The 44,205-nt window shown below is 57.9% G+C and carries 44 protein-coding genes and 1 pseudogene; 16 read left to right on the top strand and 29 right to left on the bottom strand.

What is annotated here, in order from left to right; all coding sequences use genetic code 11:
- From B347_RS0120320 to B347_RS0120335, 4 genes and pseudogenes are all read left to right on the top strand, one after another.
- A pseudogene (locus tag B347_RS0120320) lies at window positions 1-488 on the top strand (urate hydroxylase PuuD); the annotation flags it as partial.
- Window positions 489-569: 81 nt separating this feature from the next.
- A complete protein-coding gene (locus B347_RS0120325) occupies window positions 570-1,934 on the top strand; it encodes a nucleobase:cation symporter-2 family protein (RefSeq protein WP_019411533.1) in 1,365 nt (454 codons plus the stop codon).
- Between the two features lie 92 nt (window positions 1,935-2,026).
- A complete protein-coding gene (locus B347_RS0120330; RefSeq protein ID WP_019411534.1) occupies window positions 2,027-2,812 on the top strand; it encodes an outer membrane protein OmpK in 786 nt (261 codons plus the stop codon).
- Between the two features lie 360 nt (window positions 2,813-3,172).
- Complete coding sequence (locus B347_RS0120335; protein WP_026014315.1) at window positions 3,173-3,958, top strand: outer membrane protein OmpK; 786 nt, start codon at window positions 3,173-3,175, stop codon at window positions 3,956-3,958.
- Window positions 3,959-4,012: 54 nt separating this feature from the next.
- Here B347_RS0120335 and B347_RS0120340 read toward each other — a convergent pair whose 3' ends face one another.
- A complete protein-coding gene (locus B347_RS0120340) occupies window positions 4,013-4,615 on the bottom strand; it encodes a TetR/AcrR family transcriptional regulator (RefSeq protein ID WP_019411536.1) in 603 nt (200 codons plus the stop codon).
- A gap of 214 nt (window positions 4,616-4,829) precedes the next feature.
- On the opposite strand from B347_RS0120340, the gene B347_RS0120345 reads away from it, so the two are divergent.
- Window positions 4,830-6,035 carry an MFS transporter gene (locus B347_RS0120345; protein ID WP_019411537.1) on the top strand — a complete coding sequence of 402 codons (1,206 nt, stop codon included), beginning with the start codon at window positions 4,830-4,832 and terminating at the stop codon, window positions 6,033-6,035.
- Here the strand turns inward: B347_RS0120345 and B347_RS0120350 are convergent.
- Entirely contained in the window at window positions 6,032-6,973 is a 942-nt protein-coding gene (locus B347_RS0120350; RefSeq protein WP_019411538.1) for a DUF808 domain-containing protein, read from the bottom strand. The genes B347_RS0120345 and B347_RS0120350 overlap by 4 nt on opposite strands.
- 133 nt (window positions 6,974-7,106) lie before the next feature.
- Between B347_RS0120350 and B347_RS0120355 the strand changes: the two genes are divergently transcribed.
- Complete coding sequence (locus B347_RS0120355; protein ID WP_019411539.1) at window positions 7,107-7,712, top strand: TetR/AcrR family transcriptional regulator; 606 nt, start codon at window positions 7,107-7,109, stop codon at window positions 7,710-7,712.
- A gap of 80 nt (window positions 7,713-7,792) precedes the next feature.
- On the opposite strand, the gene B347_RS0120360 is transcribed toward B347_RS0120355, so the two are convergent.
- Window positions 7,793-8,218 (bottom strand): GlcG/HbpS family heme-binding protein, encoded by a 426-nt coding sequence (locus B347_RS0120360; protein WP_019411540.1) that lies wholly within the window; start codon window positions 8,216-8,218, stop codon window positions 7,793-7,795.
- A 268-nt stretch (window positions 8,219-8,486) separates the two neighbouring features.
- Here B347_RS0120360 and gcl point away from each other — a divergent pair, with 268 nt between their 5' ends.
- The 7 genes from gcl to B347_RS0120395 all read left to right on the top strand — a co-directional run bounded on the left by gcl (window position 8,487) and on the right by B347_RS0120395 (window position 17,170).
- Window positions 8,487-10,262, top strand: a complete 1,776-nt coding sequence (gcl, locus tag B347_RS0120365; protein ID WP_019411541.1) for a glyoxylate carboligase — start codon at window positions 8,487-8,489, stop codon at window positions 10,260-10,262.
- Between the two features lie 56 nt (window positions 10,263-10,318).
- Window positions 10,319-11,101, top strand: a complete 783-nt coding sequence (hyi, locus tag B347_RS0120370) for a hydroxypyruvate isomerase (RefSeq protein ID WP_019411542.1) — start codon at window positions 10,319-10,321, stop codon at window positions 11,099-11,101.
- A 100-nt stretch (window positions 11,102-11,201) separates the two neighbouring features.
- Window positions 11,202-12,092: a 2-hydroxy-3-oxopropionate reductase gene (locus tag B347_RS0120375; RefSeq protein WP_019411543.1), complete on the top strand. Its 891-nt coding sequence runs from the start codon at window positions 11,202-11,204 to the stop codon at window positions 12,090-12,092.
- Between the two features lie 114 nt (window positions 12,093-12,206).
- Window positions 12,207-13,115, top strand: a complete 909-nt coding sequence (locus tag B347_RS0120380; protein WP_019411544.1) for an urea transporter — start codon at window positions 12,207-12,209, stop codon at window positions 13,113-13,115.
- Between the two features lie 39 nt (window positions 13,116-13,154).
- Window positions 13,155-13,976 (top strand): ion transporter, encoded by an 822-nt coding sequence (locus B347_RS0120385; RefSeq protein ID WP_019411545.1) that lies wholly within the window; start codon window positions 13,155-13,157, stop codon window positions 13,974-13,976.
- Window positions 13,977-14,069: 93 nt separating this feature from the next.
- Window positions 14,070-15,068, top strand: coding sequence for a sulfate ABC transporter substrate-binding protein (locus B347_RS0120390; RefSeq protein ID WP_019411546.1), 999 nt, complete (start codon window positions 14,070-14,072; stop codon window positions 15,066-15,068).
- 164 nt (window positions 15,069-15,232) lie between these two features.
- Window positions 15,233-17,170, top strand: coding sequence for a DNA topoisomerase III (locus B347_RS0120395; RefSeq protein ID WP_019411547.1), 1,938 nt, complete (start codon window positions 15,233-15,235; stop codon window positions 17,168-17,170).
- 15 nt (window positions 17,171-17,185) lie between these two features.
- On the opposite strand, the gene B347_RS0120400 is transcribed toward B347_RS0120395, so the two are convergent.
- From B347_RS0120400 to ccmA, 11 genes are all read right to left on the bottom strand, one after another.
- Entirely contained in the window at window positions 17,186-18,028 is an 843-nt protein-coding gene (locus tag B347_RS0120400) for a PhzF family phenazine biosynthesis protein (protein WP_019411548.1), read from the bottom strand.
- 141 nt (window positions 18,029-18,169) lie between these two features.
- Window positions 18,170-18,565, bottom strand: coding sequence for a hypothetical protein (locus B347_RS0120405; protein ID WP_019411549.1), 396 nt, complete (start codon window positions 18,563-18,565; stop codon window positions 18,170-18,172).
- A 147-nt stretch (window positions 18,566-18,712) separates the two neighbouring features.
- Entirely contained in the window at window positions 18,713-19,915 is a 1,203-nt protein-coding gene (ccmI, locus tag B347_RS0120410) for a c-type cytochrome biogenesis protein CcmI (RefSeq protein ID WP_019411550.1), read from the bottom strand.
- On the bottom strand, window positions 19,908-20,384 hold the full coding sequence (locus B347_RS0120415; RefSeq protein ID WP_019411551.1) for a cytochrome c-type biogenesis protein: 477 nt from the start codon (window positions 20,382-20,384) through the stop codon (window positions 19,908-19,910). The genes ccmI and B347_RS0120415 overlap by 8 nt, the downstream gene beginning before the upstream one ends.
- Window positions 20,381-20,917 (bottom strand): DsbE family thiol:disulfide interchange protein, encoded by a 537-nt coding sequence (locus B347_RS0120420; protein WP_019411552.1) that lies wholly within the window; start codon window positions 20,915-20,917, stop codon window positions 20,381-20,383. The genes B347_RS0120415 and B347_RS0120420 overlap by 4 nt, the downstream gene beginning before the upstream one ends.
- Entirely contained in the window at window positions 20,914-22,902 is a 1,989-nt protein-coding gene (locus B347_RS0120425) for a heme lyase CcmF/NrfE family subunit (protein WP_019411553.1), read from the bottom strand. Before B347_RS0120425 ends, B347_RS0120420 begins: the two co-directional genes overlap by 4 nt.
- Window positions 22,902-23,375, bottom strand: coding sequence for a cytochrome c maturation protein CcmE (gene ccmE / locus B347_RS0120430; RefSeq protein WP_019411554.1), 474 nt, complete (start codon window positions 23,373-23,375; stop codon window positions 22,902-22,904). Before ccmE ends, B347_RS0120425 begins: the two co-directional genes overlap by 1 nt.
- On the bottom strand, window positions 23,372-23,548 hold the full coding sequence (ccmD, locus tag B347_RS0120435) for a heme exporter protein CcmD (RefSeq protein WP_019411555.1): 177 nt from the start codon (window positions 23,546-23,548) through the stop codon (window positions 23,372-23,374). The genes ccmE and ccmD overlap by 4 nt, the downstream gene beginning before the upstream one ends.
- On the bottom strand, window positions 23,545-24,303 hold the full coding sequence (locus B347_RS0120440) for a heme ABC transporter permease (protein WP_192812400.1): 759 nt from the start codon (window positions 24,301-24,303) through the stop codon (window positions 23,545-23,547). The genes ccmD and B347_RS0120440 overlap by 4 nt, the downstream gene beginning before the upstream one ends.
- Window positions 24,304-24,395: 92 nt before the next feature.
- A complete protein-coding gene (ccmB, locus tag B347_RS0120445; protein WP_026014316.1) occupies window positions 24,396-25,064 on the bottom strand; it encodes a heme exporter protein CcmB in 669 nt (222 codons plus the stop codon).
- Window positions 25,061-25,696, bottom strand: a complete 636-nt coding sequence (ccmA, locus tag B347_RS0120450; RefSeq protein ID WP_026014317.1) for a cytochrome c biogenesis heme-transporting ATPase CcmA — start codon at window positions 25,694-25,696, stop codon at window positions 25,061-25,063. Before ccmA ends, ccmB begins: the two co-directional genes overlap by 4 nt.
- 192 nt (window positions 25,697-25,888) lie before the next feature.
- On the opposite strand from ccmA, the gene B347_RS0120455 reads away from it, so the two are divergent.
- The 3 genes from B347_RS0120455 (at window position 25,889) to B347_RS25630 (ending at window position 28,972) form a co-directional block, all read left to right on the top strand.
- Window positions 25,889-27,463 carry a flagellar hook-length control protein FliK gene (locus tag B347_RS0120455; protein ID WP_019411559.1) on the top strand — a complete coding sequence of 525 codons (1,575 nt, stop codon included), beginning with the start codon at window positions 25,889-25,891 and terminating at the stop codon, window positions 27,461-27,463.
- Window positions 27,460-27,777, top strand: a complete 318-nt coding sequence (locus B347_RS0120460; protein ID WP_019411560.1) for an EscU/YscU/HrcU family type III secretion system export apparatus switch protein — start codon at window positions 27,460-27,462, stop codon at window positions 27,775-27,777. Before B347_RS0120455 ends, B347_RS0120460 begins: the two co-directional genes overlap by 4 nt.
- Window positions 27,778-27,919: 142 nt before the next feature.
- Entirely contained in the window at window positions 27,920-28,972 is a 1,053-nt protein-coding gene (locus B347_RS25630) for an RHS repeat-associated core domain-containing protein (protein ID WP_019411561.1), read from the top strand.
- Window positions 28,973-29,041: 69 nt separating this feature from the next.
- Here the strand turns inward: B347_RS25630 and B347_RS0120470 are convergent, their stop codons facing one another.
- From B347_RS0120470 to B347_RS0120545, 15 genes are all read right to left on the bottom strand, one after another.
- Window positions 29,042-29,434 carry a DUF2802 domain-containing protein gene (locus tag B347_RS0120470; RefSeq protein ID WP_019411562.1) on the bottom strand — a complete coding sequence of 131 codons (393 nt, stop codon included), beginning with the start codon at window positions 29,432-29,434 and terminating at the stop codon, window positions 29,042-29,044.
- On the bottom strand, window positions 29,435-29,914 hold the full coding sequence (locus B347_RS0120475) for a chemotaxis protein CheW (protein ID WP_019411563.1): 480 nt from the start codon (window positions 29,912-29,914) through the stop codon (window positions 29,435-29,437).
- Window positions 29,915-29,978: 64 nt separating this feature from the next.
- The gene (locus tag B347_RS0120480; protein ID WP_019411564.1) at window positions 29,979-30,779 is read right to left on the bottom strand and encodes a CheW domain-containing protein; all 801 of its coding nucleotides are present in this window, start codon (window positions 30,777-30,779) and stop codon (window positions 29,979-29,981) included.
- 81 nt (window positions 30,780-30,860) lie between these two features.
- Window positions 30,861-31,649, bottom strand: a complete 789-nt coding sequence (locus B347_RS0120485; protein ID WP_019411565.1) for a ParA family protein — start codon at window positions 31,647-31,649, stop codon at window positions 30,861-30,863.
- A 49-nt stretch (window positions 31,650-31,698) separates the two neighbouring features.
- Window positions 31,699-32,589, bottom strand: a complete 891-nt coding sequence (gene motD / locus B347_RS0120490) for a flagellar motor protein MotD (RefSeq protein WP_019411566.1) — start codon at window positions 32,587-32,589, stop codon at window positions 31,699-31,701.
- Window positions 32,590-32,591: 2 nt separating this feature from the next.
- Window positions 32,592-33,332 (bottom strand): flagellar motor protein, encoded by a 741-nt coding sequence (locus B347_RS0120495; RefSeq protein WP_019411567.1) that lies wholly within the window; start codon window positions 33,330-33,332, stop codon window positions 32,592-32,594.
- Window positions 33,332-34,474, bottom strand: coding sequence for a protein-glutamate methylesterase/protein-glutamine glutaminase (locus B347_RS0120500; protein WP_019411568.1), 1,143 nt, complete (start codon window positions 34,472-34,474; stop codon window positions 33,332-33,334). The genes B347_RS0120495 and B347_RS0120500 overlap by 1 nt, the downstream gene beginning before the upstream one ends.
- Before the next feature lie 49 nt (window positions 34,475-34,523).
- Entirely contained in the window at window positions 34,524-36,749 is a 2,226-nt protein-coding gene (locus tag B347_RS0120505) for a chemotaxis protein CheA (protein WP_019411569.1), read from the bottom strand.
- A 65-nt stretch (window positions 36,750-36,814) separates the two neighbouring features.
- Complete coding sequence (locus B347_RS0120510; RefSeq protein ID WP_026014318.1) at window positions 36,815-37,603, bottom strand: protein phosphatase CheZ; 789 nt, start codon at window positions 37,601-37,603, stop codon at window positions 36,815-36,817.
- 20 nt (window positions 37,604-37,623) lie between these two features.
- Window positions 37,624-37,995: a chemotaxis response regulator CheY gene (locus tag B347_RS0120515; RefSeq protein WP_019411571.1), complete on the bottom strand. Its 372-nt coding sequence runs from the start codon at window positions 37,993-37,995 to the stop codon at window positions 37,624-37,626.
- A gap of 127 nt (window positions 37,996-38,122) precedes the next feature.
- Entirely contained in the window at window positions 38,123-38,863 is a 741-nt protein-coding gene (fliA, locus tag B347_RS0120520) for an RNA polymerase sigma factor FliA (protein WP_019411572.1), read from the bottom strand.
- Entirely contained in the window at window positions 38,863-39,693 is an 831-nt protein-coding gene (gene fleN, locus B347_RS0120525) for a flagellar synthesis regulator FleN (protein WP_019411573.1), read from the bottom strand. The genes fliA and fleN overlap by 1 nt, the downstream gene beginning before the upstream one ends.
- 115 nt (window positions 39,694-39,808) lie before the next feature.
- Entirely contained in the window at window positions 39,809-41,122 is a 1,314-nt protein-coding gene (gene flhF / locus B347_RS0120530; RefSeq protein ID WP_019411574.1) for a flagellar biosynthesis protein FlhF, read from the bottom strand.
- An 11-nt stretch (window positions 41,123-41,133) separates the two neighbouring features.
- Window positions 41,134-43,263 (bottom strand): flagellar biosynthesis protein FlhA, encoded by a 2,130-nt coding sequence (flhA, locus tag B347_RS0120535; protein WP_026014320.1) that lies wholly within the window; start codon window positions 43,261-43,263, stop codon window positions 41,134-41,136.
- A 310-nt stretch (window positions 43,264-43,573) separates the two neighbouring features.
- Window positions 43,574-43,843 (bottom strand): hypothetical protein, encoded by a 270-nt coding sequence (locus B347_RS0120545; protein ID WP_019411577.1) that lies wholly within the window; start codon window positions 43,841-43,843, stop codon window positions 43,574-43,576.
- Window positions 43,844-44,205: the final 362 nt, after the last annotated feature.

Raw genomic sequence — 44,205 nt, forward strand, 5'->3', positions numbered from 1 at the left:
CCCGCCATGACAGCCACAAATATGCTTGGACCTTACCCGTCGCGGCATTGGGCATGATCTGCCTGGCGTATGTGACCGGTCCCAAACCCGCACCTTCTGCACCTGCCGTGGCCAAGGTCATCAAATACCAGCCGCTGCCGGAAACAGCCATGGGCGGTGTTAAAGCCGCGGATGCCCCGCCAGCAGTAGCGCCCGCACCTACTGCTCCCGCCGCTCCGGTGGCCAGCGTTGACTTCGAAAAAGTCCATTCCGTGATCCAGGAACGCTGCACCGTCTGCCATTCCGCCACCCCGACCAGCCCGCTGTTCAGCGCGGCCCCGGCAGGCGTGATGTTCGACACCGAGCAGCAGATCCAGATCATGGCACCGCGGATTCAGGCCCAGGCCGTCGCTAGCCAGATCATGCCGCTGGGCAATATCACGCAAATGACTCAACAAGAGCGCGACCTAATTGGCGCATGGGTCAACGCGGGAGCACAAACCAACTGATACGAACGCGGTGTGGCCGCGCCGTGGGCGGCCACGCAACCCCACCACTAGCTCACAACAATAAAAAGACCGAGGTGTTGCATGTCCGATTTAACCGAACCGCGCATACCCGCCGTGACCGCGCCACCGCCTATCCAGCGGCTGCCGCTGATGCAATTGATTCTGGTTGGTTTACAACACGTGTTGCTGATGTACGGCGGCGCTGTTGCCGTGCCGCTGATCATTGGGCAAGCCGCCGGTCTGAGTCGTGAAGAGATCGCTTTTCTGATCAACGCCGACCTGTTGGTGGCGGGGATCGCGACCATCGTCCAGTCAATGGGCATTGGGCCCATGGGCATTCGCATGCCGGTCATGATGGGCGCCAGTTTTGCCGCCGTGGGCAGTATGGTGGCGATGGCTGGCATGCCGGGCATCGGCATGACTGGAATCTTCGGTGCCACCATTGCCGCCGGTTTCTTCGGGATGATCATCGCGCCCTTCATGTCCAAGGTCGTGCGCTTCTTCCCGCCTCTGGTCACCGGCACGGTGATTACCTCCATCGGCCTGTCGCTGTTTCCGGTCGCCGTTAACTGGGCAGGCGGCGGTAGCGCAGCGGCGCAATTTGGCTCACCGATTTACCTGTTTATTGCGGCCTTGGTGCTGGCCACCATATTGCTGATCAATCGCTTCATGCGCGGTTTCTGGGTCAACATTTCCGTGCTGATCGGCATGGCGCTCGGCTATGTCTTATCGGGTGCTATTGGCATGGTCAACCTTCAAGGCATTGGCCTGGCGCCATGGTTCCAGATCGTCACACCGCTGCACTTCGGCATGCCTGAATTTCACCTAGCACCCATCCTCTCCATGTGTTTGGTAGTGGTGATCATTTTTGTCGAGTCCACCGGGATGTTCCTGGCACTGGGCAAAATCACCGGTCAAGAAGTTACCCCGCGCATGCTGCGGCGCGGTTTGCTGTGCGATGCCGGGGCGTCTTTTGTGGCGGGCTTTTTCAACACCTTCACCCACTCCTCATTCGCCCAGAACATCGGTTTGGTGCAAATGACCGGCGTGCGTTGCAGGTCCGTGACCATCATGGCCGGTGCCTTCCTGATCACCCTCAGCCTGCTGCCGAAAGCGGCGTACTTGGTGGCGTCGATTCCGCCAGCCGTACTGGGCGGTGCGGCGATTGCCATGTTCGGGATGGTCGCGGCCACAGGGATCAAAATCCTCCAAGAGGCCGACATCGCCGACCGCCGCAACCAACTGCTGGTGGCTGTGAGCATCGGTATGGGCCTGATTCCAGTGGTGCGTCCTGAGTTCTTCGCACACCTGCCCTTGTGGATGGGCCCGATCACCCACAGCGGGATTGCCATGGCGGCCGTCAGTGCCGTGTCACTCAACCTGCTGTTCAACGTACTGGGTGGCGCCGAGCGCGCAGCCATGAGCGGTCACGTGCATCAGCACTGAAGCACGATGAGTGTGTTTGTGTGGGAGCGGGTTTTCTCCCCCCCACACACCCGCCAGCCTCTGGCACAAAAAAAATAAAAAGGACGTTTCCCATGCACTGCAAACACTGGGGCTTTACGCTCGCGGGTGGGCTTTTGGCTGCCGGTCACGCCATGGCCGGAGATCTGTTTTTGTGGCAAACCAATAGCCTCACCTACCTCTATGGCAAGAACTTCGCGATCAACCCGTCAATCCAGCAAACCCTGACCTTTGAACATGCCGACAAATGGAAATACGGCGACAACTTTCTGTTTGTCGACCGCATTTTCTACAACGGCAAAGATGACCCCAACAAAGGGCCGAACACTTACTACGGCGAGTTCAGCCCACGCTTATCGTTCGGCAAAATCTTTGATCAAAAACTTGAGTACGGGCCGATCAAGGACGTATTGCTGGCGATGACCTACGAGTACGGCGAAGGCGACAGCGAGGCGTATTTGATCGGCCCAGGCTTTGATCTCGCGGTACCGGGCTTTAACTACTTCACCCTTAACTTTTATCGCCGTCACACCGAAGGGCCGCGTCCTGGTACGGGCGTCTGGCAGATTACCCCGTCATTCTCCTACACCCTTCCAATGGGCCGTTCCAACGTGCTGATCGATGGCTATATGGACTGGGTGGTCGACAACGACCAGAACTCTCGCGGTACGTATCACGCCAACCTGCACCTCAATCCACAGATCAAATATGACCTGGGCAAAGCCCTTAATCTGGGTGAAAAACAGCTGTATGTCGGCATTGAATACAGCTACTGGAAAAACAAATACGGCATCGACAGCAGCAGCCGTCTAGACACCAACCAGAACACTGCCAGCGCCCTGATCAAAGTCCACTTTTAACCTAAATACAGTCAGTGCCCTGTCATTGCCCGCCCTGCGCAATGACGGGGCACTTGAGTGCCAGCCTCAGAGCCAGTATTCTCCGCGGCCGCTCACAGATGGGCGCTGTTTTAAAGCTGACTTTTAAGCCAACTTTTCGCTTTTAATCCAAGGGTTTACGGCCTGCTCTAGTCTCCCGCCATTCAACTGCCTGATGCCAGTTGAGCGCTGTTTTTTGGCCGCACGACACGCATGGCCCAGCACTTGCTTTACGCATTAAAGCTGACCAAAAAGGCAAGTTTTAAAACAAAAGAACCAAGGGCCAAACAGAGCACCGCGTTCTTATTCATGCAGATTTTTTTTAAATTTTGGAGTAACCGAATGAAGCGCATTCTTACCGGCCTGATGCTTGCGGGGAGCTTGCTGGGTGGGTCAACGGCAGCAGCCGAAGACTTGCTGCAATGGCAAACCAACAGCCTGACGTACTTGTATGGCAAGGACTTCCAGGTGAATCCAAAGATTCAACAGACCCTGACCTTCGAGCACGCTGACAGCTGGAAATACGGTGATAACTTCTTCTTCCTCGACCGTATTTTTTACAACGGCAAAGAAGACGGAAACCTCGGCCCTAATACGTACTACGGCGAGTTCACCCCACGCTTATCGTTCGGCAAAATCTTCGACCAGAAGTTTGAATTTGGCCCGATTAAAGACGTGTTGCTGGCCCTGACTTACGAGTTTGGTGAAGGCGATTCGGATTCGTACTTGATCGGCCCGGGTTTCGACCTGAATGTGCCAGGCTTCGACTTCTTCCAATTGAACTTCTACAAGCGTTATCCAGAAGGCAATCGTGCTGGCCGTGGCGTTTGGCAGATCACCCCGGTCTGGTCTTACACCCTCCCGATGGGCAAATCCGACGTGGTCATCGACGGCTACATGGACTGGGTAGTCGACAACGACCAAAACGCCCGCGGCACGTATCACGCCAACCTGCACTTCAACCCACAGATCAAATATGACTTGGGCAAGGCACTTAACTGGGGCGCGAAGCAGTTGTATGTCGGTATCGAATACGACTACTGGAAAAACAAATACGGCATCGAAGACAGCGGTTCATTCAAAACCAATCAGGACACCGCGAGCCTGTTGGTCAAGTACCACTTCTGATACTGCCTTAAACCTCGCGATCTTTTGAACGATCAAAAGATCGCGAGCACGCGACTACACAGTCCGAGGCGTTAACAATAGCCCGCGCAGCATCACGTCCAGGCTGCCCAGCGCCGCCGTTAGGCGCTGCAGCGGGTACTGGGCCTCGGCAATCCAGAACGACGCATCCATCAAACCTCCCTGAATCAAATGTGCCAACGCTTCAGGGTCGGTGCGCTGAATCACCTGCGTGTCCATCAAGCCTTGCAGAATGACTCCAACCGAGGCTTTGCAATCAGACTGGCTGTTCAGTAGATACTCCGAGCCCAGCACCGAGGGCGCATCACGCAAGATGATGCGCTGTACTTCGACTTGCAGCGACATTTCCAGATACAGCCTGCACTGCGCCTGAAACCCTTCCCAGGGGGTCTCGGCTTGCGCAAACACCTGCGCCAATTGCGTATCGAGCTCGGTATCGATTTGCCTCGCCACCGCCTTCAACAAGCCCTTCTTGTCACCAAAGTGGTGATACAACGCCCCACGGGTCAGGCCGACAGAGGCCGTCAACTCGTCCATTGAAGTCTGCGCATAACCGATCGAGCCGAAGGCTTGACGCGCCGCATCAAGCAGCTTGCCACGGGTTTGTTCAATCATCTGCGACCGCGCTTTGGGCGCCATGTGTGCCACCTTTTTTTTTGAGATACGCCGCGTATGTTAATTGACATACGCCGCGTATGCGTATATTTCTACATACGCCGCGTATGTGATACCGAGCGAAACCTGTGGGAGCGGGCTTGCTCGCGATAGAATCACCGCGTGATTCATACGAACCGCAGCGCCTACATCGCGAGCAAGCCCGCTCCCACCACGCCTCTATTGTTCCGGAGCTTGTATGGCTAACCCTTATCGCGAGATTTTCAGCGCCCCCGGCACCAAGTCCTTTTGCGCCGCAGGCCTGATCGCACGCATGCCTATTTCCATGACGGGGATTGGCATCATCACCATGCTCGCGCAATTGCACGGCTCATATTGGCTGGCCGGTGCCGTGGCGGCGACTTTCGCGCTGGCAATGGCGTTGCTGGCACCGCAAATATCCCGCGCCGTTGATCGCTACGGCCAAGGCCGCATCTTGCCAGGCGCCGCCGCCATCGGTGTGTGCGCCATGCTCGCGTTGCTGCTGTGCAGCTATCTAGAGGCTCCCGACTGGACATTGTTCGTCTGCGCGGCCCTTGCCGGCTGTATGCCCAGCATGTCTGCCATGGTCCGCGCCCGCTGGAGCGAGCTGTATCGCGGCTCGCCAAAACTGCACACCGCCTTCGCCTTCGAATCGGTGCTCGATGAAGTGTGTTTTATCGTTGGCCCGCCCATTTCAGTCGGCCTCAGCGTGGCGCTATTTCCTCAGGCCGGGCCACTCGCTGCGGCGATCTTCATGGCCGTGGGGGTGACTGCGTTTGTGCTGCAACGTAAAACCGAGCCGCCGGTACACCCACGCACCCAAGAAAATAACGGCACCGTATTGCGCCAAGGAGGAGTGCTGGTATTGATGATGGCGCTGCTCGGGCTGGGCACCATTGTGGGTACCGTCGACGTGGTCAGCGTCGCCTTTGCCCAGCATCAGGGCCAGCCTGCCGCTGCAAGTATTGTGCTGTCGGTCTACGCGCTGGGCTCCTGCATCGCCGGGCTGGCTTTCGGCATGCTCAAGCTGAACATGCCATTGCCCAAACTTTTCCTGTTAGGGGCGCTGGCCACTGCCATCACCATGGTGCCGCTGATGTGGGCCAACAGCATCATCACCTTGGCCGCCGCCATGTTTGTCGCCGGACTGTTTTTCGCCCCTACGCTGATTACCGCGATGGCGCTGGTGGAAAACATCGTCGCACCCGCCAAGCTCACCGAAGGCCTGACCTGGATGATCACCGGCCTAGGCGTAGGCGTTGCCCTCGGCGCCGTAGTGGGGGGCTGGGTGATCGATGCTTATGGCGCACCGGCCGGGTTCAACGTGTCGATGCTGGCGGGTCTGAGCATGCTGCTGTTTGCAGTCGTGGGCTATCGCCTGTTGCAAAACAGCACCTCTGCCCACTCCAGCGCGCTGGCCTAACGTTTAACGGCGCGCCAGATCTTGCCTGCAACGTTAACCACCGCTAACACCACAGCGCCGGCAATGATGCCGGCCACGGCGTTGAGCAAGGTTGGCACAATCACCGATACAGAACCCAGCAAAGGCGTGGCGTTTTGCGCAACGCCTTCGATCCAGTGATGCAGCACCGGCACGCCATGGGTCAAAATCCCACCGCCAACCAGAAACATGGCGGCGGTACCGATCACCGTCAGGCTTTTCATCATGTACGGTGCGGCATTTAACACCCCGCGCCCAAAGCTGCGCTGAAAGCGCCGCCAGGCGCCCTCTCCGGTCTTCTGACTCAAGTACAGGCCGCCGTCATCCAGTTTGACGATACCCGCGACCACCCCATACACGCCGATAGTCATCACAACCGCGATACCGGACAACACCACCACTTGCTGTAACAGCGGCGCATCAGCCACGGTGCCTAAGGTGATGGCAATGATCTCGGCCGACAGAATAAAGTCGGTACGCACCGCGCCCTTGATTTTGTCTTTCTCAAACGCCGCCAAATCGACCTCAGAACTGGCGGCGGCTTCTTGCAGGGCCTGACGCTCAGTCTGATCGGCTTCCTTGCTGTGCAAAAACTTGTGCGCCAGCTTTTCAAAGCCCTCGAAACACAGGAAAGCACCGCCCACCATCAGCAACGGTGTGACCGCCCACGGCACAAACGCGCTGATCGCCAAGGCGGCGGGCACCAATATGAATTTATTGCGAAACGAACCTTTGGCCACCGCCCAGACCACCGGCAACTCACGTTCGGCGCGTACGCCCGATACCTGCTGCGCATTGAGCGCCAGATCATCGCCCAACACCCCGGCCGTCTTTTTCGCGGCCACTTTGGTCATCAACGCGACGTCATCGAGTACGGCGGCAATATCGTCGAGCAACATCAGCAAACTGCTGCCAGCCATGAGGGAAGATTCCTTGAAGTGTGAGTGGGTCTAAGCATAGCGTGCGTCAGCCTATAAGCTGCAATCTTGAGCGGTCCGCAAGCCCGGTGCTACCATGCCCAACCGCCACAACAGGCAAGGAAATACCGGGTTTATGAGCAGTATCCGCGAGCGTAATAAAGAACTGATTTTGCGAGCCGCCAGCGAAGAATTCGCCGACAAAGGTTTCGCCGCCAGCAAAACCAGCGACATCGCGGCCAAGGCGGGCGTGCCCAAGCCGAACGTCTATTACTACTTCAAGTCCAAAGAGAACCTATACCGCGAAGTGCTCGAAAGCATCATCGAGCCGATACTGCGCGTCTCGACCCCGTTCAACGCCGACGGCGAGCCGAACGAAGTGCTGAGCAACTACATCCGCTCAAAAATCATGATTTCGCGCGAACTGCCGTTTGCCTCAAAGGTATTCGCCAGCGAAATCATGCACGGCGCTCCGCACCTGAGTGAAAAACAAGTCGAACTGCTCAACGCCCAAGCTAAGCACAACATCACCTGCATCCAGACCTGGATCGACCGTGGACAAATCGCCCCGATCGACCCGCACCACCTGATGTTCAGCATCTGGGCAGCGACCCAGACCTATGCCGACTTCGATTGGCAAATCTCCGCCATCACCGGCAAAGCCAAGCTCGACGACAGCGACTACGAAGCCGCGACCCAAACCATCATTCGGCTGGTGCTCAAGGGCTGCGCCCCAGATTGAAGCTGCAGGCTACACGCTACAAGAGTTGCGCGATCGGCTTCAAACTTACCGCTTGCAGCGTGTCGCTTGAAACTGCGCAGCTACTCCCCCCTAAGCCCCAACACCTCAATTGCGCTGATCGCACATTGCTCATCAATGTCCGAGGTGTCGCCGCTGATGCCAATCGCACCCACCACAGCGCCTTGATCATCACGAATCAACACCCCACCCGGCGCAGGCACGATGTCACCCTGCCCCATCCCGTTTAATGCCGCGAAAAACGCCGGGCGCTGCTGTGCGTCCAGCGCCAGTAAGCGTGAGCCTTTACCTAGGGCAATGGCGCCCCAGGCTTTGCCAATCGCAATGTTGGGCCGCAACAGGCTTGCGCCGTCTTCGCGCTGCAAGGCCAGCAAATGCCCGCCCGCGTCGAGCACCGCCACCGTCAGCGGCGATGCATTGATCTGCCGCCCCGCGCTGAGGGCTTGGGCGGTCAGGTTTAAAGCGACTTTCAAGGTTAAAGCACTCATGGTTGCCGTCCTTATCTTGTTATTGGAAAGCCTGCAGCACACCCGTTTCAGGTGACCACAACGAGCACAATAGAACACAATAATCATTATATTTGTATACAATTTTAAGAGAATAACAATCAGAATCCGACCATAAAGGCCTATCTTCAAGCCTTCCTACCTTCGATCACCCGATCAAACAAAACCGATTGACCTGCACACCAGACCATGAATACACTCGACACACAGCCACTTGTATACAATTATAAAACGTAAGAGGCACAATCAAATGAGCAAAATGAGAGCAATCGAAGCCGCCGTTTTGGTGATGCGTCGCGAAGGTGTCGACACCGCCTTTGGTATTCCTGGCGCCGCCATCAACCCGCTGTACTCAGCCCTACAAAAAGTGGGCGGCATCGATCACGTCCTTGCTCGCCACGTGGAAGGCGCCTCGCACATGGCCGAGGGCTACACCCGCACCAAAGCCGGGAACATTGGCGTGTGCATCGGCACGTCCGGCCCCGCGGGCACTGACATGGTGACCGGGCTTTACAGCGCCTCTGCCGACTCGATCCCGATTCTGTGCATCACCGGCCAAGCACCTCGGGCGCGGCTGCATAAAGAAGACTTCCAGGCCGTCGACATCACCAGCATCGTCAAACCCGTGACCAAGTGGGCGACCACCGTGCTCGAACCGGGACAGGTGCCGTATGCGTTCCAGAAAGCCTTCTATGAGATGCGCTCTGGTCGCCCCGGTCCGGTGCTGATCGACCTGCCATTTGATGTGCAAATGGCTGAAATCGAATTCGACATCGACGCCTACGAGCCGCTGCCGCTGGCCAAACCCTCGGCCACGCGGGTACAAGTTGAAAAAGCCTTGGCCATGCTCAATCAGGCTGAACGCCCGCTGCTGGTCAGCGGCGGTGGCGTGATCAATGCCGACGCCAGCGACCTGCTGGTGGAGTTTGCCGAGTTAACCGGCATTCCAGTGATCCCGACCCTGATGGGCTGGGGCACAATTGCCGATGACCACCCGCTGATGGTCGGCATGGTGGGCCTGCAAACCTCGCACCGCTATGGCAACGCCACCCTGCTTAAGTCTGACGTGGTGCTGGGCATCGGCAACCGCTGGGCTAACCGCCACACTGGCTCGGTTGAGGTGTACACCGAAGGCCGCACGTTTATTCACGTCGACATTGAGCCCACGCAAATCGGACGTGTGTTTACCCCGGATCTGGGCATCGTTTCCGACGCAGGGTCTGCGCTCAAGGTATTCCTGGAAGTGGCCCGCGAATGGAAAGCCGCAGGCAAACTGAAAAACCGCAGCGCTTGGCTGCAAGACTGCCAGCAACGCAAAGCCACCCTGCACCGCAAGACTCACTTCGACAACGTGCCGGTCAAGCCGCAACGCGTGTACGAAGAGATGAACCAGGTATTTGGCAAAGACACCTGCTACGTCAGCACCATCGGTTTGTCACAGATTGCCGGTGCGCAGTTCCTGCACGTTTACAAGCCACGGCACTGGATCAACTGCGGCCAGGCCGGGCCTCTGGGCTGGACCATTCCGGCCGCGCTGGGCGTGGTCAAAGCCGATCCAAGCCGCAACGTAGTGGCGTTGTCGGGTGACTATGACTTCCAGTTCATGATCGAAGAACTGGCCGTTGGCGCACAGTTCAACCTGCCGTATATCCACGTGGTCGTGAACAACTCCTACCTGGGACTGATTCGTCAGGCACAGCGCGGATTCGAAATGGACTACTGCGTACAGCTGTCTTTCGACAACCTCAACGCCCCGGAACTCAACGGTTATGGCGTCGACCACGTCGCCGTGGCGCAGGGCCTGGGCTGCAAAGCATTACGCGTCTTTGAGCCGGATCAAATCCAACCGGCGCTGCGCAAGGCTCAAGAACTGATCAAAGAATTCCGCGTTCCAGTGGTCGTGGAGATTATTCTGGAGCGCGTGACCAACATTTCGATGGGCACCGAAATCAACGCCGTCAACGAGTTTGAAGACCTGGCGCTGGTGGGTAACGACGCACCGACCGCTATTTCCGTGCTCGATTAACTGATTAGCCCTTGCCCTTTCCCACAGGGAAAGGGCACCCAAAGCAGGAGTTCACCATGCCGCGTTTTGCTGCCAACCTGTCCATGCTGTTCACCGAACAGGATTTCCTTGTCCGTTTTCAAGCGGCTGCCAATGCTGGTTTCCACGGCGTTGAATACCTGTTTCCTTACGACTACAGCTCCGCCGAAATAAAGGCGCATCTGGATGCCAACAAACTAACCCAAGTGCTGTTCAACCTGCCCGCCGGTGATTGGGCCAAGGGCGAGCGCGGCATTGCCTGCCACCCGGATCGGGTTGAAGAATTCCACACTGGGGTCGACTTGGCCATCGCCTACGCGCAAGTGCTGGGCAACACGCAAATCAACTGCTTGGCCGGCATCCGGCCACAAGGCGTAGACGACGCAATTGTCGAAAGAACCTTTGTGAGCAACCTCAAATACGCCGCCGACAAACTGCAAGCGGTGGGCATCAAGCTGGTGATGGAAGCGATCAACACCCGCGACATCCCGGGCTTCTATCTCAATAACACCCAGCAGGCGCTGGCGATTCAGGACAAGGTCGGCAGCGCCAATCTGTTCCTGCAATACGACATCTACCACATGCAAATCATGGAAGGTGATCTGGCCCGCACGATGCAAGAGCACCTGCCGCAGATCAACCACATCCAACTGGCCGACAACCCTGGGCGCCATGAACCGGGCACTGGCGAGATCAACTATCGCTTCCTGTTCGAGCACCTCGACCGCATCGGCTATCAGGGCTGGGTGGGTTGCGAGTACAAGCCGTTGACCAGCACCGAAGCCGGGCTGGGGTGGCTTAAAACGCATAACGCGGTGTAACAAATCACGGGGGCTGCGAGAGAACGGGTTGCTCCGCAACCCTTCGCAGCCTTCGGCAGCGACTACGGTTGTTTGTCTAATAAAAACAAGAGGATTTGTCATGGCTAAAATCGGATTTATCGGCACCGGCATCATGGGCTCGCCTATGGCCAGCAACTTGCAAAAGGCCGGGCACAGCCTGTTCCTGTCCACCCACCACGGCGCCGCTCCGGCCGACTTGGTGGCCGCAGGTGCCATCGCACTGGCCAGCCCGCGAGAAGTCGCCCAGGAAGCCGAATTCATCATCGTCATGGTGCCCGACACCCCACAGGTCGATGACGTGCTGTTTCGCGAAGACGGCATTGCAGCTGGCCTGAGCCCAAACAAAGTAGTGATCGACATGAGTTCGATCTCACCTACCGCGACCAAAGCCTTCGCTGAAAAGATCAACGCTAAGGGCGCGCGCTACCTCGACGCTCCAGTCTCGGGCGGCGAAGTCGGGGCCAAGGCTGGCACCTTGAGCATCATGGTCGGCGGCGATGAAGAAACCTTCGCCCGCGCCCTGCCCCTGCTGCAAAGCATGGGTAAAAACATCACCCTGGTGGGCGGTAATGGCGACGGTCAAACCGCCAAAGTGGCCAACCAGATCATCGTTGCGTTGAACATTCAGGCCGTTGCCGAAGCCCTGGTGTTTGCCGCCAAAAACGGCGCCGACCCGGCCAAGGTGCGTGAGGCGCTAATGGGCGGCTTCGCTTCGTCGAAGATTCTAGAAGTGCATGGCGAGCGCATGATCAAAGGCACCTTCGACCCAGGCTTCCGCATCAGCCTGCACCAGAAAGACCTCAACCTGGCACTGGCGGGCGCCCGTGAACTGGGGATCAACCTGCCCAACACTGCCAACGCCCAACAAGTGTTCAGCACGTGCGCCGCTATCGGCGGCAGCAACTGGGACCACTCGGCGCTGATCAAAGGCCTGGAGCACATGGCCAACTTCTCTATCCGCGACCAGTAACCTCCCCCCGCAACATGGTGTAGTCGCTGACGAAGAATGAGGCTGCGATGGGCAGCGAAGCGGCCCGCATTGCAGCCTTCGTACCTTGGCAGCGACTACGTGTCCGGAGTTCCCATGCGCTCACCCTCACTCAGCCCACTCTGCCCCGATTGGGCCACTGCCCTGTGCAATGGTTTCAGCCAGATTTTCCTGCAACGTCACCCGCTCTGCGGTGTTTTGTGCCTACTGGCCATTCTGATCAGCGCCCCCGCACTGCTCGGCGGCGCATTGCTCGGCGCCGTTGCAGGTTTACTGACCGCGCAACGGCGCGGCTATCCAAAAACCGAGCGCCAGGCCGGGCTGTACAGTTACAACGGCGTGCTGCTGGGGCTTTTGCTGAGCCATCAACTGCCGTGGTCCGCCATGCTGCCGCTGCTGATCATCGCTAGCGCTGGACTCAGCAGCATGCTGGTTGATCAATGGCTCAAACGGGCCACCCATCCCCACAGCCTGCTGATCTATACCGCGCCGTTTGTAGGCATAGGCTGGCTGCTGCTCGGGCTGCACCCATTGCCTGCACTGCCCGAACAGGCACACGTAATCAGCGGCCTCAGCCTAGTTACAGCGCTGTTTAAAGGCATCGGGCAGGTCATGCTGCTGCAACACCCGGCCGCTGGGTTATTGATTGTGCTCGGTCTGTGGCTGAGCCATTGGCGCGCTGCGGTGTGGGCACTCGTCGGTTCATTGGCAGGCCTGATGTTCAGTCTTTACTTGCACGACACCAGTACCGCGCTCAGCGGGCTGGCAGGCTACAACCCGGCGTTGGCCGCATTGGCGTTGAGCCAATTACGTCGCGGCGTCTGGCTGCCACTCAGCGGTATCGTCATCACCTTGCTGCTGACGCCGGTTTTCAAGGCACTAGGATTACCTCCATTGACCGCCCCGTTTGTGCTCGGTTGCTGGTTGATCGCCAGCGGTGTACGGCTGTTCAGCCCAGAACCCGTTGCAGATGACGCGCAAAGCAGGTTGCGCATCGAGCGCTAATACCCGAATCTTCTGACCTTTGGGTATCGAGCATCCTCCATGAATAATCAGGATTGGCGTCAGCGCCTGTACGTGATGGTCTTTCAGTCCGACACGCCAGCCGGACGCCGCTTTGATACCACGTTGTTGCTGATCATCATGGCGAGCCTGGTGGTGGTGATACTGGACAGCATCAACAGTATTCACCGCAACTACGCCGATCAGTTGGCCTACATCGAGTGGGGCTTCACCTTTGTATTTGCGGTCGAATACGGCCTGCGCCTGTACTGCTCGCCCAAACCCCTGCGCTACGCCTTCAGCTTTTACGGGCTGGTGGACGTGCTGGCCATCGTGCCGGGAATTTTGGCCATCTATTACAGCGACGCGCAGTACCTGCTGATTATCCGCATCATCCGCATGCTACGGATTTTCCGGATTCTCAAACTGGTGCCCTACCTAAGCCAAGCCAATTACCTGCTCTCGGCCTTGCGCGGCAGCAAACAAAAAATCATTGTGTTTTTGGTCGGTGTGTCCACCCTAGTGACCGTGTTCGGCACCTTGATGTACGTGGTCGAAGGCCCGGAAAACGGCTTTACCAGCATCCCGGTCAGCATCTATTGGGCCATCGTGACCCTGACCACTGTAGGGTATGGCGACATCGTGCCAAAAACAGTCCCGGGGCAAATCATCTCGGCCATGGTGATGATCACCGGCTATTCGATCATCGCCGTGCCCACCGGGATTTTTACCGCTGAGTTAGCCAACGCCATGCGCGGTGAAAAACTTAAACACGACTGCCCGGTTTGCAAGAAAGACCAGCACGAACCCTCGGCTTCTTTCTGCTCGCGCTGTGGCAATGCTTTATTTACCAAAAACGTATAACCAAAGTGCTTTTTAATCTTTTAAGGACTATGCATCACCCGCTATAGTCGCTGGCAAATTGCCCCTATTGCTCCCGATAACAAGGAATACGCAGTGAAAAAACTCTTTAGCGCCTCCGTATTGGCCGCCGGCCTTGCCCTCAGCAGCTTCGCACACGCGGACACCACGTTGCTGAACGTGTCCTACGACGTTATGCGGGACTTCTATAAAGACTACAACGCTGCTTTCCAGAAACACTGGCAAGCCGAGCACAATGACAAAATCAACGTACAGATGTCGTTTGGCGGCTCCAGCAAACAAGCGCGTTCGGTGATCGACGGCCTCAAGGCTGACGTGATCACCATGAACATGGCCACCGACATCAACGCCCTGGCCGATAACGGCAAACTGGTACCAGAGAACTGGGTGACCCGCCTGCCGGACAACAGCGCACCGTTCACCTCAGCCACTGTGTTTATCGTGCGTAAAGGCAACCCGAAAGCCCTGAACGACTGGCAGGATCTGCTCAAGGATGGCGTGCAAGTGATCGTGCCGAACCCGAAAACTTCGGGTAACGGCCGCTACACCTTCCTCTCAGCCTGGGGTTATGTGCTGAAAAATGGCGGTGACGAAACCAAGGCCAGAGAATTCGTCGGCAAGCTGTTCAAACAAGCACCGGTGCTGGACACCGGCGGCCGTGCAGCCACCACCACTTTCATGACCAACCAGATCGGCGACGTACTGGTGACCTTCGAAAACGAAGCTGAAATGATCGCCCGCGAATTCGGCCGCGATCAGTTCGAAGTGATCTACCCAAGCGTCTCGGCCGAAGCTGAGCCACCCGTGACCGTCGTCGATAAAGTGGTCGACAAAAAAGGCACCCGTGCGGCAGCCGATGAATACCTGAAATACCTGTGGTCACCAGAAGGCCAGGAAATTGCCGCCAACAACTACCTGCGCCCACGCGACAAGGCGATATTGGCCAAGTACAACGACCGCTTCCCGAAAGTCGACTTCCTGTCGGTTGAGAAAACCTTCGGTGACTGGCGCGACGTGCAGAAAAAATACTTCAACGATGGCGGCGTATTCGATCAGATTTACAACGGCCAATAACCCCCCCGTAGGAGCGAGCTTGCCTCGCGATCTTTTGACGTTCTAAAAGCTCGCAAAGCAAGCCCGCCCTCACCACCTGTACAAAAACACAGTAAAAACACTTGCTCTCCCGCCAATGACTGCCCATGCTGCACCTCTTCTGCGACGCACGAACGAGTGAAGTGATGCGGTTGTTTCTGTGTGAAAAACCTTCCCAAGCCAAAGACATTGCCGCCGTGCTCGGTGCCAGCCGACGCGGTGATGGCTGCTGGGTGGGGCCTAATGCCACGGTCACGTGGTGCATCGGCCACCTGCTCGAAACCGCCCCGCCAGACGCCTACGACGAACGCTACAAGCGTTGGGTGCTGGCCGACCTGCCGATCGTCCCGGATAAATGGAAGATGCGGGTCAAACCCAAAACCGCCAGCCAGTTCAAAGCCGTCAAACGCCTGCTCGGTGAAGCCAGCGAATTGGTCATTGCCACCGACGCCGACCGCGAAGGTGAAATGATCGCCCGCGAACTGGTCGAACACTGCCGTTACCGTGGCCCAATCCAGCGCTTGTGGCTGTCAGCCCTGGACGACGCGTCAATTCGCAAGGCCCTAGGCGCCCTAAAGCCTGGCGCCGAAACCTTCAACCTCTACCATTCCGCCCTAGGACGCTCGCGGGCCGACTGGCTGATTGGCATGAACATGAGTCGCCTGTTTACCTTGCTCGGGCGCCAATCAGGCTATCAAGGCGTGTTGCCCGTAGGCCGCGTGCAAACGCCGACCCTGCGTCTCGTGGTCGACCGCGATCGCAGCATCAGCGACTTTGTGCCCGTGGCGTATTGGGCGATTGACGTGCAGCTCAACCACGACAACCAGCTGTTCACCGCCCAATGGCGGGCCAACCCCGACACCTGCGACGATCAGGACCGCTGCCTCAATCAGGCCCATGCACAGCAGGCCGCAACGGCGATCAACAACGCCCGCCATGCCAGGGTCAGCACGTTGCGCACCGAGCGCATGCGCGAAGTCGCGCCATTGCCATTCGACCTCGGCACCCTGCAAGAAGTGTGTTCAAAAAAGCTCGGCCTCGGCGCCCAAGAAACCCTCGACGTCGCCCAAGCCTTGTATGAAACCTACAAGGTCGTGACCTACCCGCGCAGCGATTGCGGTTACCTGCCCCAAAGCCAGCACGCCGAAGCAGCCTCAATTCTGGCGGCCTTGCGCCAGGCCGACCCCAGCCTTGCGCCGCTGGCCGAACACCTCGACCCACAACGCCGCTCACGGGCATGGAACGACGCCAAAGTCAGCGCTCACCACGGCATCATCCCTACCGCCGCCGCTAAAAACCTCGAACGCCTGAGCGGTAAACACCGCGCTGTTTACACGTTGATTCGTGCACGTTACCTGGCGCAGTTCCTGCCCAACCACGAATACGACCGCACCCAAGCCGATTTCGATTGCGCTGGCCAGCACTTGCGCGCCGTCGGCAAACAAATCGTCGAGCCGGGCTGGAAACGCGCCCTGCCCGAAGCCTTGGCCCCGGCCAAAGGCCGCGAGGCCCCAGCGCCACAACCCTTACCGATACTGCGTGAAGGGCTCGACTGCGCGATTGCCAACGTGCACCTCAAAGACCTGTGGACCCAACCGCCCAAGCCCTTCACCGAAGGCGACCTGATCAAAGCGATGAAAAACGTCGCCAAATTGGTGCAAGACCCGCTGCTCAAACAAAAGCTCAAAGACACCACCGGTATCGGCACCGAAGCCACTCGCGCCGGCATCATTCAAGGCTTGCTCGACCGCGGCTACCTGATCAAAAACGGCAAGGCACTGGCGGCCACAGCGCCAGCTTTTAGCCTGATCGACGCCGTGCCCCGCGCCATCGCCGACCCCGGCACCACCGCCATTTGGGAGCAAGCGCTGGATATGGTGCAAAGTGGCGAAATGACCCTCGACATCTTCGTCGCCAAACAAGCCGCCTGGATGAGCAAACACATCGAACGCTGCAGCGGTCTGCGCCTGACCATCAGCGGCCCGGCCAGCCCGGCGGGTGTGGCTCCGGCGTGGAAGAAAAAACGCAAAAGCCCAGCGGGCAAGCCCAAGGCCAAGCGCGTGACCAAAGCTAAAAGTGCCTGAGTGAGCCGGCGTCAATCAAAGGCTCAATGCCCCGGAAATGCAGGTCACGGCTGCGCCACCGACCCAAATATCCTGGCCAATCTGCTCAATGAACACCCGCCCGGCTCGGCCCATGGCGGTGCCTTGACTGACGACATAACGCGCCGGGGCTAGCCCGTCTGCGATCAACCACTGCGCCAACCCCGCATTCAAACTACCAGTGACTGGGTCTTCAGACATGCCGTCGCCCGCCACAAACGCGCGCACTTCAAACTGTGCCTCATCACCATTACGCGCAGGCGTCCAGGGTGCAACGACGCCCAAGGCCAAGCCCTGGAGCTGGGAGAAATCGGGGTTTAACGCCAGTACCTGCTCACGATCACGCAGCAGCACTGCTACCCAACCCGGGCCATTGTCGACCCAGCGCGCTTGCAGCACATCGTGCCGTTCAATGCGTAAACCCGCACACACACGCTGCAACAACGCGTCCTCAACAGCCCCGGAGCGCAGCAGCGGTGGAGCAGCAAAGGCCAGTTGCTCGCCGTTACGACGAAGGGTTATCAGGCCTACGCCGCACTCTTGAATGATCGCTTCACCTCGTGGTTTGCCCCCGGCTTCCAGCCAGGCATGGCAACTGCCCAGCGTCGGGTGCCCCGCAAACGGCAGCTCTGTGAGCGTGGTGAAAATTCGCAGACGGTAATCCGCCTTGGGGTTCTGGGGTTTGAGTACAAAGGTGGTTTCACTGAGGTTGGTCCAACGGGCAAAGTCAGCCATTTGCTCATCGGTCAAACTGTCAGCCTCCAGCACCACAGCCACCGGATTGCCTTTAAGGGCAACCGTGCTAAAAACATCGACCTGCTTGAATTCAAATTGGCTCATGCCGGGCTCCTGATGGCGGTCAATTAGGACCGAGATATTCCCTTGTAGAAGCGAGCTTGTCTCGCGATCTTTTGATCATTTAAAAGATCGCGAACAAGCGCCCTCCTACAAGGGACGGTGCATCAGGGTCGCCTCTCGGCGCTACTTGAACTGCCGACTCAAACCCGGCGGCACACCGCTGATGTCGGTGTCTTCCCACGGCCCGTTCGGACTGACTGCTCGGCTCCAGCCGTTGTCCCAGCGGTAGTAGGTGCGCTGGCGATAAAAGATGTTGCTCTGGTCATCAAGTACGTAGACGCCCATGCGCGCATCCCAATGGCTCGGGCCACCCGGTGGCGGCGCAAAGGTGGCTGAGGTGCGCGGCAACGGTTTTGGCGGCTGCGGGATGGGCATGTCTGGCAGCGGTTTGTCAGAAGGCTGAGGCGCCGGGATTGGGCTGGGTGTTGAGGGCGCGGAGGGTTCGTAAGGCTGATGAACCGTGCAAGCACTCAGGCCGACGGCCAGACTAAGCAGGGTGATTCGAGCAAGTGCGGCCATAACGGGTTCTCATGTAAGTAATGATGAAATCAACGGCGGCAGTCCAGATCTATGGCACGCTCAAATCTCGTAGCAGTTGCTGAGCACCGCGATGCTCAGCAACTGCTACGAAATCGGCTTGCTTTACACCATAGAGTCTCCCAGCGCTTACTTATCCGGGCTGTCGATGGTCAGCTGTTGCAGTGTTTGGGTGCTGTTGGCCAACGGTTTGCTGCGCCCTACCCATTCGCCAGCTGTCGGTTGGCCAGCACGGGAAATGCGCGCAACCAGTTGGACTTCAGGAAAGTTAGACAGTTTCAATTGCGGCATCATTGCATCGGCATCGCCCAGTTCTACGGTGATGGGCAGGTCGGCCACGGTCACGCGCTTGGCCGCCAGCGGCGCCGCTGGTCCAGACGTCGCACGGGCAAAGATGAAGACGCTATCACCCGGCAATACGCTGGCTTTGACCGCATCAGCCAAATCGACGCTGACTTTGATCGACGCCTCGGCTTTGGCGACAGGCGCGGCTTCAACCTTGCCCCCGCTGGCCAGCAACTGCTCACGGGCGCGCTCAATGCCGCCTTCTAAGGCTTCGCGCGACGGATCGCCCACGGGCAATTCCTTCAACAAACGCTCCCAGTAGGTGATTGCCTCCTGATAGCGCTTGCCCTCAAAAGCCGCGATACCAAGCAAGCCTAGGCTGGTGACTTCTTTCGGGTCGGCCTTCAGGGCTTCATCGGTCAACGCCTGGGTCTTGTCGCTCCACTTTTTATTGTCGGCAAAGTACTGCGCCTGCGCCCACTGCCCCAACAGTTCTGGCTGACGCCCAGCCAGTGCAACCGCCCGTTCAAACACTTTGGCCGCATCGGTCGAACGGTTTTGGGCCATGTAGGCGCGGCCCAAGAAGTACCAGCTCTCGGCGGACTCTGGTTGCGCAGCGGCGGCACGCTCAAGGCGCGTAATCATCTCTTCGAGCGATTGCGGCGGGGTCGAGAATTCGTGGGTCAGCTCAACCTTGTCACTGGCACCAAAGTGCAGGTACATGCCCAAACCAAGGACCGGGACCAGGAGCGCCGCCAAAACCGGCACGGCTTTGCCAAGGCTCGAGGTGCGTGACGGGGCCACACCCTCGGTGTCCGCCAGCAGTTCGCGGGCGGCTTCGGCGCGCCCTGCTTCCAGTTGCTCAGCGGTCAATACACCGTCTTCGCGCTGCGCCTGCAATTCGGCCACACGCTCTTGGTACAGCGCCACATTCAAGGCGGTGCGGTCTTCTTCGCGCTGGGCACGGCGACCGCGCAATACCGGGATGAGTAAGAAACTGAGGGCGATCAGTAGCAGCAAGCCTGCTGCGAGCCAGAAATCAATCATCTTTGGTTTTATCCAGCAAGGTGTCGAGGCGCTGACGCTCCTCGGCAGAAAGTGTGTCCGAACCTGCGACAGGCTCTGTACGACGGCGGCGCCCAACAATCACCCCGATCACCACCAAACCGCCCACCAACAAGGCCAGCGGGCCAAACCACAGCACCAGGGTTGTGCTGGTCAAGGCCGGTTTATAGCGCACAAAGTCGCCGTAGCGGTCGACCATAAAGTCGATGATCTGCTGGTTGTCCTTGCCCTCGCCCAGCATGCGGAAGATCTCGCGGCGCAGGTCGGTGGCGATCGGTGCATTGGAATCAGCGATGTCCTGATTCTGGCACTTGGGGCAACGCAGCTCCTGGGTCAATTCACGAAAGCGCGCACGTTCAGCGTCATTGGCGAATTCATAGGTGTCGATGGCCGCGTGCGCCGCGCCCGTGAGCGTCAACCCGAAAGCAACGGCCGCTAACCAGCGCTTCATGGCTTAGCCTCGTCAACCAGGGCTTGGTATTTACCCGCCAGTTGCTCACGCCACACACGCTCGTCGATCACGCCGACAAACTTGTGACGAATGATGCCCTGGCTGTCGATCAGAAAGGTTTCGGGGGCGCCGTACACGCCTAGGTTCAGGCCCAGCGAGCCCGCTTCATCGTTGATGTCCAATTGATACGGGTTGTGGAACTCCTGGAGCCACTTTTTCGCGTCCGCATTAATGTCTTTGTAGTTGACGCCATAAATCACCACACCTTGCGCGGCCAGTTTGGTCAGCACCGGGTGCTCGACTTTGCACGACACACACCACGTGGCCCAGACGTTAACCAGCGCGGGCTTACCCTTGAGGTCGGCTTCGGTCAGGGTTTTATCACCCTCAACCGAGGGCAAGCTGAACGCCGGGAATGGCTTGCCGATCATGGTCGACGGCAACTCGGTCGGGTCCAGGTACAGGCCTTTGTAGAGAAACCCCGCCATGCCCAAAAACACCACCAGCGGGACCAGCATTAGCCAGCGTCTCATGCGGCTTCTCCTTTCATGCCCAGCGCGTCGCGCACGCGGGTTTTAACCTTGACCCGATAACGGCGGTCCAGCGCCGCCAGCAAACCACCGAATCCAGTGAGCAAACCGCCAAACCAGATCCAACGCACAAATGGCTTAACATGCACACGGACCGCCCAAGCGCCATTTTCCAGTGGTTCACCCAGTGCCACGTACAAGTCACGGGTGAAACCAGCATCGATCCCGGCTTCAGTCATCATTGAACTTTGCACCGTGTACAACCGTTTTTCCGGGTGCAACACGCTGACTTCCTTACCGTTGCGGATAACGCGCACGGTGCCTTTGTCTGACGTAAAGTTCGGGCCTTCAAAATGCTTAGCCCCTTCAAAAATGAACTGGTAACCCGCCAGTTCCATCGACTCGCCCGGCGCCAAACGCAGGTCGCGCTCGGCACTGTTCTGGCTCGACAACACCACGCCCACCGCGCATACCGCGATACCTAGGTGCGCAATCTGCATGCCCCAATAGCTGCGGGTCAGGCTGCGCATGCCTTTGATCAGGCCTTTGTGACGGGTTTTGTCGCCAATGTCGCGCACCCCGGCCAGCAACACCCAAGCCGCCAACATAAAGGTGGTCATCACGGCCCAGTTGAAGTCGCCATAGGCCACACCGGCAATCGCCGACAGGGCAGCGCTGCCGAGCAGCACCGGCGTCAACATGCCCAGCAGCCACTTGATCGGGGTGTCTTTCCAGCGCACCAGCACACCCACTGCCATCACCACCATCAGCAAGCCCATCAGCGGGATAAACAGCGCGTTGAAGTACGGCGGGCCAACCGACATTTTGGCGCCGCTGATGGCGTCCAGAATCAGCGGGTACAAGGTGCCGAGCAGAATCATCGACGCGGCCACGACCAAAATCAGGTTATTGCCCAGCAGCAACGTCTCACGCGACCACAGGTTAAAACCGACATGGCTTTTGACCACCGGCGCCCGCAGCGCAAACAGCGTGAGCGAGCCGCCTACCACGAACAGCAGGAAGATCAGGATAAACACACCGCGCTCAGGATCGGACGCGAACGCGTGAACCGACGTCAGCACCCCGGAGCGCACCAGGAACGTTCCGAGCAGGCTCAACGAGAATGCGGCAATCGCCAGCAACACGGTCCAGCTTTTAAACACCCCGCGTTTCTCCGTCACGGCCAGCGAGTGAATCAGCGCCGTGCCGACCAACCATGGCATAAAGGACGCGTTTTCCACTGGGTCCCAGAACCACCAGCCCCCCCAGCCAAGTTCGTAATACGCCCACCACGAGCCCAAGGTGATACCGATGCCCAGAAAGGCCCACGCCACGATAGTCCAAGGGCGCGACCAGCGCGCCCACGCGGCATCTAGCCGACCACCGAGCAAGGCCGCAATGGCGAAGGCAAAGGCCACCGAGAAGCCGACATAGCCCATGTACAACATCGGCGGGTGAACGATCAGACCGATGTCTTGCAACAGTGGGTTGAGGTCATTGCCATCCGCAGGCATTTGCGGGAGCAAGCGTGCGAAGGGGTTGGAGGTCAAAATCAGAAACAGTAAGAAGCCGACGCTGATCATGCCCATGATCGACAGCACCCGCGCCAGCATCACCTGCGGCAACTGGCGCGAGAAGACCGACACGGCGAAGGTCCAGCCGCCCAGAATCATTGCCCACAACAGCAACGAGCCTTCGTGGGCGCCCCACACGGCGCTGAACTTGTAGTACCACGGCAGCGCGCTGTTGGAGTTGCTGGCAACGTACGCCACCGAGAAGTCATCGGCCATAAACGCGTAGGTCAGGCAGCCGAAGGCAAACAGCAAAAAGGCGAACTGGCCCCAAGCCGCTGGTTGCGCGAGGCTCATCCACAATTTGTCGCCGCGCCAGGCGCCGAGCAGCGGCACGATGGCCTGCACGATGGCAAAGCACAGCGCCAGAATCATGGCCAAGTGGCCCAATTCGGGAATAAACAGTCCAGACGTCATCACTTAACCTCGTTAGCCGGTGCAGAGTCGACCGGCGCAGGCGCAGACTGGCCACTCTCTTTGAGCGCCTTGGTCACTTCGGGCGGCATGTATTTTTCGTCATGCTTGGCCAACACTTCATCGGCAACAACCACACCTTGGGCGTTGAGCTTGCCCAACGCGACAATGCCCTGCCCTTCACGGAACAGGTCCGGCAGGATGCCGCGGTATTGAATGGTCACAGCCTTGTTGAAGTCAGTGACCACGAACTCAACGTCAAGTGAGTCGCCCGAGCGTTTCAGCGAACCGGCTTCCACCATGCCGCCCGCACGAATCCGGGTATCAGTTGGCGCTTCGCCATTAGCGATCTGGGTCGGGGTGTAAAACAGGTTGATGTTCTGCTGCAAGGCGCTGAGGGCCAGCGCAACAGCCGCGCCAATGCCCACCAAAATCGCCAGGATGATGATCAAACGTTTTTTACGCAGCGGATTCACTTCGAACTCTCCCGACGCAGACGACGCGCCTCTTGTTGCAAATAACGTCGGCGCGCCGTCAGCGGCAGCGCCACGTTTAACGCCAGCACGGCCAGACAAATGCCATAGGCCGACCAGACATACAGGCCGTGATGGCCCATGGCGACAAAGTCGCTGAAAGAAGCAAAACTCATCGCGAACCCTCCAGCGCTTTTAACACTTCAGCCTTGGCCCAACTGCTGCGCGCCTCGCGCTTGAGCACATCCAAGCGCATGCGCAGCAACAGCACGGCGCCAAAGAAGCAATAAAAACCGAGCACGGTGAGCAGCAACGGCAGCCACATTTCCACTGGCATTGCCGGTTTTTCAGTGAGGGTAAAGGTCGCGCCTTGGTGCAGGGTGTTCCACCACTCCACCGAGTATTTGATGATCGGGATATTGATCACGCCGACAATCGCCAGCACTGCGCAGGCCTTGGCTGCGCTGTCGCGATTGGTAATGGCATTGCCTAGGGCAATCAGGCCGAAGTACAGAAACAGCAGAATCAGCATTGAGGTCAGGCGTGCATCCCACACCCACCACGACCCCCAGGTCGGCTTACCCCAGATGGCGCCAGTGACCAGCGCAACGGCGGTCATCCAAGCACCGATGGGCGCGGCGCATTGCAGCGCGACGTCAGCGATTTTCATCTTCCAGACCAGCCCCACCACCCCGCACACCGCCAGCATCACGTAGCAGGACTGCGCCAACAGGGCCGCCGGAACATGGATGTAGATGATCCGAAAGCTGTTGCCTTGCTGATAGTCCGGCGGCGCAAACGCCAAGCCCCAGACCACCCCGCTGACAATCAGCAACACGGCGGCAATACTCAACCAGGGCAGCAAGCGCCCGCTGATGGCATAGAACCATTTGGGCGAGCCGAGTTTGTGAAACCAAGTCCAGTTCATCACGCTGTTTCCATCACGGTGCTTTGACGCGACCTGCGAGGGTCGCTATCAAAGCGCGGGTCTTTACTGACCCTTGTGGGGCCAGACCTCATTATTCATTCGCCGACGCTGATTTTCAGGCCGGCCGCTATAGCAAAAGGTGTCAGGGTTACTGCCAGGGCGGTCAGGCTACCCAGCCATAACAGATAACCGGTCGCAGGCATGCCTTGTAATGCCGCTTGCAACGCGCCACTGCCAAGGATCAGCACCGGGATATACAAGGGCAAAATCAGCAACGCCAGCAGTAAGCCACCGCGTTTAAGCCCCACCGTCAGCGCGGCGCCCACGGCACCCAACAAACTCAGCACCGGCGTGCCGAGCAGTAACGACATCAACAACACCGGCAAACAGGCCACCGGCAATCCCAGCATCAGCGCCAGCAATGGTGACAAAATCACCAGCGCCAGCCCGGAAAACGCCCAGTGTGCCAGTACCTTGGCCAATACCAGTAGTGGCAAGGGGTGCGACGAAAGGACCCACTGCTCCAGTGACCCGTCTTCGAAATCACTACGAAATAGCCCGTCCAGCGAGAGCAGAACCGATAAAAGTGCAGCCACCCACAGCAAGCCGGGGGACAAGGTTTGCAACAATTGAGTCTCAGGGCCAACGGCCAACGGAAACATGGCGATCACAATCGCGAAAAAAACCAGCGGGTTCGCCAACTCGGCAGGACGCCGAAACAATAAACGCGCTTCACGCGCCAGCAACGATGCAAACACACTCATACGGCCCATCGCCCCAAATCAAGATCGCGATAACCGGCAGGCACTCGGGTCAACGTATGGTGAGTGGTCAGCACCACCAAGCCTCCGCGTTCGCAGTGGCGGGCCAAATGTTCTTCAAGTTGCGCCACACCTTGTTTATCCAACGCGGTAAACGGTTCGTCGAGAATCCACAGCGCCGGGCTGTCCAGGTGCAGGCGAGCCAACGCTACTCGCCGCTGCTGCCCGGCCGACAAGGTGTGGCACGGCACATCTTCAAACCCCTTTAGACCAACGGCGGCCAGTGCCGCCCAAATCGCTTCGCGGCTCGCGGGGCGATGCAGGGCACAAAGCCAACTGAGGTTTTCTTCGGCGGTGAGCAAGTCCTTGATTCCGGCCGCGTGGCCGATCCAGAGCAAGTGACTGGCCAACGCTGCGCGCTGCCCATTCAAGGCCTGCCCGTTGAGCCGTATTTCGCCCGCTGTCGGTTGCATCAGGCCCGCTAACAAACGCAGCAGACTGGTTTTACCACTGCCATTGGGGCCGCTGATTTGCAGCATGTCGCAGGGGCTCAGTCGCAATTCAAGATTTTCAAACAACAGACGCCAATCACGCTCACAAGCGAGCGCTACGGCTTCTAGAAGAGGGCTGGTCACGTAATTGAGGCCTTCACGGTTCAAGTCGGCGCGGGCGGGGCCGTTAAAGTGATGCAGCATAAATGCATTTACGGCCTGTATAAGAGAGCTGGATCAAAGAATTGTGTTGTTTTTCAAGCCCCTTAACCAACGGGGCAGCATTATACATGCCATGTCCTACTCTAAAGAGGGCAATTTCGACAGGTTGTGACGATGAAAAGCGATATGAATATTCCCCACATCCCACAAGCTGCGCCCACCAACCTACGCCCCAGTGCTGTCGGTGGCGAAGTGCTCAAGCTGCTGCAACCCCTGGATGGCCTGATCGGGCCGGGCCAAAGTGCTCAGGCGCAAGTTTTGTCTCTCAAGCAAGGCGATGCGGTGTTTGAACTGCTGCTCAAATTGACCCTCGACAGCGGCCAGCAAACTCACGTGCAGGTTAACAGCAACCAGCCCTTGCCTCTGGGCACGCTACTGTCGGTGACTCAACCATCACCTGGCAACCTGGCAATTAGTGTGCAACAAGCCTTGAGCAGCAGCGCTGCCACCCTCACCCGCCTTGATCCGCAACAATTTCCGTCGGGCACGCTGCTACAAGGCAAGGTGCTAAGCACTCAAGTATTGCCACAAGCGGCTGGACAACCCACGGTCTATCGCTCGCTGGTGACCTTGCTCAACACCGCCCTGAGCGGCAACACACTGCTCGTCGACAGCCCACAGCCCTTGCGCATCGCCAGTTTGCTGACCGCACAGGTACAAAACAGCCAAACGCTGGACTTCGTGCCACTCAGCGGCCGCCAAGACCAATTGGCCATTGCCCAACAACTGGCCACTCAGCAAGCCCGTCAAGGCTCGCTCGAAGGCCTGTTAACTGCCTTGAAAAATCTCCCGCCAGCAAGCGACAACATGCCGGACGGACTGCGCGGTGCAATCGACAAGCTGCTGAGCGGCTTGCCGACCCCCCAACAACTGAGCAACCCCGGTGCTTTAAGCAGTTCCCTACTTAACAGTGGGGCGTTTCTGGAAGCAAAACTGCTCGGTGGACAGCTGCAAGCGCTGGCCCCGGACATGAAAGCCTCACTACTGCGCCTGATTGCGCATATCCAGCCCGGTGTTCCGGCCAATACCAGCTTTACCCCGGGGGCGGCCGCCAGCACTCAGGCGCAGGCGTTACCAACCTTTGTTCGCAACGCGCTGGGCATGCTTGGCCAGGTCAGCGCCAAACCTCAACCAGGAGGTTTCCCCTTGCCAACGCGCCTGCTGCAAAGCGGCGACGCTGACGACAGCCTGGAAAACTTACTCAAACTCGCCGCTGCCGCTATTTCACGCCTGCAAAGCCATCAACTGGCGAGTCTGGAGCAAAGCGGGCGCACCGCAGACGGTAATCTGCTGACCACTTGGCAATTGGAAATCCCCATGCGCAACGCGCACGACATCGTGCCGTTGCAGGTCAAGTTCCAGCGTGAAGAGCCGCCCCAGCACCAGCCGAATGAGCAACGCGAACACCGCGAAACCAAGGATCAACTGTGGCGCGTCGAACTGGCTTTCGACCTAACACCCTTAGGGCCGCTGCATGTGCAGGCGCAACTGATTCGTGGCAACCTGTCCGGGCAATTGTGGGCGCAACGCAGCGACACGGCCGAACTGATCGCCAGCCAACTGGGCGTGCTGCGTCAGCGCTTAAATGATGCAGGCCTGAGCGTCACCGACCTCGACTGCCACCAAGGCACCCCGCCCCACAGCGGCTCTGCCAAACTTGAACACCGCTGGGTCGACGACACCGCATGAGCGCACACTCCGAACCACGTCAGGCCATTGCCCTCAAATACGACGGTAACCAGGCACCCACCCTGACAGCCAAAGGCGATGACGCACTGGCCGAAGCCATCCTTAAACTGGCCCGCGAGTACGAAGTGCCTATTTATGAGAATGCCGAGCTGGTCAGGTTACTGGCGCGCATGGAATTGGGCGACAGCATCCCGCAGGAGCTGTACCGAACACTGGCCGAAATTATTGCCTTTGCCTGGCAATTGAAAGGTAAATTCCCAGAAGGCTTTGACCCGGATGCCGGGCCGGTGGAACGTGATATTACGCCGCGCTAAACCCCGTAGGCTGCAGATCTTTTAACGATCAAAAGATCCATGCATACCTATACCTTGACATACCTATCAGTTCTGCCAGTAGACAACGCCACTCATACAACCGACCCTGCGTATTTTGAAATACCTGACGGGAGTACCGGGCATGGCCTCTATTTATCGTTATGATCCGATGGATCGATTGATCAATTGTTTGTCAGATACGCAAGCCCTTGGGCTACGCTTTTATTGCGCCAATAAACTGGCCACAGAGATTCAAGGAGTGCTCAGTTACTCGTTGTTCCAATACGATAAAAATGTCCTGGCGCAGCACCGCCAACAAGCACCTCAACAGGAAAACACCCTATTAGCCACTGACCCACAAGGCTCTGTGATTCAAGCAATAAAAAACACACAGCATGATGCCTTTATTTATAACCTTTATGGTCATCAGCCCGATCACAGTGGGCTGGCCAGTCTATTAGGATTTAATGGCGAGCGTTGCGAGCCGCTGACCGGGCATTATTTATTAGGCAATGGCCTTCGCGCATTCAACCCCGTGCTGATGAAGTTCAATAGCCCTGACCCCATGAGTCCATTTGAGGATGGTGGAATAAATGCGTATGCCTATTGCAAAAACGACCCCATTAACTGGAATGATCCATCGGGTAATATTCCCGTAAAGACTCTAATAAAAAAAGCGTCCTCACGTATTGCAATACCAAGGTCAAGGGCTACGGCTACGGCTACGGCTACGGCTACGGCTAGCGAAGCTAGGCGTGCTACGTGGAGGAAGGCAGGACTCAAAATGAATAAAAGAAAAGGCGCTGAATACGCACGCGCCGTCGCCGCTGAAAAACGGGGTGAGTTTATAGGCCGCGTCTCAGTAAATGAGACACCACACGCTCCCGCTGATATCAAGGAAGCTTATCGGCTTGCTCAAGAAGCTTTTGGCTTTAAAGCACTGCCCTCAAGCAACATGGCTCCACATTATATTGACGGTCCTCTCGGTCACCCCTCCGCAGTCGACACTTCAGCATTTTTTGCAACACATGACTATTTAGGGAACATAAAATACACACTACAAAAAATACCTAGCCATCAAAGAAGCCCGAGCCAAGCAAGCAAACTAAATACAATTAAAATTCAATTAATTAACAACAAAAAAAACCTACTTATCTATATCCACAAAACACTAAGCAACATCCGAAACCATTAACTATTCACTTTTAAAAGTTAAACATTCCATCTTTCGATCAATACGTTGTTCTGCAAGAGAAGTTCAATTTCAACCCTTATGCATCTTGCTCATCAACTCAGCCTCAGCCTGGGTCAACCCGCACGATTGGGTCAATTCGTCGACGCTGGCACCCATGCCCACCAACCGCGCGGCCTGATCAAACGACAGGCTGGTCGGGTCGCGCTGCTCCAGGCGGGTCAGTTTTTCAGGCAGGGGCGCAACGACAGAGCGCATTTCATGCAGTTCTTCGCCCATTTGCACGTTGCCGTTCTGGTAGGTGTCCAGGCGGCGGCTGAGTTCTTTGAGGCGGCGATCGCGCTGGGCATCGGCCACGGCCTGCCGCGTCGCTACCACGCGCTGTTTGCGCACGTACGTCACGAACACATACAGACTGGCTGCCCACAGCAGCCCTAGCACGATTACCGCCACCTCAAGGATCAATCAGATGTTCTCCAGGTCCGACCATTCTTCTTCGGTCATCATTTTGTCCAGTTCAACCAGAATCAGCAGTTCGCCGTTCTTGTTGCAGACGCCCTGAATAAACTTAGCAGACTCGTCGTTGCCCACGTTGGGCGCCGTTTCGATTTCAGACTGACGCAGGTAAACCACTTCAGCCACGCTGTCGACCAAAATTCCGACCACTTGCTTGTCGGCCTCGATGATGACGATACGAGAGTTGTCGCTGATGTCGGCCGGGTTCAAGCCAAAACGCTGACGGGTGTCGATGACCGTTACCACGTTGCCACGCAGGTTGATGATGCCCAACACATAGGCTGGCGCACCCGGTACCGGGGCAATTTCGGTATAGCGCAGCACTTCCTGCACTTGCATCACGTTGATGCCGTAGGTCTCGTTGTCCAGCTTGAAGGTGACCCATTGCAGGATCGGATCTTCGGAACCCTGTGCGGCTGATTGCTTCATTCCCCAAACCCCTGACTAAAACCATAACGGTGTGTGCTGTGTGACCGCGCTCAAGGCCGGTCGCTTATTTGTCTGCTTTGTGATCTGCCATGTGTCTGGCGCCACCACTGGCGATCAAGTCCGCCAACTCAGCTACGTCTAGCAATGCACACATGTGCTCGATCACGGTGCCCGCCAGCCAAGGACGTTGCCCACGATGGGAACGCCATTTGATTTGGTTAGGGTCCAGACGTAACGAGCGGCTGACCTGATGCACCGCCAACCCCCACTCATAGCCCTGGACCGAGATGACGTATTGCAACCCTTCACGGAAATCGTCGCGATAGCGATCAGGCATCACCCAACGGGCCGTGTCGAGTACGTTGAGCTTGCCACTCTGGCTTGGCAGAATGCCCAAAAACCATTCTGGCTGACCAAACAGCGGGGTCAGCTCACGGCCTTCCAGCGAGTAAATCGAGCCCAGGCACACCAGCGGCACAGCCAATGTGAGCCCGGCAACGTCGAACAATAAGCACTCGAACGGCTCGCTCGCCCACGCGGGGCGCCCGTCATCCTGAACCGCCAAGCGCGTACCCGACGCACTCGCACGATGCACCTCAACCAGAGGCGGCACCCACAACTCGGCACTCGGAATGACCGCAGACAGTTCCAGCGGCACCGCCACTTCTACCTGAGCAGCGCGTGCATCACGCACCTGTTCTTCACGCACGGCAGCGGCAAAATCCTCCAGCGCTTCAGGCTCGGGCTCGGGCTCGGGCAGCGGGACGTCATCCAGCACCTCTTGCGTGGCATCAAACAACAAGGTGTCCAAGTAAGACTGCAACGCCACTTGCGGGCTCGTAGACAGCGCGACCAGTTGCTTCATAAGGTGCCCCCTTCAGCGCCAAGGCGACAAAAACCTAGCAAGGTTGGCAGCTCAACGGAGAGACGTGGATGCGCGCCCATCTCACACCGCCTGCGGCGAAAGTTGCTGAGTCAACATATGTTTGAGCAAGGCGCGATACGCAATCGTGCCACGGCTTTTGTTGTCGAACTGCGAAGGTGTAAGCCCTGCTCGGCTCGCATCACGCAAACGCGTATCGACCGGAATAAAACCTTGCCAAAGCGTTTCGGGGTGCGAATCGCGCAACACCCGCAAGGTGCTCATCGAGGCCTGGGTACGGCGATCGAACAAGGTTGGCACGATGCAGAATGGCAACGCCTGCTGGCGCGAACGGTTGATCATCGCCAGTGTATTGACCATGCGTTCCAGCCCCATCAGCGCCAGGTGCTCGGTTTGCACCGGGATCACCAACTGCTGGCTGGCCGCCAATGCATTGACCATCAGCACGCCAAGCAAGGGCGGGCTATCAATGATCGCGTAATCGTAGTCTTGCCACAGTTGAGCCAGGGCACGAGCGATCACCAACCCCAGACCACTTTGCCCGGGCGATTGGCGCTCTAGCGTGGCAAGCGCAGTGCTGGCCGGCAACAAGGCAATCTGCTCGTTGCTGGTGGACAACAGCAATTGCGCGGTCAGGCCTTCGGGTACCTGACCCTTGTGCAAAAACAGATCGTAATTGCTGTGTTCAAGGGCGTCCGGGTCATAACCGAAATAACTGGTCATGGAACCGTGCGGGTCGAGATCGACCACGACCACGCGCTTGCCCGCCTCAGCCAGCAAACCGGCCAGAGCGATGGATGTGGTGGTCTTGCCGACTCCACCTTTTTGATTAGCTACTGCCCAGACTCTCATTCAGTTGTTCCTCCCGGCTGCACTTTGCCGGCCGAGAATTGACATGCACTTATAGGGACGGTGACGGGGAATTGACACCATTCCCACGAACCAGCGGCGTTGTATGCGGCGGTGCAGTTTGTGTGCCAGCCCGCTTAAGGGCCGCATCCGGTGTTGCATTGGAGGTACCGCTGCCGGTCAGGCTGCGACGCACTTCCAGATTACGGGACACCACCAACACCACTCGACGGTTGCGTGCACGCCCTTCGGGCGTGTCGTTATTGGCCACCGGCTGAAACTCGGCGTACCCCACTGAGGCCATACGTGCAGGGTTAACACCTTGCATCGCCATCATGCGCACAATGCTGGCCGAGCGTGCCGAGGACAATTCCCAGTTGGTGGGATATTGCACGGTGCGGATCGGCAAATTATCAGTGAACCCTTCGACATGAATCGGATTGTCGAAAGGTTTGAGGATCGCTGCCACCTTGTCGATGATGCTGAACGCCAAATCGCTGGGCATCGCATCGCCGCTGCCAAACAGCAGGCTAGAGTTGAGTTCAATCTCGACCCACAGCTCGTTACCGCTCACGGTCATTTGGTGGGAGGCAATCAAATCGCCAAAGCTTTGGGTCATGTCATTGGCAATGGTTTTAAGCGGGTCATCCGGAATCTGCCCAAGTCCGGCATCGGTATGTTCGCTGTCTTTGATCAGAGGCTCGGCCGGCTTGCTGGTCAGCGGCCGCTCATCGCCTATCGGAATAGGCTTGATGCTGCGCTCGCTGTCCTTGAACACCCCAACCAGCGCCTCGGAAACCACTTTGTATTTGCCTTCGTTGATCGACGAAATCGAGTACATGACCACAAAAAAAGCAAACAGCAAGGTGATGAAGTCCGCGTAGGACACCAGCCAGCGTTCGTGATTGACGTGCTCTTCGACAGCGCGACGGCGGCGACTCATGGTTATCCCGTAAACCCTTGAAGCTTGAGTTCGATGGCCCGCGGGTTTTCGCCTTCGGCAATTGAGAGGATGCCTTCGAGCAGCATTTCGCGGTACAGCGATTGCCGCGCGGCAATGCCCTTGAGCTTGCTGGCAATAGGCAGCAATACCAAGTTGGCACTGGCCACCCCGTAAATGGTTGCCACAAAGGCCACGGCAATCCCGCTGCCCAATTGGGTCGGGTCTGCCAGATTGCCCATTACATGGATCAAGCCCATGACGGCACCAATGATGCCGATGGTGGGCGCATAGCCGCCCATGCATTCAAAGACTTTGGCAGCGTCGATATCGCGGCTTTCCTGGGTCATGTAATCAACCTCCAGCACGCTGCGAATGGCCTCGGGCTCAACCCCATCGACCAGCAACTGCAGGCCTTTGCGCGCATAACTGTCAGGCTCGGCGTCGGCCACGCCTTCAAGGCCGAGCAAGCCTTCCTTGCGTGCCGTGAGGCTCCAGTTGACGACCCGGTCGACCCCGCCTGCCATGTCGATGTGCGGCGGAAACAAAATCCAGCCCACGGTCTGTATGGCCCGTTTGAAAGCGCTCATGGGTGACTGCAATAACGCCGCACCGATGGTGCCGCCGAGTACGATCAGCGCTGCCGGACCGTTGGCCAGGGCTCCAAAGTGCCCTCCTTCCAGATAGTTGCCGCCAATAATCGCGACAAAGGCCATGATGATTCCGATCAGGCTAAGGACGTCCATTAATGACAGGCCTCAATCAGATGCCGCCCCATGTCGTCGAGGCTGTATACCGCGTCCGCCAGACCGGCTTTAACAATGGCCATGGGCATGCCGTAAATCACACAGCTCGCTTCGTCTTGCGCCCACACCTGACTGCCGCCCTGTTTGAGCAGGCGCGCACCCTCGCGACCGTCCGCGCCCATGCCCGTCAAAACCACCGCCAAAACTTTGTCACCATAAGACTTAGCCGCAGAACCAAAGGTGATATCGACACACGGCTTGTAGTTCAGACGCTCATCGCCTGGCAGGATTCTGACCGTGCCGCGGCCGTCGATCATCATTTGCTTGCCGCCAGGCGCCAGCAAGGCCAGACCTGGGCGCAAGGTATCACCGTCTTCAGCCTCCTTGACGCTGATGCGGCACAGTTTGTCTAGGCGCTCGGCAAAAGCCTTGGTGAACGCCGCTGGCATGTGTTGCACCAACACGATGGGCGCCGGAAAGTTACCCGGCAATTGGGTCAATACCCGTTGCAACGCCACCGGGCCACCCGTGGAAGTGCCAATGGCCAGCAGCTTGTAGGCCTTTCGTTTTGGCGCCGGTGAATGGGGGACTGGCGCCGGGGCCGCGCGACTGGTAATCGGCGGGGTCCGCACAGGCGCCGGAGCGGCTACTGGCGTCGTAAAACCGCCGAGTGCCGGACGGCTAACCGGCGCAGGCGTGGGAGCAGGCACTGGCGTCGGCGCGCTGTAGCTGGGCAGACGCCGGTTACTGCGCGAAATGCTGTGTACTTTTTCGCACAGCATTTGTTTGACTTTGTCTGGGTTTCGCGAGATGTCTTCGAAGTTCTTCGGCAGGAAGTCCACCGCCCCAGCGTCCAGCGCATCGAGCGTTACCCGGGCGCCTTCGTGGGTCAGCGAAGAAAACATCAATACCGGCGTCGGACAGCGCTGCATGATGTGACGCACAGCGGTGATGCCGTCCATCAACGGCATTTCGTAATCCATGGTGATCACGTCGGGCTTGAGCGCCAGCGCCTGATCGATGGCTTCCTTGCCATTCGTGGCGGTGCCGATCACCTGAATTGTCGGGTCAGCGGACAAAATTTCCGAGACACGGCGGCGGAAAAAACCAGAATCGTCCACCACCAGGACCTTGACTACCATAAACACTCCGTTAGGCGGCGTGGGGCACCAGCGCCCCGCGCGACCAGAATCAAATACGCCGTGAGGCGTAGTGCTTGAGCATGCTCGGCACATCCAGGATCAAGGCAATACGACCGTCACCGGTAATGGTGGCGCCCGACATGCCAGGCGTGCCCTGAAGCATTTTGCCCAACGGTTTGATGACCACTTCTTCCTGGCCAACCAGTTGATCAACCACAAAGCCGATGCGCTGGGTGCCCACCGACAAAATCACCACATGCCCTTCGCGTTGCTCTTCGTGCTCGGCCGAAGCCACCAGCCAACGCTTGAGGTAAAACAACGGCAGCGCTTTGTCGCGCACGATCACTACTTCTTGACCATCGACCACGTTGGTACGCGACAGGTCGAGGTGAAAGATTTCGTTGACGTTAACCAGCGGGAAAGCAAACGCCTGATTGCCCAGCATCACCATTAGCGTCGGCATGATCGCCAGGGTCAGCGGCACCTTGATCACAATCTTCGAGCCTTTGCCCAGGGTCGACTCAATGGCCAGCGAGCCGTTGAGTTGGGCGATTTTGGTTTTCACCACGTCCATGCCCACGCCACGGCCAGACACATCGGAAATCTCGGTTTTGGTCGAGAAGCCAGGCGCAAAAATCAAGTTATAGCAATCGTTGTCGCTCAGGCGGTCGGCAGCGTCTTTGTCCATCAAGCCTTTTTTGACGGCAATGGCGCGCAGCACATTGGCGTCCATGCCTTTGCCGTCATCCGAGATCGATAGCAGGATATGGTCGCCTTCCTGCTCGGCCGACAGAATCACTCGCCCACAACGCTGCTTGCCAGCGGCTTCACGCTCTTCCGGGGTTTCGCAACCATGGTCGACTGCGTTACGCACCAAGTGCACCAATGGATCGGCCAGCGCCTCAACCAAGTTTTTGTCGAGGTCGGTTTCTTCGCCCACCAGTTCCAGGCTGATTTCTTTTTTCAGTTGGCGCGCCAAATCGCGTACCAGACGTGGGAAGCGACCGAAGACTTTCTTGATCGGTTGCATCCGGGTCTTCATGACCGAGGTTTGCAGGTCAGCGGTGACCACATCGAGATTAGACAACGCCTTGGCCATGGCTTCGTCGTGACTGTTGAGGCCCAGACGTACCAATCGGTTACGCACCAGCACCAGCTCGCCCACCATGTTCATGATTTCGTCGAGCCGTGCGGTGTCGACCCGCACGGTGGTTTCGGCCTCGGAGGCGGTCGGTTTCTCTGCCGGAGGAGCCGTTGCACGCGCGGGCGCAGAACGCGGCGCACCCGCGTTGGTGTCAGGTTTTTTTGCGACCGGCGCGGCAACAGCCACAGGCGCCGGGGCTATCGCCGCCGCAACAGCCGGGCTTTGGGCCGAGAACTTACCTTTGCCGTGCAGCTCGTCGAGCAACGCTTCAAATTCGTGATCGCTGATGTGATCGGGGTGCGTCTCGGGGGCCAGCTCAGTCGGCCCGGCCGCTACCTCCGTTGGCGCAGTCGCAACGGCGTCTAGCGCATCAGCACTGAACGAACCCTTGCCATGCAACTGATCAAGCAAGGCTTCAAATTCGTCGTCAGTGATCTCATTGCTGGCGGCCACGGGCTCAGCGGGTGCAACACCCGGCGCGGTCCGGGAAACAGCATCCGGGGAGAACCGGCCTTTACCATGCAATTGGTCAAGCAATGACTCGAACTCGGCGTCGCTGATTTCGTCGTTAAGCGGGGCAACTTCAGTGGCCGCAGTCACGTGCTCTGCGTCAGCCTTGACTGCGTTCAGCGAGTCGAGCAGCAGCTCAAATTCGTTGTCAGTGATATCGACGATGTCGTTGCTTGGCGTGCTTGCCACTGCCGCTGCAACGGGCTCTGGTGCAGCTGACACCTGAGTCGTAGCGGGCTCAGCCAGTCGCGCCAGCGCCGCAAGCAGCTCGGGTGTGGCCGCAGTAATCGGGCTGCGTTCGCGTACTTGCGCAAACATCCCGTTGACCGCGTCCAGCGCCTCAAGCACCACGTCCATCAGCTCCGAGTCGACGCCGCGCTCACCCTTGCGCAGGATGTCGAAGACGTTTTCGGCAATGTGGCAGCACTCCACCAGCTCATTGAGCTGCAAGAAGCCGGCGCCCCCTTTTACAGTGTGAAAACCGCGAAAAATAGCATTGAGCAAGTCTGCATCATCCGGTCGGCTTTCCAGCTCAACCAGTTGTTCGGACAGCAACTCTAAAATTTCGCCGGCTTCAACCAGAAAATCCTGAAGGATTTCTTCATCGGCGCCGAAGCTCATGTACGTGCTCCTTGAAGTAGGGACTTTCAGCGCCGGACAACTGCGCCCGCACGCCTACTCAAGACCTAGAAACCTAAACTGGACAACAAATCGTCTACATCATCCTGGCCGGATACGACGTCACTACGCTTATCGGCATGAATCTGCGGACCTTCACCCTTAGCTAGGTTTTTTTGCGAATTATTTTCAGCACGCAGCGCATCACGGTCATGTTCGATCCCGGCGAAGCGATCGACTTGGCTGGCCATCAGCACCAATTTGAGCAAATTGCGTTCAACGTCCGTGACCAACTGCGTGACGCGCTTGATCACCTGACCGGTGAGGTCTTGGTAATCCTGGGCCAGCAGAATGTCAGTCAGATTGCTGGAAACAATCTGCTGCTCGGCTTCACTTCGCGTCAAAAAACTGTCAACCCGATGCGCCAGCTCACGAAACTCTTGCGCACCGACTTCACGGCGCATGAATCGCCCCCAGTCGGCACTCAAGGCTTTGGCTTCCTGACCGAGGCCATTGACCAGCGGCGTACAGTGCTCGACCAGATCCATGGTCCGATTGGCGGCGGCTTCCGTCAGCTTCACAACATAAGCCAAACGCTCAGTGGCATCCGTGATCTGCGACACTTCTTCAGCGCGCGGCATGGTCGGATCAATATGAAAATCGACAATCGCGCTGTGCAATTCGCGCGTCAGCTTGCCGACTTCCCGGTACAGACCGCGATCACGGGTCTGGTTCAGCTCATGAATCAATTGCACGGCGTCGCCAAACTGGCCTTTTTCCAGGCTTTCGACCAGTTCGTGAGCATGTTTTTTGAGGGTCGATTCAAACTCGCCCGTTGTTGAATCCATCTGCTCCATTGCGCCCCCCAGGGAACCATTCAACCGATGCGATCGAAGATCTTCTCGATCTTGTCTTTGAGTGCGATAGCGGTAAACGGCTTGACCACATAGCCGTTCACGCCAGCTTGAGCGGCTTCAATGATCTGCTCACGCTTGGCCTCGGCAGTCACCATCAGCACGGGCAAATGCTTAAGTTTTTCGTCCGCGCGTACATGGCGCAGCAGTTCGATACCGGTCATGCCAGGCATGTTCCAGTCAGTCACCAAAAAGTCGATGTGACCCAGATTGAGGATCGGAAGCGCAGTCGTGCCGTCATCCGCCTCGACCGTGTTGGTGAACCCGAGGTCACGCAACAGGTTTTTAATGATCCGCCTCATCGTTGAAAAATCATCAACGATGAGGATTTTCATATTCTTGTCCAATTCGACCTCCAAGCAGTCTTAAACGCGCCCTGTTTCTGAACGCGTCATTTCAATCAATTCGGTGCATTTAACAATCGATATGCCTGCGGCAGCGGCTACAGGATTTGCGTACGCCTTAGTGCGCTCGCCACTGGCCCAAACGCGCGCGCAAGCGTGCTGCGCACTGGCTGTGCAGTTGACTGACCCGCGACTCGCTCACCCCCAGCACCTCACCGATTTCCTTGAGGTTGAGTTCCTCGTCGTAATACAGCGCCAGCACCAGCCGTTCGCGCTCCGGCAATAGGCTGATGGCTTCGGCCAGCGCGGCCTGAAAGCGTTCATCTTCCAGGTCTCGCGACGGCTCAAGGTGAGCACTGGCGCCATCTTCATGCAGCCCTTCGTGTTCGCCGTCCTGCAACAGGTCGTCGAAACTGAACAGGCGGCTGCCCAGGGTGTCGTTCAAGATGGCGTAATAATCATCAAGGCTTAACTTAAGTTCGGCCGCAACTTCGTGATCTTTAGCGTCACACCCGGTTTTAGCTTCAATTACCCGAATGGCATCACTGACCATGCGCGTATTGCGGTGCACCGAACGCGGCGCCCAGTCACCCTTGCGCACTTCATCGAGCATGGCGCCACGAATGCGGATACCCGCGTAGGTCTCAAAACTCGCGCCCTTGGTGGCGTCGTATTTGCTCGACACTTCAAGCAGGCCGATCATGCCAGCCTGAATCAGGTCGTCTACCTGCACGCTGGCGGGCAAACGCGCCAGCAGGTGATACGCAATGCGCTTAACCAGCGGCGCGTAGCGCTCTATCAGCTCATATTGGCTGTCACGCGACGGCTTGCTGTACATGCGATAGCCGCTGGCAGTCATTAGACCCGTCCCCCACCCGCTTGCTGTACCAAGCGCTCGACAAAGAATTCCAGATGACCACGCGGGTTAGCCGGCAACGGCCAGGTATCCACCTTCTGGGCAATGGCCTTAAACGCCAGCGAACACTTGGAACGCGGGAAAGCTTCGTACACAGCACGCTGCTTTTGCACAGCCTTACGAACACATTCGTCGTAGGGCACGGCGCCGACGTATTGCAGGGCCACGTCCAAGAAACGGTCAGTCACTTTGGTCAATTTGGCGAACAGATTGCGCCCTTCCTGAGGGCTCTGAGCCATGTTCGCCAACACCCGGAAGCGGTTCATGCCGTAGTCACGATTGAGCAGCTTGATTAAGGCGTAGGCATCGGTGATTGAGGTCGGCTCGTCGCATACCACGAGCAGCACTTCCTGGGCGGCGCGCACAAAACTCACCACCGACTCGCCAATCCCAGCGGCCGTGTCGATGACCAGCACATCCAGGTTATCGCTCAGATCGCTGAAGGCCTGAATCAGGCCCGCATGTTGCGCAGGGCTCAAGTGCACCATGCTCTGGGTGCCCGAAGCCGCTGGCACGATACGAATCCCACCGGGGCCTTGGAGCAATACGTCACGCAGCTCACAACGACCCTCGACCACATCGGCCAGGGTAAATTTGGGGGTCAGGCCCAGCAGAACATCAACATTCGCCAACCCAAGGTCGGCGTCCATCAACATGACGCGCCGACCCATTTCGGCCAATGCGATGGACAAATTGACTGACACATTAGTTTTACCGACGCCACCCTTGCCGCCGGTCACTGCGATCACCTGTACGGGATGCATGCTGCCCATGATCTTTTTTACCTTGTCTTACTTAGACGCGGCTACAGAGACTGCTGCGTGTTCCCCAGGAACAACACCGTGCAGACCATCAATGTAGGTACATTGCAACGTAATCATCGCTACCTCAGCCAACCCGTTTGGGCGGGCTGTGGTAGATATCAGCGAACATATCGGCCATGGCTTCTTCGCTGGGTTCTTCTTGCATTTGCACACTGACGGCCCGACTAACCAATTGGTGACGACGCGGCAGGTGAAGGTCGTCGGGGATCCGTGGACCATCGGTGAGATACGCCACCGGCAACGCGTGACCGATTGCCAAGCTCAACACCTCGCCCAGACTCGCCGTTTCATCCAGTTTGGTAAGAATGCAACCCGCCAGCCCGCAGCGTTTGTAACTGAGATAAGCCGCCGCCAGGACTTGTTTCTGGCTGGTCGTGGCCAACACGAGGTAGTTGCGCGCCTTGATCCCGCGCCCCGCGAGGCTATCGAGTTGCAGGCGCAGCGCCGGGTCGCTGGCTTGCAGGCCCGCGGTATCAACCAGCACCACGCGCTTGCGCACCAGCGGCTCAAGGGTTTGGCCCAACGACTGGCCGGGGGCCACGTGGGTCACCGGTACATTCAAAATGCGCCCCAGGGTTTTAAGCTGCTCCTGGGCGCCGATACGAAAGCTATCCATGCTCACCAATGCGATATTTTGCGCGCCGTACTTGAGTACATAACGCGCCGCCAGCTTAGCCAGCGTTGTGGTTTTTCCCATGCCTGCGGGACCGACCATCGCGATCACGCCGCCCTCTTCAAGCGGCTCCAGCTCCGGGGTCGTAATCATGCGCGCCAGGTACGCCAACAACATCCGCCAGGCCTGACGCGGCTCATCTATCTGTGCCACTTGCGCCAACAAATCACGTGACAGCGGACCGGACAAACCGATGCGCTGCAAACGACGCCACAAGTTGGCCTGTTCGGGCCTTGAGCCTTGCAACTGGTTCCAGGCCAGCGAGCCCAGTTGCACTTCGAGCAACTCACGCAGGCCATTGAGCTCGTTGCGCATATTATCGAAAGCACGCTGATCAATCGACGCTGCAGGCGCGGGAAGCGGGCGCGGGGGTTCTACGAGTGTGGGCTCAATCAAGGGTTCGGCAGCCGTCAGCGGCAAGCCTGCGAACAATTGACGGCTCGCCTCGGCATCGCCCTCACCGCGCAGACTCAACTCAGCTTGGGCCGAGACAATCTTCGACTGGGTCTTGCGCAGCTCTTCTTCCAGTTCGACGTTGGGCACCCTAGGTGCCAGCGCGGACAGTTTGTAGTCCAGCGCCGCGGTCAACTCAACGCCACCCGCGATCCGGCGATTGCCAATAATGGCGGCATCAGCCCCCAATTCGTCCCGAATGAGTTTCATGGCCTGACGCATGTCGGCGGCGAAAAATCGCTTCACTTGCATAAATCAAACCCTCAGCCGTTAGGGCCAACTGTCGCAACAATCGTCACTTGCTTGTTGTCAGGAATTTCCTGGTACGCCAGCACGTGCAGGTTAGGCACAGCCAAACGGCCAAACCGCGAAAGCATAGCGCGTACCGGGCCGGCCACCAGCAAGATCACTGGATTGCCTTGCATTTCCTGACGCTGAGCCGCATCGATCAACGAACGTTGGAGTTTTTCAGCCATGCTTGGCTCCAGCAAAACACCGTCTTCCTGACCTTGACCTGCCTTCTGCAAACTATTCAGCAATATTTGTTCCAACCTTGGCTCCAAGGTAATCACAGGCAGCTCAGACTCAACGCCGACAATGCTTTGCACGATGGCGCGAGACAAGCCGACCCGCACAGCGGCAACCAACGCGGCAGTATCTTGACTCTTATGGGCATTGTTCGCGACAGCCTCGGCAATGCTGCGTATATCGCGCACCGGCACCTGTTCGGCCAGCAGCGCCTGCAAGACCTTAAGCAACTGCGACAGACTCAAGACACCCGGCACCAACTCTTCGGCCAATTTAGGTGAAGACTTGGCCAGCAACTGCATCAATTGCTGCACTTCTTCATGGCCAATCAGCTCGTGGGAGTGCTTGTACAGAATCTGATTCAGGTGCGTCGCCACGACGGTACTGGCATCGACCACGGTATAGCCCAGTGATTGCGCCTGACTGCGCTGACTGACTTCGATCCACACCGCTTCTAGGCCAAAGGCTGGGTCTTTGGCGGTAATCCCGTTAAGAGTGCCGAACACCTGGCCAGGGTTAATCGCCAGCTCACGGTCTGGGTAAATCTCGGCCTCGGCCAAAATCACCCCCATCAGGGTCAGGCGGTATGCACTGGGCGCCAAATCGAGGTTGTCGCGAATGTGTACAGTCGGCATCAAAAAGCCCAAGTCTTGAGACAGCTTTTTACGCACACCCTTGATCCGCGCCAGCAACTGCCCACCCTGATTGCGGTCCACCAACGGGATCAGGCGATAGCCCACTTCCAGCCCGATCATGTCGATGGGCGTGACGTCGTCCCAACCCAGCTCCTTGGTTTCTTGGGCGCGGGCTGGCGAAGGCAGCAGCTCTTGCTGGCGCTTCACCTCTTGCAGAGCCTGCACCTTGACCACGTTTTGTTTTTTCCACATCAGGTAAGCCGCGCCACCGGCGACGGCGGCCAGGCTGAGGAATGAAAAGTGCGGCATGCCGGGCACCATCCCCATCACCGCCATCAGGCCCGCCGACACAGCCAGCGCCTTGGGGGATGCGAACATCTGGCGATTGATCTGCTTACCCATGTCTTCGGAGCCCGAGGCACGGGTCACCATGATCGCGGCAGCCGTCGATAACAGCAGCGACGGCAATTGCGCCACCAGACCGTCACCGATGGTCAGCAAGGCGTATACCTTGCCAGCTTCGCTGAACGTCATGCTGTGCTGGAAAATACCGACCGCCATGCCACCGATCAGGTTGATAAACAGAATCAACAAACCGGCGATAGCGTCACCGCGCACGAACTTGCTGGCACCGTCCATCGAGCCGTAGAACTCAGCCTCTTGGGCGACTTCCTGACGGCGCAGCTTGGCTTGGTTTTGATCGATCAAGCCAGCGTTAAGGTCGGCGTCAATCGCCATTTGTTTGCCGGGCATGGCGTCGAGGGTGAACCGCGCGCTGACCTCGGAAATACGCCCGGCACCTTTGGTCACCACCACAAAGTTGATGATCATCAAAATCGCGAACACCACGATACCGACCACGTAGTTGCCGCCGATCACCACCTCACCGAATGCCTGAATCACCTTACCGGCAGCGGCGTGACCCTCTTGACCGTGGAGCATCACCACCCGGGTCGAGGCCACGTTGAGCGCCAGTCGCATTAACGTCGCGACCAACAAAATGGTCGGGAACACGGCGAAATCAAGGGGCCGCAGCGCATAAACGCACACCAGTAGCACCACAATCGACAACGCGATGTTGAAGGTAAAAAACACATCCAGGAGAAAAGCTGGGATGGGCAGCATCATCATGGCCAGCATCACCAGCAACAACAGCGGCACACCCAACTGCCCCTGACCCAAACCGGCCAGACCGTTGCGTGCGGTGTTGATTAACTGAGAGCGATCCAATGACATTGCGACAAACCTTTAGCAAACTTTTGACGCCAGATGCGGCTTGGGGCCTGCCACTGCAAGAAGCCTTCCAACTTTGGCAAATGGCCACATGATCTACGCATAGCTGCTGAGCACCAAGCCTCGTAGCAGTTGCCGAGCGTGCGAGGCTACGTCCGATTGCGCAGCGATCGTAAAGTCTGAGAGCCCGATTTAACTGAAAGACCGCGACAGCCTGTTTACGACTGCTACGCAGCCGGACGTAGCCTCGCACGCTCGGCAACTGCTACGGGCTGGTAGACGCCTTCAACAAAGAAGGTATTGAGGGTTACACCGGCTTCAAGCGCCAGCCCAGCACATCGAGCACGTCGCAGCCATCGCGCAGCAGCATCATGGCGGTGGTTGCCAAGTGTTTAAGGTCAACGGCGTCGGCGTTTTGTACGTCGCGGCTGGCGAAGGTTTCCATCAATTGAGTCACCGCCAAAACGCGGGCAGCGGCATTGGCATGCAACACGTCGAGTGGCGCGTTGCGATCAATCAACAAGGCGGGAATCGTGCAGTCGATGGCGGTTAGCGGGATATAGGGAGAATGCGTCATGAGTGATTTCCAATGGTTAAAAGCAAAAGCTCCCATCGTCGCCAAACGAATGGGTGGCAGCTGTGCGTAGGTTGGCGAACCGGATAACCATAGAAATCCCGGCAGACCCGAAGATCTCCCACGCACAACCGCCATAAAGCCAAGCAATACACAAATCGTGCGCGCAAGGACTCACAACGCTTCTGCATCTATGGTTAAGTTCCAAGTCGCCAAACCTGGTCGCCGAGAGGGCGAGCGCGGACTATAAGCGTCGAGGGACAAATGCGGCAAGCGGCAAACCTGTACGACGCTGCCGATAAATGGGTGGGCTTTGTTTTTGATCTAAAAATTGCATCTGTCGCCACGCGATTGTGTAGTCGACT

It is taken from the genome of Pseudomonas psychrophila HA-4, from assembly GCF_000282975.1.
Taxonomy (GTDB): domain Bacteria; phylum Pseudomonadota; class Gammaproteobacteria; order Pseudomonadales; family Pseudomonadaceae; genus Aquipseudomonas; species Aquipseudomonas psychrophila_A.

Excerpts from the sequence above, each read along its gene's own strand:
- B347_RS0120325 (WP_019411533.1), top strand. The coding sequence starts at position 570 with ATGTCCGATTTAACCGAACCGCGCATACCCGCCGTGACCGCGCCACCG.
- B347_RS0120330 (WP_019411534.1), top strand. The coding sequence starts at position 2,027 with ATGCACTGCAAACACTGGGGCTTTACGCTCGCGGGTGGGCTTTTGGCT.
- B347_RS0120335 (WP_026014315.1), top strand. The coding sequence starts at position 3,173 with ATGAAGCGCATTCTTACCGGCCTGATGCTTGCGGGGAGCTTGCTGGGT.
- B347_RS0120340 (WP_019411536.1), bottom strand. The coding sequence starts at position 4,615 with ATGGCGCCCAAAGCGCGGTCGCAGATGATTGAACAAACCCGTGGCAAG.
- B347_RS0120345 (WP_019411537.1), top strand. The coding sequence starts at position 4,830 with ATGGCTAACCCTTATCGCGAGATTTTCAGCGCCCCCGGCACCAAGTCC.
- B347_RS0120350 (WP_019411538.1), bottom strand. The coding sequence starts at position 6,973 with ATGGCTGGCAGCAGTTTGCTGATGTTGCTCGACGATATTGCCGCCGTA.
- B347_RS0120355 (WP_019411539.1), top strand. The coding sequence starts at position 7,107 with ATGAGCAGTATCCGCGAGCGTAATAAAGAACTGATTTTGCGAGCCGCC.
- B347_RS0120360 (WP_019411540.1), bottom strand. The coding sequence starts at position 8,218 with ATGAGTGCTTTAACCTTGAAAGTCGCTTTAAACCTGACCGCCCAAGCC.
- gcl (WP_019411541.1), top strand. The coding sequence starts at position 8,487 with ATGAGCAAAATGAGAGCAATCGAAGCCGCCGTTTTGGTGATGCGTCGC.
- hyi (WP_019411542.1), top strand. The coding sequence starts at position 10,319 with ATGCCGCGTTTTGCTGCCAACCTGTCCATGCTGTTCACCGAACAGGAT.
- B347_RS0120375 (WP_019411543.1), top strand. The coding sequence starts at position 11,202 with ATGGCTAAAATCGGATTTATCGGCACCGGCATCATGGGCTCGCCTATG.
- B347_RS0120380 (WP_019411544.1), top strand. The coding sequence starts at position 12,207 with ATGCGCTCACCCTCACTCAGCCCACTCTGCCCCGATTGGGCCACTGCC.
- B347_RS0120385 (WP_019411545.1), top strand. The coding sequence starts at position 13,155 with ATGAATAATCAGGATTGGCGTCAGCGCCTGTACGTGATGGTCTTTCAG.
- B347_RS0120395 (WP_019411547.1), top strand. The coding sequence starts at position 15,233 with ATGCGGTTGTTTCTGTGTGAAAAACCTTCCCAAGCCAAAGACATTGCC.
- B347_RS0120400 (WP_019411548.1), bottom strand. The coding sequence starts at position 18,028 with ATGAGCCAATTTGAATTCAAGCAGGTCGATGTTTTTAGCACGGTTGCC.
- B347_RS0120405 (WP_019411549.1), bottom strand. The coding sequence starts at position 18,565 with ATGGCCGCACTTGCTCGAATCACCCTGCTTAGTCTGGCCGTCGGCCTG.
- ccmI (WP_019411550.1), bottom strand. The coding sequence starts at position 19,915 with ATGATTGATTTCTGGCTCGCAGCAGGCTTGCTGCTACTGATCGCCCTC.
- B347_RS0120415 (WP_019411551.1), bottom strand. The coding sequence starts at position 20,384 with ATGAAGCGCTGGTTAGCGGCCGTTGCTTTCGGGTTGACGCTCACGGGC.
- B347_RS0120420 (WP_019411552.1), bottom strand. The coding sequence starts at position 20,917 with ATGAGACGCTGGCTAATGCTGGTCCCGCTGGTGGTGTTTTTGGGCATG.
- B347_RS0120425 (WP_019411553.1), bottom strand. The coding sequence starts at position 22,902 with ATGACGTCTGGACTGTTTATTCCCGAATTGGGCCACTTGGCCATGATT.
- ccmD (WP_019411555.1), bottom strand. The coding sequence starts at position 23,548 with ATGAGTTTTGCTTCTTTCAGCGACTTTGTCGCCATGGGCCATCACGGC.
- ccmB (WP_026014316.1), bottom strand. The coding sequence starts at position 25,064 with ATGAGTGTGTTTGCATCGTTGCTGGCGCGTGAAGCGCGTTTATTGTTT.
- B347_RS0120455 (WP_019411559.1), top strand. The coding sequence starts at position 25,889 with ATGAAAAGCGATATGAATATTCCCCACATCCCACAAGCTGCGCCCACC.
- B347_RS0120460 (WP_019411560.1), top strand. The coding sequence starts at position 27,460 with ATGAGCGCACACTCCGAACCACGTCAGGCCATTGCCCTCAAATACGAC.
- B347_RS25630 (WP_019411561.1), top strand. The coding sequence starts at position 27,920 with ATGGCCTCTATTTATCGTTATGATCCGATGGATCGATTGATCAATTGT.
- B347_RS0120475 (WP_019411563.1), bottom strand. The coding sequence starts at position 29,914 with ATGAAGCAATCAGCCGCACAGGGTTCCGAAGATCCGATCCTGCAATGG.
- B347_RS0120480 (WP_019411564.1), bottom strand. The coding sequence starts at position 30,779 with ATGAAGCAACTGGTCGCGCTGTCTACGAGCCCGCAAGTGGCGTTGCAG.
- B347_RS0120485 (WP_019411565.1), bottom strand. The coding sequence starts at position 31,649 with ATGAGAGTCTGGGCAGTAGCTAATCAAAAAGGTGGAGTCGGCAAGACC.
- motD (WP_019411566.1), bottom strand. The coding sequence starts at position 32,589 with ATGAGTCGCCGCCGTCGCGCTGTCGAAGAGCACGTCAATCACGAACGC.
- B347_RS0120495 (WP_019411567.1), bottom strand. The coding sequence starts at position 33,332 with ATGGACGTCCTTAGCCTGATCGGAATCATCATGGCCTTTGTCGCGATT.
- B347_RS0120500 (WP_019411568.1), bottom strand. The coding sequence starts at position 34,474 with ATGGTAGTCAAGGTCCTGGTGGTGGACGATTCTGGTTTTTTCCGCCGC.
- B347_RS0120505 (WP_019411569.1), bottom strand. The coding sequence starts at position 36,749 with ATGAGCTTCGGCGCCGATGAAGAAATCCTTCAGGATTTTCTGGTTGAA.
- B347_RS0120510 (WP_026014318.1), bottom strand. The coding sequence starts at position 37,603 with ATGGAGCAGATGGATTCAACAACGGGCGAGTTTGAATCGACCCTCAAA.
- B347_RS0120515 (WP_019411571.1), bottom strand. The coding sequence starts at position 37,995 with ATGAAAATCCTCATCGTTGATGATTTTTCAACGATGAGGCGGATCATT.
- fliA (WP_019411572.1), bottom strand. The coding sequence starts at position 38,863 with ATGACTGCCAGCGGCTATCGCATGTACAGCAAGCCGTCGCGTGACAGC.
- fleN (WP_019411573.1), bottom strand. The coding sequence starts at position 39,693 with ATGGGCAGCATGCATCCCGTACAGGTGATCGCAGTGACCGGCGGCAAG.
- flhF (WP_019411574.1), bottom strand. The coding sequence starts at position 41,122 with ATGCAAGTGAAGCGATTTTTCGCCGCCGACATGCGTCAGGCCATGAAA.
- B347_RS0120545 (WP_019411577.1), bottom strand. The coding sequence starts at position 43,843 with ATGACGCATTCTCCCTATATCCCGCTAACCGCCATCGACTGCACGATT.